At 65.7% G+C, this 57671-nt stretch carries 55 protein-coding genes (1 of these 55 running past the window's edge); 38 read left to right on the forward strand and 17 right to left on the reverse strand.

Annotation, left to right across the window (positions count from 1 at the left end):
• On the reverse strand, positions 1-948 hold a 948-nt coding region (gene ltrA / locus VMI09_08675), incomplete at its 3' end, for a group II intron reverse transcriptase/maturase (protein HTQ24757.1).
• A gap of 671 nt (positions 949-1619) precedes the next feature.
• Here ltrA and VMI09_08680 point away from each other — a divergent pair.
• A complete protein-coding gene (locus VMI09_08680; protein ID HTQ24758.1) occupies positions 1620-2180 on the forward strand; it encodes a macro domain-containing protein in 561 nt (186 codons plus the stop codon).
• A gap of 36 nt (positions 2181-2216) precedes the next feature.
• On the opposite strand, the gene VMI09_08685 is transcribed toward VMI09_08680, so the two are convergent.
• Together VMI09_08685 and VMI09_08690 are read right to left on the reverse strand one after the other, a co-directional pair.
• Entirely contained in the window at positions 2217-3818 is a 1602-nt protein-coding gene (locus VMI09_08685; GenBank protein ID HTQ24759.1) for a DHA2 family efflux MFS transporter permease subunit, read from the reverse strand.
• A gap of 9 nt (positions 3819-3827) precedes the next feature.
• Entirely contained in the window at positions 3828-5471 is a 1644-nt protein-coding gene (locus VMI09_08690; protein ID HTQ24760.1) for a DHA2 family efflux MFS transporter permease subunit, read from the reverse strand.
• A 289-nt stretch (positions 5472-5760) separates the two neighbouring features.
• On the opposite strand from VMI09_08690, the gene VMI09_08695 reads away from it, so the two are divergent.
• From VMI09_08695 to sixA, 4 genes are all read left to right on the forward strand, one after another.
• Positions 5761-7491 (forward strand): Ppx/GppA phosphatase family protein, encoded by a 1731-nt coding sequence (locus VMI09_08695; GenBank protein HTQ24761.1) that lies wholly within the window; start codon positions 5761-5763, stop codon positions 7489-7491.
• Between the two features lie 68 nt (positions 7492-7559).
• Entirely contained in the window at positions 7560-8213 is a 654-nt protein-coding gene (locus VMI09_08700) for a hypothetical protein (protein ID HTQ24762.1), read from the forward strand.
• Positions 8203-8985: a thymidylate kinase gene (locus tag VMI09_08705; GenBank protein ID HTQ24763.1), complete on the forward strand. Its 783-nt coding sequence runs from the start codon at positions 8203-8205 to the stop codon at positions 8983-8985. Before VMI09_08700 ends, VMI09_08705 begins: the two co-directional genes overlap by 11 nt.
• A gap of 18 nt (positions 8986-9003) precedes the next feature.
• Complete coding sequence (sixA, locus tag VMI09_08710) at positions 9004-9507, forward strand: phosphohistidine phosphatase SixA (protein ID HTQ24764.1); 504 nt, start codon at positions 9004-9006, stop codon at positions 9505-9507.
• A gap of 85 nt (positions 9508-9592) precedes the next feature.
• Here sixA and VMI09_08715 read toward each other — a convergent pair whose 3' ends face one another.
• The 4 genes from VMI09_08715 to VMI09_08730 form a co-directional block, all read right to left on the reverse strand.
• A complete protein-coding gene (locus VMI09_08715; protein ID HTQ24765.1) occupies positions 9593-10690 on the reverse strand; it encodes an LLM class flavin-dependent oxidoreductase in 1098 nt (365 codons plus the stop codon).
• 87 nt (positions 10691-10777) lie between these two features.
• The gene (locus tag VMI09_08720) at positions 10778-11662 is read right to left on the reverse strand and encodes a hypothetical protein (protein HTQ24766.1); all 885 of its coding nucleotides are present in this window, start codon (positions 11660-11662) and stop codon (positions 10778-10780) included.
• A gap of 29 nt (positions 11663-11691) precedes the next feature.
• Positions 11692-12462, reverse strand: coding sequence for an enoyl-CoA hydratase (locus VMI09_08725; GenBank protein ID HTQ24767.1), 771 nt, complete (start codon positions 12460-12462; stop codon positions 11692-11694).
• Positions 12463-12634: 172 nt separating this feature from the next.
• Entirely contained in the window at positions 12635-14347 is a 1713-nt protein-coding gene (locus VMI09_08730; GenBank protein ID HTQ24768.1) for a tetratricopeptide repeat protein, read from the reverse strand.
• A gap of 243 nt (positions 14348-14590) precedes the next feature.
• Between VMI09_08730 and hemE the strand changes: the two genes are divergently transcribed.
• Genes hemE through dinB form a run of 4 tightly spaced genes read left to right on the forward strand, consistent with a single transcriptional unit; the run spans position 14591 to position 19318 of the window.
• Entirely contained in the window at positions 14591-15661 is a 1071-nt protein-coding gene (hemE, locus tag VMI09_08735; GenBank protein HTQ24769.1) for a uroporphyrinogen decarboxylase, read from the forward strand.
• Positions 15658-16584, forward strand: a complete 927-nt coding sequence (gene hemH / locus VMI09_08740; GenBank protein ID HTQ24770.1) for a ferrochelatase — start codon at positions 15658-15660, stop codon at positions 16582-16584. The genes hemE and hemH overlap by 4 nt, the downstream gene beginning before the upstream one ends.
• Positions 16585-16607: 23 nt before the next feature.
• Entirely contained in the window at positions 16608-18083 is a 1476-nt protein-coding gene (hemG, locus tag VMI09_08745; GenBank protein HTQ24771.1) for a protoporphyrinogen oxidase, read from the forward strand.
• Positions 18080-19318 carry a DNA polymerase IV gene (gene dinB / locus VMI09_08750; GenBank protein HTQ24772.1) on the forward strand — a complete coding sequence of 413 codons (1239 nt, stop codon included), beginning with the start codon at positions 18080-18082 and terminating at the stop codon, positions 19316-19318. Before hemG ends, dinB begins: the two co-directional genes overlap by 4 nt.
• Positions 19319-19357: 39 nt before the next feature.
• Here the strand turns inward: dinB and VMI09_08755 are convergent, their stop codons facing one another.
• Positions 19358-19639 (reverse strand): hypothetical protein, encoded by a 282-nt coding sequence (locus VMI09_08755; GenBank protein ID HTQ24773.1) that lies wholly within the window; start codon positions 19637-19639, stop codon positions 19358-19360.
• Between the two features lie 58 nt (positions 19640-19697).
• Positions 19698-19928 (reverse strand): hypothetical protein, encoded by a 231-nt coding sequence (locus tag VMI09_08760; protein ID HTQ24774.1) that lies wholly within the window; start codon positions 19926-19928, stop codon positions 19698-19700.
• Between the two features lie 191 nt (positions 19929-20119).
• On the opposite strand from VMI09_08760, the gene leuC reads away from it, so the two are divergent.
• Positions 20120-21532, forward strand: coding sequence for a 3-isopropylmalate dehydratase large subunit (leuC, locus tag VMI09_08765; protein HTQ24775.1), 1413 nt, complete (start codon positions 20120-20122; stop codon positions 21530-21532).
• Positions 21533-21598: 66 nt separating this feature from the next.
• Here leuC and VMI09_08770 read toward each other — a convergent pair whose 3' ends face one another.
• Positions 21599-22303: a hypothetical protein gene (locus tag VMI09_08770; protein ID HTQ24776.1), complete on the reverse strand. Its 705-nt coding sequence runs from the start codon at positions 22301-22303 to the stop codon at positions 21599-21601.
• Positions 22304-22702: 399 nt separating this feature from the next.
• Here VMI09_08770 and VMI09_08775 point away from each other — a divergent pair, with 399 nt between their 5' ends.
• The 22 genes from VMI09_08775 to VMI09_08880 all read left to right on the forward strand — a co-directional run bounded on the left by VMI09_08775 (position 22703) and on the right by VMI09_08880 (position 43174).
• On the forward strand, positions 22703-23200 hold the full coding sequence (locus tag VMI09_08775) for a hypothetical protein (protein HTQ24777.1): 498 nt from the start codon (positions 22703-22705) through the stop codon (positions 23198-23200).
• Positions 23201-23445: 245 nt separating this feature from the next.
• Positions 23446-24036: a 3-isopropylmalate dehydratase small subunit gene (leuD, locus tag VMI09_08780; protein HTQ24778.1), complete on the forward strand. Its 591-nt coding sequence runs from the start codon at positions 23446-23448 to the stop codon at positions 24034-24036.
• A 118-nt stretch (positions 24037-24154) separates the two neighbouring features.
• Positions 24155-25255, forward strand: coding sequence for an RluA family pseudouridine synthase (locus VMI09_08785; protein ID HTQ24779.1), 1101 nt, complete (start codon positions 24155-24157; stop codon positions 25253-25255).
• A 327-nt stretch (positions 25256-25582) separates the two neighbouring features.
• Positions 25583-27100 carry a transcription termination factor Rho gene (gene rho, locus VMI09_08790; protein ID HTQ24780.1) on the forward strand — a complete coding sequence of 506 codons (1518 nt, stop codon included), beginning with the start codon at positions 25583-25585 and terminating at the stop codon, positions 27098-27100.
• Positions 27101-27210: 110 nt separating this feature from the next.
• A complete protein-coding gene (rpsB, locus tag VMI09_08795; GenBank protein HTQ24781.1) occupies positions 27211-27966 on the forward strand; it encodes a 30S ribosomal protein S2 in 756 nt (251 codons plus the stop codon).
• Positions 27967-28054: 88 nt separating this feature from the next.
• Positions 28055-28672: a translation elongation factor Ts gene (gene tsf / locus VMI09_08800; GenBank protein HTQ24782.1), complete on the forward strand. Its 618-nt coding sequence runs from the start codon at positions 28055-28057 to the stop codon at positions 28670-28672.
• 31 nt (positions 28673-28703) lie between these two features.
• Positions 28704-29453: a UMP kinase gene (pyrH, locus tag VMI09_08805; GenBank protein HTQ24783.1), complete on the forward strand. Its 750-nt coding sequence runs from the start codon at positions 28704-28706 to the stop codon at positions 29451-29453.
• On the forward strand, positions 29443-30015 hold the full coding sequence (gene frr, locus VMI09_08810) for a ribosome recycling factor (protein ID HTQ24784.1): 573 nt from the start codon (positions 29443-29445) through the stop codon (positions 30013-30015). Before pyrH ends, frr begins: the two co-directional genes overlap by 11 nt.
• Positions 30016-30072: 57 nt before the next feature.
• Positions 30073-30861, forward strand: a complete 789-nt coding sequence (locus tag VMI09_08815) for an isoprenyl transferase (GenBank protein ID HTQ24785.1) — start codon at positions 30073-30075, stop codon at positions 30859-30861.
• Positions 30848-31639 (forward strand): phosphatidate cytidylyltransferase, encoded by a 792-nt coding sequence (locus tag VMI09_08820; GenBank protein ID HTQ24786.1) that lies wholly within the window; start codon positions 30848-30850, stop codon positions 31637-31639. The genes VMI09_08815 and VMI09_08820 overlap by 14 nt, the downstream gene beginning before the upstream one ends.
• Positions 31640-31682: 43 nt before the next feature.
• Complete coding sequence (gene rseP, locus VMI09_08825; GenBank protein HTQ24787.1) at positions 31683-33056, forward strand: RIP metalloprotease RseP; 1374 nt, start codon at positions 31683-31685, stop codon at positions 33054-33056.
• A gap of 34 nt (positions 33057-33090) precedes the next feature.
• A complete protein-coding gene (gene tsaB / locus VMI09_08830) occupies positions 33091-33861 on the forward strand; it encodes a tRNA (adenosine(37)-N6)-threonylcarbamoyltransferase complex dimerization subunit type 1 TsaB (GenBank protein ID HTQ24788.1) in 771 nt (256 codons plus the stop codon).
• Position 33862: 1 nt separating this feature from the next.
• Positions 33863-34039 carry a hypothetical protein gene (locus VMI09_08835; GenBank protein ID HTQ24789.1) on the forward strand — a complete coding sequence of 59 codons (177 nt, stop codon included), beginning with the start codon at positions 33863-33865 and terminating at the stop codon, positions 34037-34039.
• Positions 34040-34082: 43 nt separating this feature from the next.
• Positions 34083-34613: an acetolactate synthase small subunit gene (gene ilvN, locus VMI09_08840; GenBank protein HTQ24790.1), complete on the forward strand. Its 531-nt coding sequence runs from the start codon at positions 34083-34085 to the stop codon at positions 34611-34613.
• Positions 34614-34692: 79 nt separating this feature from the next.
• Positions 34693-35709, forward strand: a complete 1017-nt coding sequence (ilvC, locus tag VMI09_08845; protein HTQ24791.1) for a ketol-acid reductoisomerase — start codon at positions 34693-34695, stop codon at positions 35707-35709.
• Between the two features lie 49 nt (positions 35710-35758).
• Positions 35759-36442, forward strand: a complete 684-nt coding sequence (locus VMI09_08850; GenBank protein ID HTQ24792.1) for a phosphatidylserine decarboxylase — start codon at positions 35759-35761, stop codon at positions 36440-36442.
• A complete protein-coding gene (pssA, locus tag VMI09_08855; GenBank protein HTQ24793.1) occupies positions 36439-37368 on the forward strand; it encodes a CDP-diacylglycerol--serine O-phosphatidyltransferase in 930 nt (309 codons plus the stop codon). The genes VMI09_08850 and pssA overlap by 4 nt, the downstream gene beginning before the upstream one ends.
• Before the next feature lie 278 nt (positions 37369-37646).
• On the forward strand, positions 37647-39266 hold the full coding sequence (locus VMI09_08860; protein ID HTQ24794.1) for a 2-isopropylmalate synthase: 1620 nt from the start codon (positions 37647-37649) through the stop codon (positions 39264-39266).
• Between the two features lie 319 nt (positions 39267-39585).
• A complete protein-coding gene (leuB, locus tag VMI09_08865) occupies positions 39586-40692 on the forward strand; it encodes a 3-isopropylmalate dehydrogenase (GenBank protein ID HTQ24795.1) in 1107 nt (368 codons plus the stop codon).
• 1 nt (position 40693) lies between these two features.
• A complete protein-coding gene (locus VMI09_08870) occupies positions 40694-41689 on the forward strand; it encodes a hypothetical protein (GenBank protein ID HTQ24796.1) in 996 nt (331 codons plus the stop codon).
• A 36-nt stretch (positions 41690-41725) separates the two neighbouring features.
• Positions 41726-42490 carry a tRNA pseudouridine(38-40) synthase TruA gene (truA, locus tag VMI09_08875; protein ID HTQ24797.1) on the forward strand — a complete coding sequence of 255 codons (765 nt, stop codon included), beginning with the start codon at positions 41726-41728 and terminating at the stop codon, positions 42488-42490.
• 402 nt (positions 42491-42892) lie between these two features.
• Positions 42893-43174 carry an HU family DNA-binding protein gene (locus VMI09_08880; protein ID HTQ24798.1) on the forward strand — a complete coding sequence of 94 codons (282 nt, stop codon included), beginning with the start codon at positions 42893-42895 and terminating at the stop codon, positions 43172-43174.
• Positions 43175-43399: 225 nt separating this feature from the next.
• On the opposite strand, the gene VMI09_08885 is transcribed toward VMI09_08880, so the two are convergent.
• Complete coding sequence (locus VMI09_08885) at positions 43400-44797, reverse strand: replication-associated recombination protein A (protein HTQ24799.1); 1398 nt, start codon at positions 44795-44797, stop codon at positions 43400-43402.
• Positions 44798-44939: 142 nt separating this feature from the next.
• On the opposite strand from VMI09_08885, the gene VMI09_08890 reads away from it, so the two are divergent.
• From VMI09_08890 to VMI09_08905, 4 genes are all read left to right on the forward strand, one after another.
• Positions 44940-45755 (forward strand): hypothetical protein, encoded by an 816-nt coding sequence (locus tag VMI09_08890; protein ID HTQ24800.1) that lies wholly within the window; start codon positions 44940-44942, stop codon positions 45753-45755.
• A gap of 62 nt (positions 45756-45817) precedes the next feature.
• Positions 45818-47080, forward strand: coding sequence for a CoA transferase (locus VMI09_08895; protein HTQ24801.1), 1263 nt, complete (start codon positions 45818-45820; stop codon positions 47078-47080).
• 35 nt (positions 47081-47115) lie between these two features.
• Complete coding sequence (locus VMI09_08900) at positions 47116-48336, forward strand: CoA transferase (GenBank protein HTQ24802.1); 1221 nt, start codon at positions 47116-47118, stop codon at positions 48334-48336.
• 56 nt (positions 48337-48392) lie between these two features.
• Positions 48393-49646: an ABC transporter permease gene (locus VMI09_08905; protein HTQ24803.1), complete on the forward strand. Its 1254-nt coding sequence runs from the start codon at positions 48393-48395 to the stop codon at positions 49644-49646.
• 129 nt (positions 49647-49775) lie between these two features.
• Here VMI09_08905 and VMI09_08910 read toward each other — a convergent pair whose 3' ends face one another.
• The 6 genes from VMI09_08910 to VMI09_08935 all read right to left on the reverse strand — a co-directional run bounded on the left by VMI09_08910 (position 49776) and on the right by VMI09_08935 (position 55906).
• Positions 49776-50069 (reverse strand): hypothetical protein, encoded by a 294-nt coding sequence (locus VMI09_08910; GenBank protein ID HTQ24804.1) that lies wholly within the window; start codon positions 50067-50069, stop codon positions 49776-49778.
• Positions 50070-50364: 295 nt separating this feature from the next.
• Positions 50365-50694 carry an SCP2 sterol-binding domain-containing protein gene (locus tag VMI09_08915; protein HTQ24805.1) on the reverse strand — a complete coding sequence of 110 codons (330 nt, stop codon included), beginning with the start codon at positions 50692-50694 and terminating at the stop codon, positions 50365-50367.
• A gap of 197 nt (positions 50695-50891) precedes the next feature.
• Positions 50892-52316, reverse strand: coding sequence for a TonB family protein (locus tag VMI09_08920; protein HTQ24806.1), 1425 nt, complete (start codon positions 52314-52316; stop codon positions 50892-50894).
• A gap of 450 nt (positions 52317-52766) precedes the next feature.
• On the reverse strand, positions 52767-52985 hold the full coding sequence (locus tag VMI09_08925; protein ID HTQ24807.1) for a dodecin: 219 nt from the start codon (positions 52983-52985) through the stop codon (positions 52767-52769).
• A gap of 117 nt (positions 52986-53102) precedes the next feature.
• Positions 53103-54536 (reverse strand): L-seryl-tRNA(Sec) selenium transferase, encoded by a 1434-nt coding sequence (gene selA / locus VMI09_08930; protein ID HTQ24808.1) that lies wholly within the window; start codon positions 54534-54536, stop codon positions 53103-53105.
• A gap of 50 nt (positions 54537-54586) precedes the next feature.
• Positions 54587-55906, reverse strand: a complete 1320-nt coding sequence (locus tag VMI09_08935; protein HTQ24809.1) for an MFS transporter — start codon at positions 55904-55906, stop codon at positions 54587-54589.
• A 122-nt stretch (positions 55907-56028) separates the two neighbouring features.
• Between VMI09_08935 and ribB the strand changes: the two genes are divergently transcribed.
• Positions 56029-57228 (forward strand): 3,4-dihydroxy-2-butanone-4-phosphate synthase, encoded by a 1200-nt coding sequence (gene ribB, locus VMI09_08940; protein ID HTQ24810.1) that lies wholly within the window; start codon positions 56029-56031, stop codon positions 57226-57228.
• Between the two features lie 68 nt (positions 57229-57296).
• Positions 57297-57671: the 5' portion of a cytochrome c biogenesis protein CcdA gene (locus tag VMI09_08945; GenBank protein ID HTQ24811.1), read on the forward strand. 1617 nt of this gene lie beyond the right edge of the window; the window shows 375 of its 1992 coding nt (coding positions 1-375); the start codon lies at positions 57297-57299; the stop codon falls past the right edge of the window.

Here is a 57671-nt window from a genome sequence, read left to right on the forward strand (position 1 = left end):
CTGCCCTGCTCCGGGATGGGACGGTGCATGCGCCGCTTGAGTTCGGCTTTCACCTCGCTCAGCTTGGCTTGCAGCCTTTTGCGTATCGTCTGCCTGAGCACTGTGAACATTCCGTTGCTTCTCTTCTTCCCGCAGATATGCACTGAAGCCGAGAAAGTCGAACGTCTCGGGCCTCCCCTCGCCGCGTCGCTGTCGGTTCTTGGCCGCAAACGGGCCGAACTCCAGCAGGCGGGTCTTGTCGGGGTGCAGTTCCAGTGCGAACTTGCGCATTCGTTCGGCCAGTTCTTTAAGGAACCGCTCGGCATCGGACCGCTCCTGGAATCCGAGCACGATGTCATCGGCGAACCTGATGACAATCACGTCGCCGCTTGCGTACTTGCGGCGCCACACCCGGACCCACAGGTCGAACGCGTAGTGGAGATAGACGTTCGCGAGCAGCGGCGAAACGCTACTACCCTGCGGAGTCCCTTCTTCTACTCGCCTTCGCTTCCCATCCTCCAGCACGCCGGCGTTCAACCATTTCTGGATGAGCCGCACCACGCGCCGGTCCGCAATCCGGTGCTCGACGAACTTCTTAAGCCAGCCGTGGTCGATGGAATCAAAGAAGCCACGGATGTCCAGGTCGAGCACCCAGTTCACCTTCTTCGTCAGCAATCCGGCGTAGAGCGCGTCCAGCGCGTTGTGCTGGCTGCGTCCGGGCCGGAACCCGTACGAAAAGCCAAGGAAGTCGGTTTCGTAGATGGCGTTGAGCACCTCGACCGTGGCGCGCTGCACGACCTTGTCTTCCAGCGTCGTCACTCCAAGCGGCCGCTGCCGCCCGTCCGCCTTGGCGATGTACACCCTGCGCACCGGCTTGCCTCGGTACGCTCCACGCCTGAGCCTATCAGCGAGGTCTTGGAGATTTTCCTCCAGTCGCTCGCCGTAGCTCCGCCACGTCTCGCCATCCACCCTGCGGCGGCGTCTCGCTTGAGCGCCAAGTAGGCCGCCTGCAGGGTATGCAGGTCGTAGATGTGGTGCAGGAGCGCAGTGAACCGCATCCTCCTATCTCTGGCCGCCGCCAGACGTACCCGCGCAAGCGCACTTTGCGCGCCTTGCCGGCGCTGGGTCCGGGGCGCGTTTTGCTTGAGCGGATTCCCCTTGGCCGGTCCGCTTCCCTCCATCTCCTCCGCCGCCGGTTGCCCGGCCTTGTTCGGCGACTTCAGCGGTACTACCGGACCGTCCGACTTCCTGTGCTCGTTCATCGTCGGCGTACGTCCTTGGACTTCCCGACGCGTCCCGCCGCCCCATCAGCAGTGGGCGGGCACAGGATCTCCCGGTTCTCGCGCGAGGTGTTTCCGTACGTGCACGGGGTCTCTGACCGCGCGGGACCCAACCGCACCTCGCGCTGGCGATGCGTTCGGTATTGCCTTCCGCTTCTCCTTACAGCGTCAGCATCCCGAAGCAAGTTTCTTTCGCGGCTGAATACCCGGCCCGCACGTACCCCTGTCAACGCTTCGACGCTTCCCTCCCGGAAAGCTCCGCATGACTCGGGGCCGTCATGGGTCCCTGGCCCTTTAACGTGTGACTCTTGCATTCACAACACCTGCCGGTTTATCCCGGCGCACAAGGAGATCTGCACAATGGACCACGGATGGCGCTCGAGAGTGGTGCTGCGTAAGGGCGATCTCACGGAAGCGGCGGTCGATGCGATCGTCAACGCGGCCAACAACGACCTCATCCTGGGCGGCGGCGTAGCGGGCGCGATCCGCACGAAGGGTGGCTCGTCGATCCAGGCCGAGTGCGACAAACTTGGACCGATTCCGATCGGCGAGGCGGCGATCACCGGCGCCGGCAATCTGCGCGCGCGCTATGTCATCCACGCGGCCTCGATGAAGCTCGGCGGGCGCACGAGCGAGGCGGCGCTGCGCGCTTCGACGCGCAATTCGCTCAGACGCGCGGCCGAGCACGGAATTAAATCGATCGCGTTTCCGGCCATCGGCACCGGCATCGCCGGTTTTCCGATCGAGCGATGCGCCGTTGCGATGCTGGAGGAGATTCGCGGCCATTTGCGCGGCGCGGCGCCGCCCGCGCAATACGCGCCGGTCGAGCGCGTCGAGCCTGTCGAACGAGTCGAGATAGTTCTGTTCGACGATTTCGCGCTGGACGCGTTCAAGGACGCGCTCGCAAACATGGCCGACTGAGAAGGCAATCGTGGCGATTGGCCGAAGCCGTCTAGCCTAGTGCGCGGCGGAGGGGCCGGCGGCGCGGTGGCCTCTGCGCAAGAGCAAGAAGCCCGGTATCATCAGCGCCATGACCGTCGCAAGTATGCGATAGATGTCGTTAAAGGAGAGGATCGCGGCCTGCGCCTGGATCGCGTTGTAGATCACGCCGAAGCCCTGATGCTGTCCGGTTATCATCTGCGGCAGGTAATGGAAGGTCGGTGCGCCCGGCATGCGCGGCCCGCTCTCGCTGAGCTTCCAGGCGTCGAAGACCGAGAGATGCTCGGTCAGGCGCGACTGGTGGATCTGCTCGTGATCGACCAGCATCGTGGTCATGTAGGCGATTCCGATCGCGGCGCCGGTGTTGCGCATCATGTTGTAGAGGCTCGCGGCGTAGCCGATCTTCTCGCGCGCCACGACCGCGAGCGAACTCGCCGAGAGCGTGGGAAAGATCATGCCCATGCCGAGACCCATCACGATGCTCGGGATGACGACGACCCACAGGCTGACCTCGAGATCCCAGCCTGACATCGTCCAGAGCCCGATCGTCATCAGCACGAATCCGATTCCGACCAGCGGGCGGGTGTCGAAGCCGCGGCGCGCAATCTGTCCGATCACGATCATCGATAACATTGTCGCGAGTCCTCGCGGCGCCAGCACCAATCCGGCCTTCCATGCGGTGTAGCCCATCAGCTCCTGCAGGAAGATCGGCATGAGCAGGCCGGTGCCGTAGAGCACCGAGCTCATCGCGACGATCAGCACCAGTCCGACGCTGAAAACTTTGATCCTGAGGATCCGCAAATCGAGGATCGGGTCGGAGATGCGCAATTCGTTGATCGCGAGGACCGCCATCGCGGCCGCGCTCAGCAGGCTGGTCCAGACCACCCAGGACGAAGCGAACCAGTCGGCCCGCTGGCCGCGGTCGAGCACGATCTGCATCGCGCCGAGCCCAACCACCAGGCAGGCGATCCCCAGGTAATCGACCTTGCCGCCGCGCGCGCGATGCTGGCGCAGGAAGGGCGGATCGTGCACGAACGCCGAGACCATCAGGAAGGCGACGATTCCGATCGGCACGTTGATGTAGAAATTCCATCGCCAGTTCCAGTTGTCGGTGATCCAGCCGCCGAGCGTCGGCCCCATGATCGGCGCGACCATCAGGCCCACGCCCCACGTCGCCATCGCGAGCTGCTGCTCGGCCGGCGGAAAGGTTTCCATCAGGATGGCCTGCGACGACGGCACCATCGCGGCGCCTGCGGCGCCCTGTATGAGGCGGAAAATTACCATCTGATCGAGCGAGGCCGCGGCGCCGCACAGTGCCGAAGCGACCACGAAGACCGAGACCGAAATCATGAAGTAGCGTTTGCGGCCGAAGCGCGACGAGATCCATCCGGTCATCGGGATCATGATGCCGTTGGCGACCAGGTAGCTGGTCAGCACCCATGCGATTTCGTCGACGCTGGCGGAGAAGCTGCCCTGCATATGCGGCAGCGAAACGTTGACGATCGAGGTGTCGAGCACCTCGAGCGTGGTGCCGAGCATCACGGCGAGCGCAACCAGCCACTTGTGGGAGGACGCGGCCGACTCGGCGTGCGCGGCGCCGCTCTGAACTGCGGCTTCCATCGGGCGGCGCTACTCGGCGTGCGCGGCCATTACCTGAGATTCGATCTCAGCCTGGAGCGGAGAATTGCCGCGCGCCGGCGCGGCCTGCCCGCGCCTTAGGCAGAGAAACATCGGGACCATCGCGAGCATCAGCGCCGCCAGGATCCTGTAAAGATCATCGAACGACAGAATCGAGGATTGCGCGGTCACCATTGCGTACATTCTGCCGAGGCCCTGTTTCTGGCCCGAGATCAACTGACCGAGGAAATCGAACTGCGGACTGCCCGGCATCGACGCGCCTCGCTCGCCCAGGCGCCACGCTTCGAACACCGACAGATGTTCGACCAGCCGCGACTGATGCACCTGCTCATAGTTTACCAGCATGTTGGTGAGATACGAGATGCCCATCGCGGCCCCGGTGTTGCGCATCAGGTTGAACAGGCTCGCCGCGTCGCCCATCCTTTCGCGCTTGATGCCCGAGAACCCCACCGCCGCGAGCACCGGAAACAAAATCCCAAGCCCGCTGCCCAGCATCACGCTGTCGAGCGCGACGACTCGCGCGCTGACGTCGAGGTTCCATTGCGCCATCCACCAAAGCCCGATCGCCGAAAACAGGAATCCCACTCCGATCATTGGGCGCGTATCGACCCGCAGCCGCGCCAACTGCCCCACCGCGAACATCGAGAACATCGCGGCCATCGCTCGCGGCACCATCATCAAGCCCGCGCGCCACGCCGTATATCCCATCAGCTCCTGCAAAAAGACCGGCATGAGCAGGCCCGTACCCCACAGCGTCGCGCTCAGCACCACCATCAGAAAAACCGACACCGAAAAGACACGGTCCTTGAGAATCCGCAGATCGACGATCGGATGGGCAACCTTCAGTTCGTTGATCACCAGGGTCGCAAACGCGAGCGCCGCGCCCCCCGTCGCCATCACCACCCAGTTCGAGGCAAACCAGTCTGCGCGCTGTCCGCGGTCGAGCACGATCTGCGCGAGGCCGAGGCCGACCACCAGGCAGGCGATGCCGACGTAGTCCACGCGCCCGCCGCTTTTGCGGCGCTGGCGCAGATAGGGCGGGTCATACACGAACGCATAGACCATCGCGAGGGCGACGATTCCGATCGGTATGTTGATGAAAAAGTTCCAGCGCCAGTTCCAGTTGTCGGTAATCCAGCCGCCGAGCGTCGGCCCCATGATCGGCGCGATCATCAGCCCCACGCCCCACGTCGCCATCGCCATCTGCTGCTCCTCGGGTGCGAAGGTCTCCATCAGGATCGCCTGCGAGGAGGGCAGCATCGCGGCGCCCGCGGCGCCCTGCATAAGCCGGAACAGCACCATCTGTCCGAGCGAGCCTGCAGCACCGCATGCCGCCGACGCCGCCACGAAGGTCCCGACCGAGGTCATGAAATAGCGCTTGCGGCCAAAACGCGCGGAAATCCATCCGGTCATCGGAATCATGATGCCGTTGGCGGCGAGGTAACTGGTGACTACCCAGGCGATTTCGTCCACGCTGGCCGAGAAGCTGCCCTGCATGTGCGGCAGCGAGACGTTGACGATCGAGGTGTCAAGCACTTCGAGCACGGTGCCGAGCATCACCGCGAGCGCGACGAGCCACTTGTGCGTAGCGATCGGATGCTCTTCGGCAGCGGAATTCGAGATGGCGCCGGCCACGCAGGGATTACCCGGGCGAAAGCCGTATCCGGCGGGCTGGGCTACGCGCTGAAGAGATTACGGCGGCGCCGATGTTGTCGTCCGATTTGCCCATCGACAGCCCAGCCCTCCGCGACTGTGCTCCCCCAAGCGCCACAACTATGCCCCAGGAGGACATCGATTGAAAAGGCGCGCCGGCTCGCCGCGCGCTTTCCACAGCCTGCTTGCGACGCGCCGCGCGGCCTGTGAAGCGATCAGGTTTGGCTATGGTGACAATCGTTCCAACGCGGCATAGCCTTTGATTATGCGCTTGGCCGCCATTGATGTCGGTTCCAACTCGGTGCACATGGTGATCGCCGACGTGCGCCGCGACGGCCATTTCGAGGTCATCGACCGGGTCAAGGAGATGGTGCGGCTCGGCCGCCGTGCGTTCACCAGCGGCAAGCTCGCGCGAGAACCGATGGAGCTGGCGGTGCGCGCACTCAAGAATTTCGCGCATCTGGCCAAGGTCCGGCGGGTCGATCGGATTCGCGCAGTCGCGACCAGCGCAGTGCGCGAGGCACACAACCGTGAAGCCTTTATCGCGCGCATCCGGCGCGAGACCGGCCTTAAAGTTGAAATTATCTCGGGCGCCGAGGAGGCGCAGTTCATCTTCAGCGCCGCCCGTCACGCGTTCGGCCTCGAGGGTGGGCCCTACCTGCTGATCGACATCGGCGGCGGGAGCGTCGAGCTGGTGCTGGTGCGTGACGGCGAAGCGCTATGGATGGAAAGTTTGCCGCTCGGCGTCGCTCGGCTGACCGAGCGCTTTCTCACTTCCGATCCGCCCGAACCGGCCGAAGTGCGCAAACTCGAAGAACACCTCCATCGCAAGCTCGACGCGCTGCTGCGCAAGGCGCGCCGGGCCGAGGTGGTGCAGGCGATCGGCACGTCGGGGACCATCAATGCGCTGGTCGCGATGGCGCGGGTGGCCCGCGACGGCGAGCAGGACAGGCTGCACGGTCTGAGCATCCCGGCGACCGACGTGACCTGGCTGCGCAACCGCCTGCTCAAGCTGTCCGCCGACGAGCGCGCGGAGCTGCCAGGCGCCGACCCCAAGCGCGCCGACCTGATACCGGCGGCAGCGGTACTGACGGACTTTGTGCTGGAACACGCGGCCGCGCCCGAACTCGTCGCATGCACCTGGGCGCTGCGCGAAGGCATCCTGCTGAGCATGGTGAAGGCGGGCGCGCGCGGACGCCGCACGATCGAGGCGCGGCGGCGCTCGGTGAGCGCGCTGGCCCGGCGCTTCGGCGCGCTCAACGGGCACGGGCCCCAGGTTGCACGCCTCGCGTTAAAGATTTTCGACGCGGCCGCGCCGCTGCTCAAGGCGGGCCCGCAGTCGCGCGAGCTGCTGGAACACGCGGCGCTGCTTCACGACATCGGACGCGTCATCGACCACGACCGCCACAATCGGCACACCTATTACCTGGTCAAGAACGCCGAGCTTTTGGGCTTCGATCCGCTCGAGATCGAAATCATCGCGCAGGCAGCGCGCGGTCATCGCAAGCCTTCGGCCCGTCTCGACTCGCCGGAGTTCCGCTCACTCAATCCGGCAAAACGCTATTTGGTCCGTTCGATCGCGGCGATCCTGCGGTTGGCCGATGCGCTGGACCGAAGTCACTTCAGTGTGGTTAAAGATATAACCATCAGACGTTCGCCGGACCGCTTCACCATCACAGTCGATGCCGCAGATGGACGGGCAGACCTTGAGCTATGGACGTGCGAGAGAAGATCGGACCTGCTGTCGAGGCTGCTGAACCGTCAGGTAACGGTCAAACGGCGGAAGCACCGGCAAAAGGTTCGATCGCCGCGCGCCCGGCGGTCCACGGTTCGGCCCAAGCGAGCGCGGCGGGCTGTGGTTCGATCGAAGCAGGCGCGAGGACGAACGGCTCCTCCGAAGCGGGCAATGGCGCGGCGCGCACGGCCGGCAATGGTCCGATCGAAGCCGGCGCGGGGACGAACGGCTCGGCCGAGACGGGCGACGGCGCGGCGCGGACGCTAAGGGCTCATCGCCACACCCTGCTGAGCTCGCCCCATCCCTACCCGGGACGCCTCATCGCGGTCGAAGGAATCGACGGCTCGGGAAAATCGACTCAACTGAAACTTCTGGAGCGATGGCTGCGGGCGCGCGGTTACCCGGTGTACTTCACCGAGTGGAACTCTTCGCGCCTGGTGCGCAACTCGATGCGCCGCGGCAAGCGGCGCAATCTGCTCACGCCGAGCACGTTCAGCCTGCTACACGCGGTCGACTTTGCCGACCGCTTCATCTACCAGATTCTCCCGCCGCTGCGCGCCGGGATGATCGTGCTCGCCGATCGCTACGTTTATACCGCGTTCGCGCGCGACGTCGCGCGCGGCGTGCATCCCGATTGGGTACGCAGCGTTTATCGCTTCGCGCCGCGCCCCGATCTTACGTTCTTTTTCCGCGTGCCGATCGACGTTTCGCTCGAGCGCCTGCTGGCCGGCCGCGCCAAGCTCAAGTATTACGAGGCCGGGATGGATCTCGGGCTGTCGACCGATCTCGCGGAAAGCTTCCGCCTTTTTCAGGGACGCGTGCTGGAGAACTATGACCGGCTGGCCGAGGAATTCGACCTCCGGGTCATCGACGCCAATCACGACATCGCCGGCCAACAGAAGGTCGTGCGGCGGATGACCGGGGAAATCCTGCGCGAATACGACGAGCAGCGCGCACGCGTCCATCATGGCAACTCGCATGGCCATTAGACCATCGCGCGCCAAACGATGGCACGGCCACGGCTTGCCCTATCTCGACGAGAAGCCGCTGCCCGGCCATCTCATCGTGATCGAAGGCACCGACGGCGTCGGCCGCTCGACCCAGGTCGAGTTGCTGCGCGGATGGCTCGAGCTTGAGGGCCATGCGGTCAGCAATACCGGATGGACGCGCTCGCCGCTGCTCTCGGCCACGATCGCGGACGCCAAAGCCGGCCATCAGCTCACGCCGATCACCTTCAGCCTGCTCTACGCCGCCGATTTCGCCGACCGGTTGGAGCACGAGATTCTGCCCGCGCTGCAAGCCGGCTTCGTGGTGATCGCCGACCGCTACATGTACACCGCCTTTGCGCGCAACGCCGTGATGGGCACCGACCCGGAGTGGACTCACGAAGTCTTCGGGATGGCGCTGGTGCCGGACCTCGTCCTGTATCTGGAAATCGACGTCGATACGCTGGTGCCGCGCGTGCTCCGCGGCAAAGGGATGGACTACTGGGAGTCCGGGATGCATCTGGCGCTGTCGAGCGACATCTTCGACTCGTTCCAGAACTATCAGCGGCGCATCATCGAGGAGTACCGCCGCCTCGCGCGCGATTTCGGCTTCGTCACCATCGACGCCCGCGAATCGATCAGCAAGATTCAGAGCGAGATCCGCGCGCACGTGTCGGATTATCTCCGCCGCGCGCACAACGGCTTCCAGCCGCAAGCTGACGGTCCCTCGCCCGCTCCGTCGGCGCGCCCGCTCGCGCAGGCGCGCAAGGGCTAGTCGGATAGCCCGCGTGTCATGACGCTCTATATTCTGCGCCACGGATCGGCCGAGAACGAACCGCCGGGGGGCGGCGACGACGGCGCGCGCCGGCTGACCGCCCGCGGCCGAGAAAAAGTGCGCGAAGCGGCGGCCGGGATGCGAGCCTTGGGTATCAAGTTCGACGCGATCCTTTCAAGCCCCCTGCCGCGCGCCGCTGAAACCGCGGAACTCGTCGCCGCCGCGTACCCGGGCGGACCGGCGCCGGAGACTTGCGCGGCGCTCTCCACCGGAGCGTCGCCAGCCGAGACCGTCGCCGCGCTCAAGCCCTATGCGCGGCACGACAATCTTGTGCTCGTCGGACACGAACCGGGACTGAGCGGTATCGCTTCGCTGCTGCTGACCGGGTCGGCCAACAGCGTGAGCTTCGACCTCAAGAAAACGGGAATGATTGCGCTCGACCTTGCCGACGGCATCGAGCGCCGCGGCGCGCGACTGCTGTGGGTGCTCACGCCGCGCCAGTTACGCCGGATGGGCAAGTAACGGCCTTCGCTCCGATACGAAAAAGAAAAAGGCCCGCAGCGGCTTTCGAGCCGTCGCGGGCCTTCGCGATCGCGCGTTCTTTGCGTTACGCCGAGGCGCGCAGCGGCTCGAAGCTGTCTTCGCCCCAGCTTCTAACCTCGGGCAGGACCTCCTTGGCAATCAGCCGCATGCTCGATTCGGCGTCCTTGAACGGCAGGCCGGCGTAGCTCGTACAGACGTTCCATTCGAAATCGCCGATCTTGGCGCGCCGGCGTTCGAGCTTGTCGAGCAGCTGCTGCGGCGTGCCCCACGCCTGCTCCATCGCGAACGTTTCGGCGGCCTTCTCCAACCCGGTCTCGCGCAGGATCTGGCTCGCGTTGGCGTAATTCTCGTAGCCCTTGAGCCTGGAGTGATAGTCGTCGTTGAACTCGTAGTGTTTGATCACCGAGAGGTAGTAGCCGGCGATATGGCGGCGGGCCAGCTCTTCGGCGCGTCCGGCGTCGCGGTCGCAGTAGGTGAAATCGATCGCGAGCGGCGGCGGCGCCGGCCGATGCTGATGCTTGCGGAAGGCCTCGCGATACATCTCGATGCCGGGCAGATGCTGTTCGATGCTGAACTGCACGAAGAACATCATGCGGCCGCCGAGCTCGCCCACGATCGGCGCCGAGTCGGGCGACATCGCGACACCATACAGGCGTGCGTCAAACGGACGCTCGGGGCGCGGCTTGATCTCGGTGCGCACCTGCTTGTAGTAGCGCCCGTTGCCTTCCATATAGCCCGTGCGCAGCGCCTCGAGGATCATTTTTGCCGACTCGTTGAAGCGCTCGCGCGATTCATTCATGTCGATATTGAAAATCCGGTACTCCATCCGCGCAAGCCCGCGCCCCAAGCCCAGGATGAAGCGGCCGTTGCAGAGCGCGTCGAGCATCGAGACTTTCTCGGCTACCCGCAGAGGATCGTTCCACGGCAGAATCACGGCCGCAGTGCCGAGATGGATTTTGCTGGTGCGCCCAGCCAGGTAGGTGAGCACCTGGAAATTGTCGGGCAGCTCGGAATAGGAGTCGAAGTGATGCTCGGCGCTCCAGATGGTGTCGAAGCCGAGCGGCTCCGCAAGCTCCGCGATTCGCATCTCCTGACGCACCATCTCGGCGTCCGATAGCCCCTGATGCGCGTTCTGGAACAGCAGCATGTACCCGGTTCTCATAGTGTCACCTCGCCTGTCGAATCATAACCATTCACATATAGCCATATATCGCGTTGCGCGGAAGATATCCGTATCTGCCCCCGGCGCTCAGTGCGGTAGTCCTGCGCCGACGCCCGCGGCGCCCGGCGGCTTGACGAATTTCAGCACGAAGCGGTCCTGCTCGCCGCGATGCTTCATCACGAACCAGGTGCGGTCGTCCTTGGGCTTGCGCAGCACCGCGGAAGCCGCGGCCAGTCTGAAGCCGGCCTGCTTGATCTCATTGGTCTCGAAGGCTTCGTCGATACGATGCAGCGTCTTGGCGTCGCGCGCGCCCGAGCCCGCAACGGCGCTGTTGTCGATCACGCCGTAAACGCCGCCCGGCTTAAGTGCCCTGAATACCGCCGCGTTTATTTTGGTGCGATCGTAACCGCGCCCCACCAGGTCATGGTAGTTCATGTCGATGATCACGGCGTCGAGCGATTCGGGCGGCACCGGCAGTATGGCATCGGGCTTGTCGAAGGGCTTGGAAAGCTCGACCACGTTGCTCATCCCGGGCTCCTGGAGCCGCGCCTTCCACGCCTCCTCGCCCTTTTTGAAGGCCGGCGGGAACGGACCGTTCTGCGAGTAAACCTTTCCGTTCGGTCCCACCACGCGCGCCAGCAACTCGGTCGTATAACCGCCCCCGGCCCAGAGGTCGGCAACCTTCATCCCGGGCGCGATTCCGAAAAACGCCACGATCTGCTCGGGGTGGCGCGACGCGTCCAGTTGCTTGTCGGCCGCCGGACGATCCGGCGAATTGATCGCGCCTGTAATCGCCTGGGAGACCTGGGGCGGAACCTCGCCATTAGCGGGCATGCCGGCGTCGGCCGCTGCGGCGAGCTGATTCGCGCCTAGGGTCCCCAGCGCCGTGAGCGCCAGAGCAACCGCAAAGATCATCGAAAAGACCATCGACGGAAAGATCGCCGCGGGAACCGAAAGCCGTCTGAACATCATACGTCCTTTCCGGGGACCGCTCGCCGCCGTCAGCGGCGGGCCTGCGAGCGTCCGCGCTCAACCACGGCGGCGCGGCGGTCCGCCACGCCCTGGAAATTGCGGCTTAAGTTGAAGGCGCGGAAAAAGTCCTGCTCGATCCGCAGGCCGTCGCCGAGCGGGGCCTCGGTCGCGAGGTTGATCAACCGCTTCACCTGGCGCACGACGCGCTGGTCTGCACCCTGGATTTGGCGCGCCAGTTCGCCCGCGGCTGTCATCAGTTGATCGGCCGGCACCACGCGGTTGACCAGACCGAGCCGCTCGGCATCGCGCGCATTCAGATAGTTCCCCGTCAGCGACAGTTCCTTGGCCTTGCGCACGCCGACCGCGCGCGGCAGCCGCGCCGACATCCCGCCGCCCGGCATCACGCCGACCCGCGCGTGCGTGTCGGCGAACTGCGCCGTTTCCGAGGCGATGATGATGTCGCAAGCGAGCGCCAGTTCGAAACCGCCGGTGACGGCGTAGCCATTGACCGCCGCGATTACCGGCGCTTCCATCCGCTCGACCACCGAGATGAAGGTTACGCCGCCGGTCTCGCGGAGCCCCTCGGCGCCAAGTTCGGTGAGGTCGAGCCCGGCCGAGAATGCGCGCCCGGCCCCGGTCAGGATCACCACGGCTACGGCAGGGTCGGCGCCAAGCTCCTGCATTGCGCGGCAAAACGCCCCCCGCATCTCGCGGTTGAGCGCGTTGAGCTTTTCCGGACGGTTGAGCGTAACCGTCGCGATTCCGTCCTCCCGGCCGACCGTAATCAGTTGCTGACTCATCGAAAGCGCCACCCTCTGCCGCCAGAGCTAACACAGCCCGCTCCGGGCGTAAAACGGAGCGGCCGATGGACAATTCGCGGCAAGCGCGCACGACCGCCGGCATCGGCGGGCCGCGTCTATCGGCTAAATGAGATCGCCGCGCTGGCGACTATACCTATAGCCGCGTTGCGGACTAGCCGCGGCCGCGACTCGCCGACGAGGGCAACGGAGTCGGATTGCTGTCGGCAAAGCGCCAGGCCTTGCGGAACTGCTCGCGCGTCTTTGCGGCCTCGGCGGTCTTGCCCTCGGCGCTAAGGCATTGGGCGAGTCCGTACAGTGAGCGGGGATTGCCGGGGTTCATTTTCAAATCTTCGCGGTAGACCGCCTCCGCCTCCTGCGTCCGGCCCATCGCCAGCAGTTGGGCGCCGAGCGATTCGCGCACCGGGAAGTACCAGATCGGCGGCTCCTCGTAGATCAGCGCGTCCTGCAGGCGGACGGCATCAGCAAGCTTGGCGGCGGCGCCCTTGCGATCGCCGCGCGCCGCGGCGATCTCGCCGGCAACGACGATTACCGCAACTTCCGCGACGTTCTTCGCGCGATTACTGGTGCCGAGCGGCCGGTCTGGCGCGATCGCCGCCGCCGTCGCTTCGAGTTGCTTGTGCTCGCTTATGGCCTCAGCGCGCTTTCCCTTGGCGCTGTATGCCAGCGCCCGCGCGTAGTGCCACATCGCGCTCGTGAACGGCAAGTCCGTGGGCGGCTTGGGCTCCCTGAGGACTTCATCCCACATCCCGAAACGGACTTCGACGAAGTACGGCATCGGCACCAGGAACTCCGCCATCGGCATCCCGCGCACCGCGTCGAGCGGCACCTTGGTCTCGAGCAGGCGGGCGCTCGCGAGCGCCTCGCGCTTTCGTCCCTCCATCATCTGCGAGTAGCAGAGGAAGTGAATGTTGTGAGTGTAGTACATCAGCGGATAGACGCCGCTCTCGCTGGTCCTGGCAAAGAACGCGTTGTCCGCCTTGATGGCGCGTGCGTTGACCTCGGCGGCGTCGTGAAAGCGGCCGGTGCGCACGTAGATGTGCGAGGGCATGTGCACCAGGTGGCCCGAGGCGGGCGCGAGCGCGCCCAGTCGATCCGCACTTGCCATCGCACGCGCGGGATCGGGCGAGGCCTCGACCGCGTGGATGTAATAGTGGTTCGCGCCGATGTGGTTAGGATCCTTCTTGAGCACGGTTTCCAGCGTGGCCACGATCTCGAGCGTGTCGGGACCGGGCTTGCCGTCGACGCTCCACAGACGCCACGGATGCAAATCCATCAGCGATTCCGCGAACAGCGTCTGCACGTCGAGATCCTCAGGGTACTTGTGCGCCACCGCGCGCATCGCGTTTGCGTATGCCTGGTCCTGGGCGGGCGAGCCTTCCCCATTGGCGCCGTAGCGCTGCGACAGCGCGTCGATCAAATCGCGCTCCTCGGGTGAAGCGCCGGACTTGAGCGTCTGCGCTCGCGCGACCGCGTCGTGCGCCTTCTTACCGCGCACCGGGTCTCCCGGCAGGTTGTAATTCGGCCCCAGCACAAGCGCGACTCCCCAATATGCCATCGCCATCTGCGGATCGAGCTGCGCCGCCTGCTCGAACGAGCGTTCCGCCTCGTCATGGTTGAACCCGTAGGTGAAGGCGAGGCCCTGGTCGAAGTACTTCTGCGCAAGCGGAGACGCGGTGGTGACCGGATGATGCACCGGGCCGAGGCCCGCGTAGAGCGCAATCGTGGGAGCGGCCGGCTTTGCTGAAGCTCCGGCCGGTGCCGAAGCCGGCGTCGTGTCGCCACGCGACGATGCGGCCGGCATCAGCGCGGCGGCGGCAGCGGCTAACAACCCTGCCGCAAAGACAAGGCACATTCCCTGTTTCATTCTCTGACCCCTGATGAATTTGTCGCCCTTGAGCGCGCGCACTTGCGGCGCGCTTGCAGGCCGCGGTCCCCCGCGAACCCTATAGCAACGGGACGGAAGCGAAGAAAGCCAACGCCGGTCCGCGGCCCCGTGGACTTGGCCGCTCGCGGCGCGCCAAGATAAGCGCGTGACACAATGCGTCCCAAGTAATTCGCGAACGCGAATGTTTTACACGAGAAAGATCTGCGCGAGCATGATCTGCAGATGACGCCTCGAGCCGAAGCCCGAGCCGCATCAGCGCCGCCGCTCGACGGCCATCCGATGATGCTCGCGTGCAGGCGCAAGCCCGCGCCCTATACTCCCGTGTGGCTGATGCGCCAGGCGGGGCGGTACATGCCGGAATATCGCCGCGTACGCGCGCAGCACGATTTTCTCGAGATGTGCCGGCGGCCGGAGATCGCCGCCGAGGTCACGGTCACCGCGGTCGAACGCCTGGGCGTCGACGCCGCGATCATCTTCGCCGACATCCTGCTGCCGCTAATTCCGATGGGCGTCGGGCTGCAGTACGAAAAAGATGGCGGCCCAACGATCCAGCGGCCGGTGCGCTCGGTTGCCGATCTCGATCGGATCGCGCCGATCGACGCCGCCGGCGAACTGGCTTTTGTCGGCGAGGCGATCCGGATGACGCGCCGCGCGCTCGGCGATCGCGCACCGCTCATCGGATTCGCCGGCGCGCCCTTCACGCTTGCGTCCTATCTCATCGAGGGCGGCGGCTCGCGCCAGTACCAGGCGACCAAGACCATGATGTACACCGAGCCCGCGACGTGGGATCGCCTGATGGGAATGCTGGCGCTCGCCACCGTGGATTATCTCAACATGCAGATAGCGGCGGGCGCCGAGATGGTGCAGCTATTCGACAGTTGGGTCGGCACGCTCGGACCCGACGACTATCGCCATTTTGTCCTACCGCACACCGCGGCCGTGATCTCGGCGCTGCGCCCGGGCGTACCGGTGATTCACTTCGGCACCGGAACCGGAAATCTGCTGGAGCTGATGCGCGATGCGGGCGGCGACGTTATCGGACTCGATTGGCGCGTCGATCTGGGCGAGGCGTGGGCGCGCCTTGGTTACGACGTTGGCGTGCAAGGCAATCTCGACCCGGTCGCACTCTTCGCGGACATCCCCGAGATTCGCCGGCGCGTGCGGGCGATCCTCGATCGCGCGGCCGGACGCCCCGGCCATATCTTCAATCTAGGCCACGGTATCCTACCCGAGACGCCGGTCGACCACGTGCGCGCGCTGGTCGACGCGGTGCACGAGATGAGCCGCAAGTGAACGCTCAGGACCGATACGGCGCAGTGCTGATGATAGGTTTCGGCGGACCAGCCAGTCTCGCCGAGATTCGCCCGTTCCTCGACCGCGTGACCGCGGGACGGCCGATTCCACGCGAGCGTTACGAGGAAGTCGTACATCATTACGAAGCGATTGGCGGGCGTTCGCCGTTCAACGAAATAACCGGGCGCCAGGCGGCAGCGCTGCGCGAGCGGCTCGCGCGCGGGGGGGTGGAGATTCCGGTCATGCTCGGGATGCGCAATACGTCGCCGTGGCTCGACGACGCTCTCGCCGAGCTTGGCCGCGCCGCGGTGCGGCGCGCGCTCGGATTCGTGCTCGCGGCCCATCGCTGCGAAGCCAGCTGGGACCGCTACCTGCGAAACGTCGAGGACGCGCGCGCACGTGTCGGCCCAGCGGCGCCGGCGATCGACTACCTCCGCGAATGGCACGCGCACCCGCTTTTCATCGAGGCAGCGGCCGACCGTGTCGCCGACGCGCTCGCGCGCCTCGAGCCCGCCGCGCGCGCGCGCGCGATTCTCATCTTCACCGCGCACAGCATCCCGGCCGCGATGGCGTCGGCGAGCCCATACGTCGAGCAGCTGCGCGAATCCGCGGAGTTGATCGCGCGGCGCCTCGACCGGCGCGAATGGAGGCTCGCCTTTCAAAGCCGGAGCGGCAATCCGCGCGATCCGTGGCTCGAGCCCGACGTATGCGATGTGCTCTGCGGAATCGAGGGCCGGGCGGCGGTGATCGCGCCGGTCGGCTTCATCTGCGATCACGTCGAAGTGCTGTACGACCTCGACGTCGAGGCGGCGCGCGTGGCGCGCGAAGCGGGCGTGACGATGGTGCGAGCGGCGACCGTCGGCGAGCATCCGCAGTTCATCGAGATGATCGCCGCGCTGATTCGCGAGCGCATGCTCGCCTGACCCGGCGGGAGCGGCAGGGCGGGATGGCTCAGGGCGGCGCACCGCGAATCGCGATTCTCGGCGGCGGAATCGGCGGGCTCAGCGCCGCATTTCGACTGCTGGAATTGTCGGCCCGGCATGAAGCGCCGCTCGAGGTCACGCTGCTCGAGCGCAGCGCGCGCCTTGGCGGCCCGCTCTATACGATCCGCGAGCGGGACTTCATCGCCGAGGCGGGCGCCGACTCGTTCCTTACCGAAAAGCCCTGGGCGCTGGACCTCGCGCGCCGCGTCGGCCTCGAAGACGACCTGATCGCGACGTGCGCCGAGTTCCGCCGAACCTACGTCGTGCGCCGCGGCGAGCTGGTTGAAATTCCCGAAGGCTTCTCGCTGCTCGCGCCGGCGCGGATGCTGCCGATGCTTAAAAGTCCGCTGCTCTCTCCGCTCGGCAAGCTGCGGGTGATGATCGAACCGGTGATTCCGCGCCGCCGCGGCGATCGCGACGAAAGCCTCGCGTCATTCGTTACGCGCCGCCTCGGCCGCGAGGTGCTCGACAGAATCGCGCAGCCGCTGGCCGGCGGAATCTACACCGCCGACCCGGCCAGGCTCAGCCTTAAGGCGACGCTGCCGCGCTTTGCCGAAATGGAAGCGCGCTACGGCAGCTTGATCCGCGGATTGCGGGCGGCGGCGCGCAAGCAGAGCGCCGCGCCCGGCGGCACCAGCGGGGCGCGATGGAGCCTGTTCGCGAGCCTTCGCGGCGGAGTCGGCACCCTGGTCGAGGCGCTCGCGCAAAGGCTGGGCGAGCGCGTGCGGCGCGGGGTCGAAGTCGTCGCGCTCGAGCGGATAGCAGGCGGCGCAGACGGGCGCGGGACGCGATGGCGCGTGGCGATGGCCGACGGAGCCGCGCTGGAGGCTGACGCGGTGATTTGCGCACTGCCGGCCTATCGCGCCGCGCCGCTCTTCGAAACGTGCGCATCCCCGCTTGCGCGCGCGCTCGCGGCGATCGGCTACGCGTCGGCGGCGGTGGTCAACCTGGCGTATCGCGAAGGCGACCTTCCGCGCGCGCCGCGCGGCTTCGGCTTCGTCGTCCCCGCACTCGAGCATCGCAGAATCATCGCCTGCAGTTTCACCAGCCTCAAGTACGAGGGCCGCGCGCCGGCCGGGACGATCCTGGTGCGCGGGTTCGTCGGCGGCGCGATGCAAAGCGAACTGATGGCGCTCGACGACGCCGCGATGGTCGCAGTCGTGCGCGAGGAGTTTCGTGCGCTGCTCGGCGCCGAGGTGGCGCCGCTGTGGTCGCACGTCTGCCGATGGCCCGATTCGATGCCGCAGTATGCGGTGGGGCATCATGGACGCGTGGCGGAAATCGAGCGCGCGGCGGCCGCCTTGCCCGGACTCGAGCTTGCGGGCGCGGCGCTGCGCGGCGTCGGAATTCCCGACTGCGTGCTAAGCGGCGAGCGCGCGGCACAGACGGTTTTTTCGGAGCTCGGGCGGGCGCGAGCGCCGGCGCGAGCATCAGGATGACTCCCGGTGGCGCGGCATCGTGGCCGCGCGTAATCGCGCACGCCGACATGGACGCGTTTTACGCGTCGGTCGAGCAACTGGACAATCCCGCGCTGCGCGGCCTGCCGGTGATCGTCGGCGCGCGCAGCCGGCGCGGCGTCGTGACCTCGGCTTCGTACGAAGCGCGCCGCTTCGGAGTGCGCTCGGCGATGCCCGCGCACGAAGCGCATCGGCTATGCCCTAACGGCGTCTTCGTGCCCGGACGGATGGCGCGTTACGCGGAAATCTCGCGCGCGGTGCGCGCCGTTTTCGACGAGTTCAGCCCGATCGTCGAACCGCTCTCGCTCGACGAAGCCTTTCTCGATCTCACCGGGACGCATCGCCTGTTCGCCTCGCCGACCGAGGCCGGGGACGCGCTCAAGCGCCGCGTGCGCGAGGCGACCGGCCTCGTGGTGTCGGTCGGAATCGCGCCGACCAAAATGGCGGCAAAAATTCTGAGCGATCTTTCCAAGCCTGACGGTCTCCAGATAGTCGGGCCGGAGGGCCTCGTCGATTTTCTAAGTCCGCTGCCGGTCGAGCGGCTGTGGGGCGTCGGAAGAATGACGCTCACGCGGATGAATCAGGTGGGAATCGCCACGGTGGGCGATCTCGCGCGCGCCGACGCCGCGAAGCTGCGCGCGATGTTCGGCGCAATGGGGCCGCATCTGCACGAACTCGCGCTCGGACACGATCCGCGTGCGGTCGTCGGCAACGGCGAACGCAAATCCTACGGCGAAGAAAGCACGTTCGAGCACGACCTCGCGCTCGAGTCGATAGACCTCGCGCGCGTGCTTATCGCGCACGCCGATGCGCTCGGGCGGCGGCTTCGCGCCGACCGGGTCCGCGCGCGCACCGTGACGCTCAAGCTCAAACTCGCGCGGCCACTTGGGCAGGGCCGCTACCCGATCCTCACGCGCAGCCAGTCCCTGGAGGCGCCAACCGACGACGGCGCCGAAATCTCGCGCGTCGCGCGCGCGATGCTTGCGCGCGTGAGCGAACGCGAGCGGGTGAGGCTCGCCGGCGTCCAGGTGCACAACCTGGTGCGCGACGCCGAGACCGCACAACTCGCCCTGTTCGGCGCGGCGCCGGCGCACGACGCGCGCCGCGATCGGCTGAACCGCGCGCTCGACCAGGTTGCCGAGCGCTTCGGCGAAGAAGCGGTCACGCGCGGACTCGCCCATGCGGAACGCGCCGCGCCCACACGCCGGATAAAGTAGGTCCTGCTAACGTAGGTCCTGCGGCTGAACCGCTGACGGCTATTTGCGGCGCACGGCGCGAAGCCCGGGCCGCGTCAGCTGCCGGAGCAGCCAGCAACGCTCCTTGGATCCGCTCGCGCGCGAACTGGCAAGACATCCGTCGCACAGCACACCCCGGAATTCATGTTCGGTCCTCCGATGGCTGTCGTCAACCGGATGGAGTCCGGACCGCACCGACACGTCCGGCTTCAGTTCGCGGCAACAATCGCAAGCCAAGCACGACAGAAACAGCGGCTCGAGCGTTGAGCCGCCGATCATCGGAGTCTTGATCGCGGCGTCCACGGCATTTTTTTAGCCAGGATGTCCGAATTCGGGAGATATCCGATGTCTCACTCACGAATCAGTGCGTTTCTTGATGGGGCACCGCCTGTCCCGTGCTTGAGGCAACCATCCCGTACCGGTAAAGGATCAGCGCTCCCGCCAGACCGGTCCCTACCACGGAACACATGACCAGCAGGGTTCCAGTAACCATGCTGAAGCGCAGGGAAAGGCCAAGTCCGATGCTGGCGACACCTGCCAGCATCATCGCACTGAGAAGTACGACAAAGTTCGTAAGTTTGTGCGGTTGCATGATCAGCTCCTTCGCGAAGACATCATTCGCCGCGGCAGAGGAGCATCAAGTGTGCCGTGGCCTGTTCAGGAGCTTGAGTCCTCACTGCGAGCGCGCGGTAATCGCCATTCGCCGCCGGTATTTGACGGCGCGCGGCTCAGCATCATAATGCTAGGCTCAGCATTTATCCCGAGAAGAGGCTGGTTCCCGTCATGGCGGCTGAGACGCTTTTCGAAAAAATCTGGCAGACTCACGTGGTCCGCGAGCAACTGGGCGAACCCGCGCTGCTCTATATCGATCTGCATCTGGTGCACGAGGTCACTTCGCCGCAGGCCTTCGAAGCGCTCCGCAACAGCGGGCGCAAGGTGCGCGCGCTCGACCGCACCTTCGGCACCCAGGACCACAACGTTCCGACCACCGATCGCACCAAGCCGATCGCCGACCTCGATTCGAAGGCGCAGATCGAAATGATGCGCCGCAACTGCCAGGAGTTCGGCGTGCGCCTGTTCGACCTCGGCGCGCCCGAACAGGGCATCGTCCACGTCATCGGGCCCGAGCTCGGCCTTACGCAGCCCGGGATGACGATCGTATGCGGCGACAGCCATACCGCAACCCACGGCGCGTTGGGCTCGCTCGCCTTCGGCGTCGGCACGAGCGAGGTCGAGCACGTGCTCGCGACGCAATGCCTGTGGCAGGCCAAGCCGAAGACGCTCGAGATTCGCGTCGACGGACGGCTTAAGCCCGGCGTCACCGCCAAGGATCTGATCCTCGGCATCATCGGACGCATCACCACCGACGGCGGCACCGGCCACGTCATCGAGTACCGCGGCGAAGCGATCGAAGCGCTCTCGATGGAAGAGCGGATGACGGTGAGCAACATGTCGATCGAGGCGGGCGCGCGCGCCGGGATGATCGCGGCGGACGCCAAGACCGTCGAATACCTGCGCGGGCGGCGTTTCGTGCCGACGGGCGCGGAGTTCGATCGGGCGGCCGAGCGATGGCTCAGGTTTCGCACCGACGACGGCGCGCGCTTCGACAAGAGCATCGCGTTCGACGCCGCATCGTTCGCGCCCCAGGTGACGTGGGGAACGAATCCCGGGATGGTGGTCGAGGTCACCGGCAAGGTGCCGGATCCGGCAAGCCTCAAGAGCGCGGCGGAGCGGCAGGCGGTCGAGCGCGCGCTCGACTACATGGGGCTCGCGCCGGGCATGCCGATCCAGGACATCCGCGTCGACCGCGTTTTTATCGGATCCTGCACCAACTCGCGAATCAGCGATCTGCGCGCCGCTGCCGACATCGTGCGCGGACGCAAGGTCGCCAAGGGCGTGCAGGCGATGGTGGTTCCGGGATCGCAGCAGGTCAAGGCCGAGGCCGAAAAGCTCGGGCTCGATCGGGTCTTCCTCGACGCGGGCTTCGAGTGGCGCGAATCCGGATGCAGCATGTGCCTGGGGATGAACCCCGACATCCTGAAACCCGGCGAGCGCTGCGCGAGCACCTCGAACCGCAATTTCGAAGGCCGCCAGGGCAAGGGTGGACGCACGCATCTGGTGAGTCCCGCGATGGCCGCGGCAGCAGCGGTGAACGGACACTTCGTCGACGTGCGCGAGTGGCCGGCGCGCCAGTAGCCGCGCGCGCACGCGATCCGCGATTCGTGCCCGCCCAAGCCTCCGGAAGAAGCCGGGAACAGGAACCTAGCGCTCGCGGGCGGCCGGCATCCTGGCCAGCCGTTTGCCATTGGGCCCGTACAGCGAAACCGACGGCGCGCCGCTGCCCGAAACCACCACTTCCGCGCGCCCCTCGCCTCCTTCGTCGTACAAACCGAGGCCGGCCGCGCCGTCGGGCCTGAGCGCGACCTCGAGGCGCCGCCTGCCGCTTGTGTCGTAGAGCACGACCGACGGCGCGCCGTCGATGCTCAAGCGGATCGCGGCGCGCACGCCGCCGTTCGCGTCGCTGAGCGCGAGCGCCGGTGCGCCGTCTTCGAGCGCGAGCGTGGCGCGACGCTCGCCGCGCGCGTCAACGAGGACAAATTCTTCGGCGACCACCCGCCTGGGCGGCGCTGAGGATCGGGCGCTCGATTCGGCCGTCAAACTCGAATCGGCGCTCAATCCGGGCGGTCGCTCCGCCTGCGGCGGCGAGGTTTCCGCGATCGTCTCGACAGTGCTCTTATCGACGATGCTCTCGTCGACAATGCTCTCCACCTGAATCTCGGTGATGCTCTCGACCGCGTCGCGGAAGCGGCCGATCGTCGCGTCGGTGCCGCTCTCGACGGTTGCGCGGGGACTCGTTTCGCAACCGGCGGCGGAATTGGCGCTTTGCGGCGCGGCGCCGCTCAAGCTCTCGCTAACGGCCTTGGGATCGGGAACGAGCTGCGGCCATTGTCGATGCGTCGGCGCCACGAAGCGGAGTCTAAACCCCGCGCCTCGCTCTCACAAGCACGCTCGCGCGGGAACGTTACGCACAGCGATCGAAGACTTTCAGTGGATACGTGTTTTGGAAAATTCTTGCCCCGACAATGCGAGTGCGTTACTTACGGGACGAGTCTTTATCATGCTTTTCCAATCGACACGAAGTTGAAACCGCTTACATCAGCTTTAACCATTCAAGCCGCATGGCGCCCGCAAATCGGCGCACCGGGCCGATGGCGAGGTGTTGATGAAAGCGCGACTGCCTGATTGGAAAGCGAGATCCAGGCTCTCGGGAGTTCGCGGCGCTGGGCGCCGAACAGGGTGCGCCTGTTGGGTTCAAGGTCCGCTGGACGCTGGGAGTTTGCTTTGCAACTAGGAGGAGGCAGGGAGTTGGACGATTCATTCATTTCTCTTCAACCCGATCAGGCAGTAGCCAAGGTCTTCGACCCGATGAAGTCGGCCGAGGATACGCTCGCGCGGCTGGCAAAGGTGCTGGAGCCGATGGGCCAGTTGGCGCAGTTGGCCAACGTCTTCGACCCGATCCGGACGTTCCAGGATGAACTGGCTGACGTGGCGGCGGCATTCGAGCCGATCAAGGGCTTCCAGGGCCATCTCGAGAACCTGGCCAACCGCTTCGAGCCGATGCGCGCCTTCCAGAGCCAGCTCGAGCGCGTGGCAGCGGCCTTTCACGAACAGTTGGTGCAACTGGCCGAGGCGATGGAACCGGCGACCGCGTTCCAGGATCAGCTGCAGCATCTGATCAAGGCCTTCGAGCCGGCCAAGGCGCTCCAGCGCCGCTTCGTCGAGCTGTCGCGCGCGTTCAGCGCGAACGGCACCGCGAGCGCCAACGGGACCGGCGCTCAGAACGGCAAGGCCGCGGAAGCCTGACAAACCGGCGCGCTGGCCCGCGGAGAGCATTTCGCTCTTGCGGCGCGCGCTGCGCCGCAAGGGTAAGCGATCGAACGGCCGCTCGATGAGCTGGTCGCGCGCGCGTGGGCTATGGCTCATGCACGCGGGCCGGATCGAGCGGCCTGTGGATTTGGGCGAACGCCGATTTGTGCTATTGAATCGGCTCCGGCATCGGGTGCGTTTTCGCGCCGCGCCGGCAGTCTTCCATCCAGGATGAGAGCGAGATGCAACCGTTCAGGAATTTCACCGGACTGGTCGCTCCGATGGACCGGTCCAACGTCGACACTGACCAGGTAATTCCCAAGCAGTTCTTAAAAGCCGTGGTGCGCAGCGGCCTCGGCAAGGGTCTCTTCTTCGACTGGCGCGATCAGCCCGACAAGGGCTACGTGCTCGACCAGCCGCGCTTCAAAGGCGCGACGATCCTGGTCGCGCGGGCCAATTTCGGATGCGGCAGCTCGCGCGAGCACGCGGTATGGGCGCTCGCCGACTTCGGATTCAAGGCGGCGATCGCGACTTCGTTCGCCGACATCTTCCGCAACAACGCGCTCAAGAACGGCTTCCTGCCGATAATCCTGAAGCCCGAAGAGGTCGACGCGATCTTCGTCGCAATCAAGCATCACGAAGGCTACGAGCTGACTATCGATCTTCCGGCGCAGACGGTCTCCGACAAGTTCGGATGGTCGGCGCATTTCGAGATCGATCCGTTCCCCAAGAAATGCTTTATCGAGGGGCTCGACGACGTGGGGCTGACGCTCGCCCACGAAAAAGAGATCGCCGCCTACGAGAAAACCCATCCCGCGCCCTATCGACTCTAGGACTCACCAGGATCGCGCTCTAGAAAATCAGGACTCCAAGACCGCGTTCCAGGACTCCGGGACCGCGCGCAGAGCTCAGGGGCCGCCATCGCCGCGGCGGGGCTGCTATAATTGCGCGGTGACTGCGCGCCTGCTTACGGTTGATTCGGCGCCCGGACGGATGCGGCTCGACGTCTTCGTCGCCGGCGAACTCGGCGCGGAATTTTCGCGCGCGCAGGCCGCGCGCATGATCAAGGCCGGCCTGGTGCGGCTGAACGGCGTCCCCGCGCGCGCCGCCGACGCCGTCCATCTCGGCGACAGAATAGAAATCGAAAGCCCCACGGCAATCGCGCCGGCGCCAACGGCTCGCGAGGCCGGCGCGCCGGCGATCGACGTGATATACGCCGACGACGAGATCGTGGTGGTCAACAAGCCGGCGGGGATGACCGTTCATCCCGCCCCCGGCCATCCGGGCGGCACGCTGGTCGACGCGTTGCTCGCGCGCTTTCCCGAGATGGCGGCGATGGGCGAGGCGGACGGCGTGATGCGTCCGGGAATCGTGCATCGGCTCGACAAGGACACGTCGGGCGTGATGGTGGTCGCGCGGACGCCGTTTGCGCGGATGGAACTGGCGCGCCAGTTCAAGGACCGCACGGTCGGCAAGATCTATCTCGCGGTCGTGCGCGGAGCGATCGCGCGCGAGCGCCTTTCGATCGCGCGCCCGGTCGGACGCCATCCGGTCGAACGCAAGCGCATGTCGGTGAATTCGCGCCACGGCCGCGAGGCCTTGAGCTACGTCTGCGTGCTCGCGCAGATGCCGGACGTAGGCGGCGGCGCAACCCTCGTGGGGGTACGGCCGCTCACCGGCCGCACGCATCAGATTCGCGTACATCTCGCGTCCATAGGTCATCCCTGTCTCGGCGATCCGCTTTACGGCGGCCGCCCTGCCAGGGAATCCCAACCCAAAAAATCCCAGCTCAAAGAATCCAGAGACGCGGCATCTTGTCAGCCGGCGCACGAATTCGAGCGCCAGGCCCTGCACGCGACGGCGCTCAAGATCGCCCATCCGCGCACCGCCGCGGCGCTGGAATTCGTCGCTCCGTTGCCGTGCGATTTTTCCGTCTTTCTGGCCGCGCGCGGCGTGGCGGCGGACGGGCCCGTGCTCGCACGCTGGATCGATATTGTCGAATCCGCGCCGCGTTCGGCCTTAGCGCCGCATCAACGGCGCGCATCAACATAAAGCCCGTTGACAGCCCAAAGGGGCTCAGATACCTTCGTTCCAAGGACCTGCGCACTGTATCGAGGGCAGGTCGGACTACCGGATCGCCCGCAGCCGCCAAGTGCCCCGCCGAAGATTGGGCGTCGCTTCCCGACCGCGACCGAATGCCTCAATCCATTTGACCGGCTTGGGAAGAACCGGGTTCGTATTCCGTTCGGGGTCGTAAGCATCGTAGCGGTCTCGCGAACGGCTGAGGGGCCGCTTCAAGGGGATCGCAACATCAGATTTTGTCGCTTAATTTAGATACTCGTAGCCAGATTGGAGTCAGGTAATTTGCGGACAAGGCATATGGGCAAGGGCAGGGGGGCCAGGGGCGAGGGTCAAGGCCAGGGCCAGAGCGACGAAGGCCGGAGCGCAATGCATACGCGCCACGCGCAGCCGTCCGCCGGACCCGGCGAAGTTAACGGCGCGGCGCTTGACCACGAAGAGGTGAGCCACGACGACGCCGCCGCCGGCGCATCGGCCGGCGGGAATGCCGGCGGCTATCGCGTGAGCAGTGCGCAGGCGCTCAGCGCCTCCGAGCGCCACCTTGGCGGAATCATCAGCGACGGCGGCGCCCTCAATCTCAAGGTGCTCAAGGCCGCCAAGATCACCGAGCTCGCGCAGATCGCGCGCGAATTCAACATCGACGGCGCGACCAACATGCGCAAGCAGGAGATGATCTTTTCCATCCTGCAGGCGCAGGCCTCGCGCAACGGCTCGATCCTCGGCGAAGGCGTACTCGAAATTCTGCCCGACGGCTTCGGCTTCCTGCGTGCCCCCGACTACAACTATCTGCCCGGCCCGGACGACATCTACATCTCGCCGAGCCAGATCCGGAAGTTCAATCTGCGCACCGGCGATATCGTCTCGGGCCTGATTCGCCCGCCCAAGGAAGGCGAGCGTTATTTCGCGCTGCTCAAGGTCGAATCGATCAACTACGAGGAACCCGAGAAAGCCCGCGACAAGATCCTGTTCGACAACCTGACGCCGCTCTACCCGCAGGAGCGGATCAAGCTCGAGTACGATCACGAGGACTACACCACCCGCATCATCGATTTGATCGCGCCGATCGGCAAGGGCCAGCGCGGACTTATCGTGGCGGCCCCGTTCACCGGCAAGACCATGATGCTGCAGGCGATCGCCAAGGCGATCGCGCACAACCATCCGGAGATCGTCCTGATCGTGCTGTTGGTTGACGAACGCCCCGAGGAAGTCACCGACATGCTGCGCTCGGTGCAGGGCGAGGTCGTGAGCTCGACTTTCGACGAGCCCGCCACCCGCCACGTGCAGGTGGCCGAGATGGTAATCGAGAAGGCGCGCCGTCTGGTGGAACACGGGCGCGACGTAGTGATCCTGCTCGACTCGATCACGCGTCTCGCCCGGGCCTACAACACCGTGGTGCCGCCCTCGGGCAAGATCCTTTCGGGCGGCGTGGATTCCAACGCGCTGCACAAGCCCAAGAAGTTCTTCGGCGCGGCGCGCAATACCGAGGATGGCGGCTCGCTGACCATCATCGCGACCGCGCTGGTCGACACGGGCAGCCGGATGGACGAGGTCATCTTCGAGGAGTTCAAGGGCACCGGCAACCAGCAGATCGGCCTTGACCGCCGGCTGCTCGAAAAGCGCATCTTCCCGACCATCGATATTCAGCGCTCCTCGACCCGCAAGGAAGAACTGCTGCTGCCGCGGAGCACGCTCAACCGGGTGTGGATCCTGCGCAAACTGCTGTCGCAGCTTAACGCGGTCGAATCGATGGAGTTCCTGCTGGACAAGATGCAGGGGTCGAAAACCAACGAAGAATTCCTCGAATCGATGAACGGCTAGAAGGGGCCTGCGCGCTAGGAACTGCCCGCGCGGCTTGATAATTAATGGTGTCGCTCGCAAGGCCGCCGGAGGGGGCAGGCATTAACAGAGGACTTATGACCGAAATCAGCATGAAACAGCTTCTGGAAGCCGGAGTCCACTTCGGCCACCAGACCAGCCGCTGGAACCCGAAGATGAAGCCGTACATCTTCGGCGCCCGCAACGGCATCTACATCATCGACCTCCAGCAGACCGTCCGCATGTTCCGCGACGCCTTTGACTTCGTGCGCGACCTCGCCGCCCAGGGCGGCACCGTCCTGTTCGTCGGCACCAAGAAGCAGGCCCAGGACATCGTGCGCGAAGAGGCCGAGCGCTGCGGCATGTATTACGTGCACAACCGGTGGCTCGGCGGGATGCTGACCAACTTCCAGACTATCCGGCAGTCGATCGAGCGGCTCAAAAAGCTCGAAGAGATAATGGCCGACCCCGAGATGATCCAGGCGCTCACCAAGAAGGAGATGAGCGAGAACGCGCACGAGCACGGAAAGCTGATGGCGACGCTTGCCGGAATCAAGAACATGCGCAAGCTGCCCGACGCGCTGTGGGTGATCGACACCAAGAAGGAAGACATCGCGGTGGCCGAGGCCAAGCGGCTCGGCATCCCGGTGGTCGCCGTGGTCGACACCAACTGCGATCCCGACCTCATCGCTTACCGCATCCCGGGCAACGACGACGCGATCCGCGCGATCAAGCTCTTCAGCGCGGCCATCGCCGACGCGGTGCTGGAGGGCAAACGGATCGCCGAGGAACGTCAGAAGGGCGACCAGGACCTGGGAGCGAGCGCCGAGGAGAGCGAGAATCCCGAGCCGCCGAGCCAGAGTGTCTAGGCATTTTTTTGCGGACCGCGGGCAAGCGCCGCTCGGAGCGGACCGGCGGACCCGAAGCTTTCTCGAAGCGGAATAAGAAACCCAGAGCATGGACATCAACGCAAATATCGTCAGGGACCTGCGCGAAAAAACCGGCGCCGGCGTAATGGATTGCAAGAAGGCGCTGGCCGAGGCCAGCGGCGACCTGGAAAAGGCCATCGTGTGGCTGCGCGAGCGCGGCATCGCGCAGGCCGCTAAGCGCGCCGGGCGACTCGCCTCGGAGGGCTCGATCGGGGCTTACATCCACGCCGGCGGCAAGCTCGGCGTGCTGGTCGAGGTCAACTGCGAGAGCGACTTCGTGGCTAAGACGCCGGAATTCCAGCAGCTGGTAAAGGAGATCGGGATGCAGGTGGCGGCAGCCAACCCGCGTTACGTCAGCCGCGAGGAAGTCCCCGCCGACGTTATCGAGCAGGAGCGGCAAATTTACGCCGCCCAATCCGCGGACAAGCCCGAGGCGGTGGTCAAGAAAATCGTCGACGGCAAGCTGGAAAAATTCTACCGCGACATCTGCCTCAACGAGCAGGCCTGGGTACGCGACCCCAATCGCACGATCGGAGAACTTCTGGGCGAATACGTGGCTAAGATGGGCGAAAAGATCGAAATTCGCCGCTTCGTCCGTTTTCAACTCGGTGAATTGCGCGACGGCAACGCCGCCGCGAGCGCCTGACGATCCGTATCCCAGGGAGGCAATCGGAGCGATGAGCGAGGCGGCAAGCGGCGCGGCGAGCAAGCCCCGCTTCCGGCGCGTGATGCTCAAGCTCTCCGGGCAGGCGCTTGCGCCCGCGCACGGCGCCGGCATCGACCTCGACACGCTCGCCGCATTCGCCCGTGAAATCAAGGAAGTTTCCGAGCTCGGCGTCCAACTCTCGATGGTCATCGGAGCGGGCAACATCCTGCGCGGCAGCGAATACGAGGCCCGCGGGATGGACCGCTCGAGCGCCGACCAAATGGGCATGCTCGGCACCGTGATCAACGCCCTCGCCTTCCAGGACGCGCTGGAGCGGGCGGGCGTGACGACCCGGGTGCTGTCGGCAATCGCGATGCAGGCGGTGTGCGAACCGTACATCCGCCGGCGGGCCGTGCGCCACCTCGAAAAGGGCCGGGTGGTGATCTTCGCCGCCGGCACCGGCAACCCCTACTTCACCACGGATACGGCGGCGAGCCTGCGCGCGCTGGAAATCGGCGCCGAGGTCATCCTCAAGGCGAGCCATCACGTCGACGGCGTATACGACCGCGATCCGCTGCGCGAACCTGGAGCCAAGCGTTTTGACCGCCTGACCTACCTCGAGGTGCTCGAACGGAACCTGCGGGTGATGGACCTCACCGCGATCTCGATGTGCAAAGACAACAACCTGCCGATCATCGTTTTCAATTTGCGCGAGACGGGTAATATAAGAAGGGCCGTGATGGGAGAGCCGATCGGGACCTGGGTAGAAAGTGGCTGCTGAGGAAAAGCCTGACGACGTGATCGAGATGGCGCGGCTCGAGATGGAAGAAGCCGTCGTCGCCTTCCGCCATGAACTTGCCCGCGTGCGCACCGGTCGCGCGTCGACCGCGCTGCTCGAGGGCTTGCACGTCAATTACTATGGCGCCCGCACTCCGCTGCGCCAACTTGCAGGGCTTGCCGCTCCCGAGCCGCGCCTCCTGGTGATCACGCCTTACGACAAGGGATCGCTGCACGAAATCGAAAAGTCCATCCAGGCCTCCGACCTCGGCCTGACCCCGATCAATGACGGCAAGATTATCCGCGTGCCGATTCCCGAACTGACCGAGCAGCGGCGCAAGGAACTGGTCCGCCACGTCCACAAGACGGCGGAGGAATTCCGGGTCTCGGTCCGCAATCATCGCCGCGACGCCAACGACAAGCTCAAGAAGATGCACAAGGACAAGAAGCTCGATGACGACACGTTGCGCGCGGGCGAGGCCAAAGTGCAGCAGCATACCACCGAGCACACCGAGAAGATCGACAAGATCCTTGCGGCCAAGGAAGCGGAGATAATGGAGGTCTGAATCGTCCCGACGGCGTCCCGCGCAAGGCGGGAGGCGGCGGCGCGGCTTATCCGGTTCGTGGCTTCTTCACTCCCACTGGACGAATTTCCGAACCTTTCGCTGGAACGCGAGCGGCTGCCGCGTCACGTCGCGATCGTGATGGACGGCAACGGCAGATGGGCTCGCCAGCACGGGCTCTCGCGTTCCGAGGGCCATCGCCGCGGCAAGGACTCGGTGCGCGCCGTGGTCGAGGCGGCGCGCGAGATCGGCATCCGCTGCCTCACGCTTTTCGTGTTCTCCAACGAGAACTGGCAGCGGCCCGGCACCGAGGTGCGATTTTTGATGGAGCTGTTCCATCGCTATCTCCGCACCGAGACCAAGCGCCTGATGAAACGCGACATCAAGGTGGTGGCGCTCGGCAACCTCGAGCGGCTGCCGACGCCGGTCAGGCGCGCGCTCGACTCGATGATCGCCGCGACCGCCGCAAACCGTTCGATGACGGTCGCGCTCGCGCTTTCCTATGGCGGGCGCCAGGACGTAACCGCTGCCGCCCGCCGAATCGCCGAGGAGGTCGCGGCGGGACGGCTGCGCCCCGAGGAAGTCGACGAGCAGGCCGTCGCAAGCCGGCTCGCAAGCGCCGATCTGCCCGACCCCGATCTGCTCATCCGCACGTCGGGCGAACTGCGGATATCGAATTTCTTCCTCTACCAGCTCGCCTATACGGAACTGTATTTCACCAACACCTTGTGGCCCGACTTCCGCGAGCGCGAGTTTCTCCGTGCGCTCGCCGCCTATCAGCTCCGCGAGCGCCGCTTCGGCGCGGTCGACGCCGGCTCCGCCAACCACCGACTGCGTGCTGCGAACTAGGGTCTGGACCGCGCTGGTGGCGCTGCCCACCCTGCTCGCGGTGGTGCTCTTCGCGCCTGCGCCATGGTTCGCAGCTTTCGTGGCTGTGCTGATTGTGGTCGGACTCTACGAAGTGGCCGCGATGACCGGGGCGCACAGCGCGGGCGCGATCGCCATCCTGATGCTGGCGGGCGGCGGGCCGGCCGCGCTGCTCGGATGGGCGCCCGCGCGTCTATGGTTCATCCCACTCGGCGTGATTCTCGCGATGCTCGCGCTGATCGTACGCGTCGGACGGGGCACCGCAGACGCCGCGGCCAGGGCGCCCGGGACGGAGTTGACGCTCCTTGGAGCGCTCTATGTAGGAGCGTTATTTCCGTATTTCGCCCTTCTTAGAAATCGTCCTGACGGTATCGCGGCGATTGTTCTAGTTCTTCTGCTCGTGATCGCCAGCGATACGGGAGCCTACTTCACCGGCTTATCGATAGGCCGGACCAGGCTCGCCCCCCGAGTGAGCCCGAAAAAGACCGTGGAGGGGGCGATCGGGGGGTTAGCACTATGTGTGGTGGCTGGACTCCTGCTTCGCCTACCACTGGTGCCCGGATGGGGCGTGGGGCAAACCGTGGTATTTTCCGCGGTCATCGGCATACTGGCGCAATTGGGCGACCTGGCCGGCTCGGCGCTCAAACGCAGCGCCGGAGTCAAGGATTCTGGATGGATTTTTCCAGGACATGGCGGCCTGCTGGATCGCACTTGCAGCATAGTTTTCGCGGTGACTTTGGCCTATTATTGGGGGCGATGACTGCGGCCATCCAGCCTAATTCCACGAGCGTCCATCGGAAACCATGATCACATCAATTCTCTCCGCGGTGATAATTTTCGCCGTCCTGATCATCGTGCACGAGACCGGTCACTTCCTGATGGCCAAGCGATCGGGCGTCCGCGTGCTCCGATATTCCGTCGGCTATCCGCCGAAGCTTTTCGGTATCCGCCGTGGCGAGACCGAATACGCGTTCAGCGCGACGCCGCTTGGCGGTTACGTGAAAATGCTCGGTGACGAAGTCGCCGAGGAACCTACCACCGAGACGCTCGAAGGATACGTCAAGGAGCTGCAACTCGACCTGCTCGAGGCGGCACGCGCGCATGGCAATGCGGCTTCTCCGGGCATCGACCCGTCCCAGGCGATTGTCGCACTGGCCCATCGGCTCGCACCCGCCGCGCGCGGCGCCGCGACGTCGGCCGAGGCCCAGGCAATATTGGGGCGCGATTTGCGGCCAGGCGAGGAATTGCTGCTCGCCGAGATCGAAACCCGCAGTTCGGTTGACGGAGCTATCAAGGCCCTGGCCGAAAGCCGTCCGACGAGACTGCTGCAGAGCTATCGCGCTCAGGCCTTTCCGACCCAGGGCCTTGGCACCCGGATCAAGATCGTTCTCGCAGGGCCGCTTGCGAACATCCTGTTCGCGCCCGTCCTGATGACGGTCGTGTTCATGTACGGCGTCCCGTACGTGAGACCGATACTCGGCGAGATCAAGCAGGGGATGCCGGCGTACGCGGCGGGCCTGCGCAAGGGCGACCAGATTGTGGCGGTGGACGGAAAAAAGGTCGAGAACTGGGCCGACCTTTCCGACGCGATCAAGTCGGGCAATGGCGGCGCGCTCAAGATCGACTTCGTGCGCCCGCTGGCGAACGCCTCGCCCAGCCAGATGTCGCTGACGGTCAAGCCGGTCCGCGAAAAGGAAGACACTGGCTTCGGCAACAAAGCCCCGGTCTGGATCATCGGGGTCCTGCCGCGTGGGGACGAGGGCACGAAGCGCTACGGACCGATCAAGGCCTCCTATGAAAGCGTGATATCGACCGCGCAGCTCAGCGGACGGTTGGTGATGGGCATCGTGATGATCATCAACGGCACGACGCCGGCGCGCCAGGCGCTGGGCGGACCGATCATGATCGCCAAGATGGCCGGCAAGGAGGCCAAGCAGGGCTTCGCCGACGTGGCCGGCTTTACCGTGATGCTGAGCCTGGAACTGGGCATCATCAACCTGCTGCCCGTGCCGCTGCTCGACGGCGGGCATCTGTTCTTTTTCCTCATTGAAGGCTTGCGCGGCAAACCGCTGCAGCTGCGTCATCGCGAATTCGCAATGCAGATCGGGCTGCTGCTGCTGGTGGCGCTGATGACTTTCGTCATCGTTAATGACATCTCGCATATTATGCACAGTTGACGCCGCATTGGCGGCCGGCGCCGGCGCCGGGCCGGTGCTGGGAATCGAGACGGGCGGACCGCGTGCCGATCTGGCGCTGATAGCAGGCGGAAGAGTACTCGCCGAAGCGTCGCACTCGGTCGCTTCGCATGGCGCGGAGTTGCCTTGGGCGGTCGGCGGACTGCTCACGTGCGCCGGCCTCACGCCCCGCGAGCTGAGCGCCGTCGCGGTTGGAATCGGCCCGGGATCGTTCACGGGCCTGCGCATCGGGCTCAGCTACGCCAAAGGTCTCAAGCTTGCGACCGGATGCGCGCTGCTCGGGATACCGAGTCTCGACACGCTAGCTCTGACGGCGCTCGCCGAAATCCCCGCTAAGCCGGACCAGGGGCTCATCTGTTCGGTGCTGGACGCTCGCAAAGGCGAGGTCTATGCTGCCCTTTACCGGACAAGTGGCAATGGGTTAGAAAAGTTGTCAGATGACTTCGTGGTCGCGCTCGAAGATCTGGCTCCCCATCTTGGCACCGACGTTCTGTTGGTCGGCGATGCAAAGGCCGAAGAGGCCTGTGCTTTGGTTGTGCGCCGCGGCGGACGAGCGGCGTGCCTGGGAGTCAGCGGATTGCGCCTGCGAGGCCGGGCCGTGGCGGCGATAGGCGCCGCGCGGATGGTGGCGGAAGAAGCGGATAACGCGTTCGCTCTGGAACCGCTGTACGTGAGGTCGGCGGAGGCAATTTTCAAGGTTGATCCTCTAACCTCGGGAGTGACGGGCAATGGAGCAGAAGGAAGAAGAATTGATTCATCAGTACGTGACCAGCGACGAAGAACTTAGGATGCTGTATGAGGAACACGCGGAGCTGAAACGCCAGCTCGAATCTTTACGCCTCAAGCACTACCTCACCGCCGAAGAAGAAATCGAAAAGAAGCGCATCCAGAAGCTGAAGCTCGCCTCCAAGGACCGCATCATGGCGTTGCTCCATCGCCATCAGCACGAAGACGAGGCGCGCTAGGCCCGCGACGCGCATCCAGCGCTCCGGGCCGAAACCCCAACTGATGCCAAGTCATACGATATCCGTACTGGTCGAGAACGAGTTCGGCGTGCTCGCGCGTGTCGCCGGCCTGTTCTCGAGCCGCGGCTTCAATATCGAGTCGCTCACCGTCAACGAGGACCCGCTGGATCCCACCGTCTCGCGCATTGTGCTGGTGGCGACCGGCGACGACCAGGTTCTCGAACAGATCAACAAGCAGCTCAACAAGCTGGTCTCCGTGATCAAGGTCACCGACTTCAAGGACACCAGCACCATCGATCGCGAAATGGTGATGGTCAAGGTCTCGGTGGACGAGCGCACGCGGGCCGAACTCGATTCGATCGTCGGCGCCTTTCGCGCCCACGTGATCGACATCGGTCCGCGCGCGGTAACCGTGGAAGTGACCGGGGATGCCGACAAGATAAAGGCGTTTATCGCGCTGGTCCGTCCGCTGGGCATCAAGGAGATCGTACGCTCGGGCAAAATCGCTATGGTCCGCGCGGTGCAGCTCGAAGGCGGCGGCCATCGCACCGCCGGCGCCCGCGAGGTCGGCTAGCCGCCGCATTTCCGGCTCCTCGCTGCGGCGAGGCCGGCTTTTCCAACTAAAGCGCGAATTTATTCAGGAGAACTTCCCCATGCAGGTCCATTACGATCGCGACGCCGACCTCAGCTGTCTGCGCCCTCACAAAATCGCCATCCTGGGCTTCGGCAGCCAGGGCCATGCCCATGCGCTCAATCTGCGCGACAGCGGGATGGAGGTATGCGTGGGGCTGCGCAAGGGCAGCCCGTCGTGGGACAAGGCCGCCAAGCAAGGCCTGGCAGTCTTCGAGACCGCCGAGGCCGCACGCCGCTCCGACATCGTGATGATGCTCGTGCCGGACGAGATGGGATCGGAGATTTACGAGGCCGAAGTCGCCCCCCATCTCACGCCGGGCAAGTACCTCGCTTTCGGCCACGGCTTCAACATCCATTTCAAGTTCATCAAGCCCGCGCCCGGCGTCAACGTTTTCATGATCGCGCCCAAGGGCCCCGGCCATCTCGTGCGCTCCGAGTACGTCAAGGGACGCGGCGTGCCCTGCCTGCTCGCGGTCGAGCAGGATCCTTCGGGCGACACCAAGCGGATCGGACTCGCGTACGGATCGGCGATCGGCGGCGGCCGCGCGGCGATTATCGAGACCAGCTTTCGCGAAGAGACCGAAACTGATCTGTTCGGCGAACAATCGGTGCTGTGCGGCGGGCTGACCGAGCTGATCCGCGCCGGTTACGAAACCCTGGTCGCGGCCGGTTACGCGCCGGAGATGGCTTACTTCGAGTGCGTGCACGAAGTGAAGCTCATCGTCGACCTCATCTACGAGGGCGGCATCGCCAACATGCGCTACTCGATCAGCAACACCGCCGAGTACGGCGACATGACGCGCGGCAAGCGCGTGGTCGGACCGGCCTCGCGCCAGGCGATGAAGGAGCTGCTCGGCGATATCCAGTCGGGCAAGTTCGCCAACGAATGGATCGCCGAGTACCGAGCCGGTTTGCCGCATTTCCGCGAGCTCCGCAAGGAGGCGGAAAAGCATCCGCTCGAAGAGGTCGGACACAAGCTGCGCTCCTTCATGCCGTGGCTCGCGAGCGACCGCCTGGTCGATAAGGCCAAGAACTGAACGCGGCCCGGAATCTGACGGACGGCGGACGGACAGCGGACGGACAGCGATGGATGTGCGGGCCGGTGCTTTGACCCGGCGCGTGGGCGGCGCAGTGGGAATCGCACCCGAGGGCGTCACGATGGCCTCCGTGGTGCTCGCCGCGGGCACGCTGGCGCTGATTCTCGGATGGAACGGCGCCGGCGCGGTGGCGATCGTGTGCGGCCTCGCAATCGCCGCTTTCTTCCGCGACCCCGAGCGCTCGCCCGCCACCGCCTCGGAACGCCTGGTGTTCTCGGGCGCCGACGGCACGGTGAGCGACGTGACGGAGATGCCGCTGCCCGGCGCCGGCAGCGATGAACGCTACCATCGCGTGTCGGTCTTCATGTCGCCACTCAACGTGCACGTCAACCGCGCTCCCGTCGGCGGCGAGGTCACGAGCGTACGCCATACGCCCGGGGCGTTTAACGCCGCCTTTCGCGACCACGCTAGCGAGCACAACGAGCGCAATCTCGTCGTTATGACCGACGCACGGGGCCGCCAACATGCGATTGCACAAATCGCAGGTTACCTGGCGCGGCGCATCGTTTGCCGTCTGCACCCGCACGATATGGTTCGCTGTGGCGAGCGAATTGGACTTATAATGTTCGGTAGTCGCGTCGATCATTTCATCCCGCGGGACTACCGGATAGTGGTTAACATAGGAGAACGGGTGCGTGCCGGAGAGAGTATAATCGGAGAGTTGCTCCAATGAGCCGACGGGAAAGACAGAATCCCAGCGCACAGGCGCGGATGCGGCTTATATCGGGCCGTTTGAAGGAACAGCAGCGGCGCGTGGTCGCGCCGCTCCGCCGCGGGGTTTTCCTTGCGCCCGCCACCATCACGTCGCTCGGCCTGCTCTCGGGCTTCTTCGGCCTGGTCTCGGCGATCAATTCGCACTTCGAGCTGGCGGCCGTGATGATCCTCATCGCCTTCGTCTGCGACGGGCTCGATGGCCGCGTGGCGCGGCTCTCGCGCACTTCGAGCCACTTCGGCGTCGAGTACGACAGCCTCTCCGACGTGGTCGCCTTCGGCGTGGCGCCGGCGGGAATCGCCTATTGCTGGTCGCTCAAATTGCTCGGCGCGTGGGGCGTGGTGATCGCCGGGATGTTCGTGATCTGCGCCGCGCTCAGGCTCGCGCGTTTCAACGTGCAGACCGCCAGCACCGACAAGCGCCGCTTCGTCGGGCTGCCGGTGCCGGGCGCCGCGGCGATGATCGCGGGCAGCGTGCTCGCCTACAGCTACTTCGAATTCGAGTCGCCGCGCGCGCTGGTGACCGTGATGGCGCCGCTCACGATAGCGCTCGCGTCCCTGATGATCTCGCGGGTGCCCTACCCCAGCTTCAAGACCGTCAACCTGCGCGCCCGCGCGCCGGTCGAATTGCTGGTCGTGATGCTGCTCGCGCTGGCGTTCCTGTTCGCGATGCCGCAGTTTACGTTCTTCGTGCTGGCGACGGCGTACGTCGTCTCGGGACCGTACCTGTTGCTGATGGGCGAACGCCCGCAGACGCTCGCGCCGGTGCTGGGACCGGAGGTGGCTGCTCAATCGCCCGCGAATCCGCAGAGAAACCGTTCGGCCGCCAGCGCCGCCCGCGCAACTAGCGATTTGTCGGGTAATCCGCCGCCACCGCAAGTTCGCTGAGGACCGAGGGGCCGCGCGCGCCCGCTTGACTGTGCCTAAGCGCCCCGCCTAAGATAATCGCGATGTCGCTCTACCCGACCCTGCTGCTGGGACTGCTGCTTAGCCTGGGCCTTATTAAGGCCCTCGCCGGGAGCGTCGTGGTGCAGGCTTAAGGAAGCGACCCTAAAACCTGAACCAAACGCCCCGGGCGGAGGGCCAAAAGGCCGCCCGGGGCGTTTCTTTTTGCCCGGCCGTGCGGCCTTGCGGCTCATCCGTCACGGAACGCACGGAGGAGAGAGATGCCGATGGCAAAAACGATGACCCCAGCCGGGAATAACGTCCGAGATGACGTGCGGGACATTCTGCCCGACCCCAACTACGTCCGCATCTTCGACACCACGTTGCGCGACGGCGAACAATCGCCCGGCTGCACGATGAACGTCGAGGAGAAGCTCGCGATCGCGCGCCAGCTCGAGCGGCTGGGTGTCGATATCATCGAGGCCGGTTTCGCCGCGTCGTCGCCCGGCGATTTCGAGTCGGTCAATCGAATCGCCGACGCCGTCAGCCGGCCGACCGTAGTCAGCCTCTCGCGCACGCGCGAGGAAGACGTCGACGCGGCGCTGCGCGCGGTGGACAAGGCGCGCAACCCCGGCATCCACATCTTCATCGCGACCTCCGACATCCATCTCAAGCACAAGCTCAACATGACGCGCGAGGACGTGCTGAGCGCGGCGACCTGGGCGGTCGCGCGGGCCAAACAGCATCTCGACTATATCGAGTTCTCCTGCGAAGACGCCTCGCGTTCCGACTGGGATTACATGGCCAAGATTTGCGCCGAGGTGATCCGCGCCGGCGCCCGCATTATCAACCTGCCCGACACCACCGGCCACGCGATTCCCGAGGAGTTCGGCGAGATGTTCGCCTACATGCGGCGCACCGTCGAGGGCGGCGACCGCGTGATCTGGAGCGCGCACTGCCATAACGACCTCGGCCTTGCGGTCGCCAACTCGCTGGCCGCGATCAAGAACGGCGCGCGCCAGGTCGAATGCACGATCAACGGCATCGGCGAGCGCGCCGGCAACACCTCGATGGAAGAAGTCGTGATGGCCCTGCGCACGCGCCAGGACCTGATGGCGGTGCGCACCGGAATCGACACTCGCCAGATCTATCCGGCCTCGCGCCTGCTCTCGCAGATCATCGGCCAGCCCGTGCCGCCCAACAAACCCATCGTCGGCGACAACGCCTTCGCCCACGAGGCCGGCATCCATCAGGACGGCGTGCTCAAGTACAAGCTGACCTACGAAATCATGAAGCCCGAGGATATCGGGATCCCCTCGAACAAGCTCGTGCTGGGCAAACACTCGGGCCGCCACGCTTTCGTCAACCGGCTCGAGGAACTCGGTATCGGCACCGCCTCGATCGACGTCAACAAGGCCTTCGCCGCGTTCAAGGTGCTGTGCGACAAAAAGAAGATCGTTTACGACGACGATATCCTGGCGCTGGTCAACGAGGAAACGCGGCGCACCGCGGACCATTTCGAGCTGCTCGACGTTCGCGTGACCTCGTCGGCCAAGACCACGCCGCACGCCGAAGTGACGATACGCATCGCGGGCGGCAAGGAGAGTGTCGCCGAGGCCTCGGGCGACGGCATGGTTGACGCGTGTTACAAGGCGATCTACAAGCTCGCCGGCATGCAGCCCGCACTCGAGCGCTATTCGGTCAAGGCGATCACCGGCGGCACCGACGCGCTCGGCGAAGTGAGCTGTCTGGTGCGGTCGGACGGGATGACGGTCGCCGGGCAGGGCGCCCACAGCGACATCGTGATGGCGAGCGCGCTCGCGCTGGTCAATGCGCTCAATCGCCTGCAGGGCCGCGCAAAGTCCGCCGCGCCGCCGCGTCCGGCCGAGGGAGGAGTCTAAGCCGGACGACCCGGAGCAGCCGTCGGACTTGCCGGAGATCTGCCCGGGACCCGCCGCGGCACTTGCTCGGAACTTGCTCGGGACTTGCCGTGGCATCGGCGTTTGGGCTAAACGCTAGTGGCGTCGGGCCGCGCGTCTGACGCGGGTGGCCCAACCGAAGGTGTCGAAGAAGGGAAGATCGCGCTCCGCCGGACTCGCGAGGTCTGAATTCGTGCGAATTTTCGGCCGCGCCTCTGCAGCGGCCGCACGGCGCTCGACGCAAATCTGCCCGCAATTTATCGGTCTCCCCATTTCCGCTGCCAGGACTGCATAAGCATAGATGGCCTACAAGATTCTGGTTCTCAAGGGTGACGGGATCGGCCCCGAAGTGGTCGGCGAAGCGCTGCAGGTGCTCAGGATCGTGGCGCGCAATGCCGCGCTCGACCTCGAGTTCAAGGAAGGCGTGGCCGGCGGCCATGCGATCGATCAGTTCGGCACTCCGCTCCCCGCCGACGTGCTCAAGCAGGCCAAGGACTGCGATGCGATCCTGTTCGGCGCGGTCGGCGGCCCCAAGTGGGACGACCCCAAGGCCGACAAGCGCCCCGAGCAAGCGTTGCTCACGCTGCGCAAGGAACTGGGGCTGTTCGCCAACGTGCGCCCGGTCAAGGCGGTCAAGGAGCTCACCGTGAGCTCCCCGCTGCGCCAGGAGATCATCAATGGCGTCGACCTTGTGGTCATCCGCGAACTCACCGGTGGCATCTACTACGGCAAGCCCTCCGAGCGGCGCAGCAACGGCGACCTCCGCGCGGCCGTGGACACCTGCGTCTATTCCGAGGAAGAGATCGTCCGCGTGCTGCGCTACGGCTTCGAACTGGCGCGCGAACGCCGCAAGCGCCTGACCTCCGTCGACAAAGCCAACATCCTCGCCACCTCGCGGCTGTGGCGCGAGATCGCGGGCGAGCTGGCCAGGGAATATAAGGACGTCGCTTTCGAGAATCAGCTCGTCGATTCGATGGCGATGCATCTTATCCGCCGACCGCGCGACTTCGACGTGATCGTCACCGAGAACATGTTCGGCGATATCCTCACCGACGAAGCCTCGGTGCTGGCAGGCTCGATGGGTCTGTTGCCGTCGGCCTCGCTCGGCGACGAGCTCAATTCCGCGGGATGCCGCATCGGGCTCTTCGAGCCAATTCACGGCTCCGCTCCGGATATCGCCGGCCGCGACGAGGCCAATCCGCTGGCCGCGATTCTGTCCGCCGCGATGCTGCTCGAGCATTCGCTTGGAATGCGCTCGGAGGCCGAGACAATCGAGCAGGCGGTCGAGGCCGTACTGCACGAAGGCTATCGCACGCGCGACCTCGGAGCCGGTTCGGGCACCAAGGTGGTGGGGTGCAAGGCGATGGGCCGGGTGGTGCGGGAAAAGCTCGAAGGCGCGGAGAGCTGAGATGGCCGCGGCGCCCGGCCGCGAGGTCAGGATCGCCGTCGTCGGCGCCACCGGCGCGGTCGGCGAGCAGATCGTCGAACTTATCGACGCGCGCGCCCTCCCCTGCTCCGAACTGGTGTTGTTTGCGAGCGAGCGCGGCGCAACCGAGACCGTCGAGGCGCTGGGCGAGGCGTTGAGCGTCGCCGAGTTTCATGAACCGGCCGAACTTTCCCGTTTCGACATCGCATTCCTCGCCGTCGCGCCGAGCCGGGCGGCCGAGATAGTTCGCGCTCATCCGGGTCCGTTGCTGGTCGATCTGAGCGCCGCCCGCCGCGCACCCGACGAGATCCCGTCGATTCCGCTGATCGCGCCCTCGTTCACGCCGCCCGAACGCGTCGCCGCACTGACGGCGCGTGGCAAGACCGTAGGGATCCCGCATCCCGCGGCCCACGCGCTTGCCATGATCGTCAGCGCGGCCGGCGCGCAAACTCCGGTCGTGTGCGCGACCGTGATGCTTGGCGCAAGCGACGCCGGACGCGAGAGCGTCGGAGAAGTCGCCCGCGAAGCGCGCGAGCTGCTGAGCGGCACGCATAATCTGGAAGAAGGCGAGGTCCAGCGCGCTTTCAACGCTTATCCTGCGGAACCCGGCTTCGCCGCCGCGCTTTGTGCGCAGACGGCCGCGCTGCTCGGCGGCGGCGGACCGAGGCTCGTGGTCGAGGCCGTACACGTCGGCGTGCTTCACGGCTCGGCGATGACGGTGCTGATTCCCGACCTGGCCAACCCGGAGAAACTGGCCGAGCGTCTCCGCGCCGCGCCCGGTCTGCTGCTGGTCGAGGGCAAGGAGGGCGGCACGGGCATCGTCGATGCGATTGGCCAGGAGGCGATCCTCGTCACACCCGACCTCGAGCGCACCGGCGTGTCGGTCTGGTCTGCGTTCGACAGCGCACGCCTGGCGGCGCTCGACGCCGTATGGATCTCGGAGAAATTCTCCGCCGTTGCCGCCCCGGGCGCCGCATAGGAGTCTCCGCGGGCGGGCGCGTCTTCAAACCGCAACATGCAGGTTCGGCTCAAGCTCGAGTACGACGGCACCGATTACTCGGGCTGGCAGATACAGGCCGCGCAGAATTCGATTCAGGCCGAGCTGGAAGAGGCGCTCACGCGAATCTTCGGCGTCCCGACGCGGGTGCGCGGCGCGGGACGCACCGATGCCGGCGTGCATGCGCGCGGCCAGGTCGCCGCAGTGTGGCTGCCGCGGCCGTTCGATCCGGCTGAACTTTTGCGCGCGCTCAACGCGATCCTGCCGCCGGATATCGTCGTGCTCGAAGCGGCGCGAGCCGCCGACAATTTCGACCCGCGCCGCGACGCGCGGCTGCGTATCTATGAGTATCGCGTGCTCAACCGGCCGCTGCGCTCGGCCTTCGAGCGCAACTCGGCCTGGCTCGTGCGCGAGCCGCTGGATCTCGCCGCCATGAACGAGGCGGCGGCGGCGTTTATCGGCGAGCATGACTTCGCCGCGTTCCGTTCGCTGGGTTCCGAGGAAAAGACGACGCTGCGCCGCGTCGAGGTCAGCCGCTGGCACGATCAGCATGATCTTGACCCGCGCGGCGGACACCATCTGGTTTACCGGGTCGAGGCGAACGCATTTTTGCGCCACATGGTGCGCACGATGGTGGCCGCGATGGTCGACGTGGGGCGCGGCAAACCAGCGGGCCGCGCTGCGGCCCAGACGATCGCCGCGCTGCTCCAAAGCCGCGATCGCGCGCTCGCGCCGGCGCCTGCGCCGGCCGCCGGCCTCTGCCTGGTCGAAGTGCTGTACTAGTGGTGTCCTGGAAATAAGTTTCATCCCAAGATCTGAAGGCTGTCATTCCGAGCGCAGCGAGGAATCCCGGCTTCCACGAAAAACGAATAAAGATCCGGGATTCCTCGGTCGCTGACCCCCTCGGAATGACACCTTGACGCTTTTCCGGATATGTAAGTTACCCGCGGGACATCACACCAGCCGGCGCAGCGGCATCGGGCAGAAATCGCAAGCGGGATCGCGCGGCGCCGATCGCGAGACGAAAAAGTGCTTCTGCCCCAAGGGCTCACAGCCGGGCCTGTTGAAAAATCGTCACGGTTATTAAGAAAAACGCGCATTTTGCGCCCGCTGCAGCTTGCAAATGACTTGACCGTGGTTCAGGCTCTGGTCTGCGAAACTCGCACTCGCACAAGGAGGAAGCTGATGACGCAGTCGCAGGTCGCGGCGCATCTCGCCGAGAAAGTAGGCATCTCGAAAAAGGACGCGAAGATCGCGCTCGAGGAATTGACCACCCTGGTCGTACGCGAACTCAAGAAGGAAGGCTCACTGCGCCTTGCAGGACTGGGGATCTTCCGCAAGCGCAAGACCAAGGCGCGGATGGGGCGTAATCCGGCCACCGGCGAGCAGATCAAGATTCCGGCGCGCACCCGCCTCCGCTTCACGCCTGCCAAGGCGCTCAAGGACGCGGTGCTCGGAGCGCGCTAGTCGCGGGTTTGCAAAAGTCTTAGAGCCGCGGGGCCGAAAGCGGCGCTTAGGCCCCGCAGCTCGTCTTTGCGACGCACCACAACTTCGGCTCGCCCGTTCGGGCGAAACGCCCGTTTCAGCGCGGTCCTTACTTGCTGTTCGCGACTTAACTGTTCGCGGGCTGCGCTCAACTGCAAAGTGACAGAAATTACAAGAAGACCGCGGTCGCCGATGGCGGCCGCTCGATCATCCGCCGGATTTCTTCGGGATTTCGGATAGCCGCTTGCCGCTCTTGCGCGCAAGCCGCGCCCGTTCCAGATATTCGCCGAGCCGCCCTTCGTAGCCGCGCTCCGACGGTTCGTAGTACCGCCGCTCGCCCAGTTCGTCGGGCATGAAGTGCTGCTCGTTGAGCGCGCCCTCGGAGTCGTGCGGATAGAGATAGCCTTCGCCGTAGCCGAGCTTGCGCATCAGACCGGTCGGCGCGTTGCGCAGATGTAGCGGTACCGGCAGCGCGCCGCGTTCGCGCGCGTCGGCGCGCGCCTTGAGCATCCCGCGATACGACGCATTGGACTTGGGCGCGCACGCGAGGTAGGTCACGCCCTGCGCGAGCGGAATCGCACCCTCCGGCATCCCGACGAAATCCACCGCGTCCTTCACCGCCACTGCGACCTGGAGCGCGCGCGGGTCGGCGTTGCCAACATCCTCGGACGCAAAAATCACCATCCGCCGCGCCACGAACAGCGGATCCTCGCCCGCCTCGAGCATCCGCGTCATCCAGTAGAGCGCCGCGTCGGGGTCGCTGCCGCGCATGCTCTTGATGAAGGCGGAGATGACGTTGTAGTGCTCCTCGCCGGCGCGGTCGTAAAGCAGGGTTTTCTGCTGCGCCGCCTCGCGCACGTGCTCGGGCGCGATCGCGCGCTGGCCGGCCGCACGCGCGAGCGTCGCCGCGACCTCGAGCGTGTTGAGCGCGCGCCGCGCATCGCCGGCGCCGAAGCGCACCAGTTCCGCGAGCGCCTCGTCGTCGAGCGCAAGCCCGTTTGCGCCGAGGCCGCGATCGGTGTCGTCGAGCGCGCGGCGCAGGATCGCCGCGAGATCCTCATCGCCGAGCGCGCGCAGCACCAGCACGCGCGTGCGCGAGAGCAGCGGAGCGATCACCTCGAACGAGGGATTCTCGGTGGTCGCGCCAATTAGCGTGATGAGCCCGCTTTCGACGTGCGGCAGGATCGCGTCCTGCTGCGCCCGGTTCCATCGATGGATCTCGTCGATGAAAACCACCGTGCGCCGCCCGCCCGTCTCCAGTTCGCGCCGCGCCTCCTCGACCGCCTCGCGCAATTCTGCGATTCCCGCCGATACCGCTGCGATGGTGCGGAAGTTGGCGCTCGAGCAGCGCGCCAGCAGCAGCGCGATCGTGGTCTTGCCGGTCCCCGGCGGACCCCACAGGATGATTGACGGCAGCGCGCCCGCCGCGAGCATCCGCCCAAGCATCTTGTCCGGACCAAGCAGATGCTCCTGGCCATAAACCTCGTCGAGGCTCCGCGGCCGCATCCGATCGGCCAGCGGCTGCGCCGCCGGCGTCCTGGCGGGAAAGAGACCCGGCTCCGAAGGGGTTTTAGTGCCGCCGCCGCTGGTGCGCCGCCCGCCCATCGTTCGACCGTATCACAGCGGCGGCGCCGGCCCCATCCGACGCGCCTGTTTGCGGCGTTCGCGCGGCCGCTCGGTTTGCCAGCGGAGCCCGCGTATTCTAGCTTTGAGGGCCGGGCCGGACATGGGCGCCGGCACCATCTGAATGATTGTCGGAATCGATATTGGCGGATCGACCACTGACGCGGTGACGGTCGACAACGGCGACTACCACGTCGTTACGATCGAGGCCAACGATCCGGTCGCGGCAGCGGCCGGCGCGCTCGGCAAGCTGGTCGAGGTGTACGGACTCAAGCTCGACCAGGTGGCGTGCGTGGCGGCGACGGGAGCGGGTTCGCGCGCGCTCTCGGCAACGCTGCTCGGGCGCCCGGTGGTCAAGGTCAGCGAGTTCACCGCGATCGGAATCGGCGGAACGTCGCTCTGCGGCAAGGCCGACGCGCTGGTGGTATCGCTGGGGACCGGGACCGCGATGGTTTCCGTGCACGGCGACAAAATCGAGCACTCCGGCGGCACCGGTCTTGGTGGCGGCACGCTGCGCGGGCTCTCCAAGCACATGCTCGGCGTCTCGACCCTGCAGACGCTGGAGGCGCTGGCCGAGCGGGGCGATCTGAGCCGCATCGATCTCACCGTGCGCGACATCGCGGGCGGCCCGCTCGGCGACCTGCAGCCCGGCGCCACCGCGGCCAACTTCGGCAAGATCAGCGCGGATGCGACCAACGAGGACAAGGCGCTCGCGATCATGAACATGATCGTCGAGGTGGTGAGCGTGCTGAGCTTCGCGACCGCGCGCGCCTGCGACCAGCGCGATATCGTGCTTACCGGCAAGCTGACCCGGGTTTTCCGGTTCATGCAGCGGCAGAGGCGGATGGATGCGCTGCTCTCGCACTTCACGATTCCCGATCATGCGGATTACGCAACCGCGATCGGCGCGGCGCGCGCCGCCGCCGGCCCGATCCGCTGAGCCGCCGGCCGCGGCGCGCATCCAGTCCGCGCGTGACCGCTTTTCCCGCAACAGGAGTATCGATGAGCTCGGAGCTGCTCAGCGGATTCAGGATGCTCGACCTCGCCGACGAAAAGGGCGCGCTCTGCGGCAAGATCTTCGCCGACATGGGTGCCGACGTGATCAAGGTCGAGCCGCCCAGGGGATGCCCAACGCGGCGCATCCCGCCTTTTCTCGACGACCTGCCGGACTCCAACCGCGGCCTCTATTTCATCGCCTACCAGGCCGGCAAGCGCTCGGCCACGCTCAACCTGGACTCGCCCGACGGCCGCGCGCTGCTGGAAGATCTGGTGCGCAAATCCGACTTCCTGCTCGAATCGTTTCCGGTCGGCTACCTCGAGTCAATCGGACTTGGTTACGAGCGTCTTTCGGAGTTCAATCCGCGGATCATCCATACTTCCATAACGCCCTTCGGCGACACCGGTCCGGGCCGCAACTACAAGGCCGCCGATATCGTCTCGTGGGCGTCGGGCGGCCCAATGTTCCTGATGGGCGACGAGGGCCGGCCGCCGCTCGAGATGGCGCTGCCGCAGGCCGGGCTGCACGCGGGCGCCGAGGCCGCAGTCGCGTCGCTGCTCGCGCACTATCCGCGCGAAATCGAAGGCCGGGGCCAGCACGTCACCATCGACATGCAGGCCTGCGTGCTGTGGACCCTGATGAACGAGCAGGCGATGCCGATACTGCACGGCGATTACATCAAGCGCACCGGGATGTACTACACCGCAACCGGCACGCGGCGGCGACTCGTGTATGCATGCAAGGACGGCTACATCTCGACCGTGCTCGCCGGCGGCCCCGGCGTCGGCGCAGTCTCGATGAAGGCGCTGGCCGAGTGGATGGCGGTCGCCGGGTTCGCCGCTGACTGGATGATCGCAAAGGATTGGAGGGCCTGGGTGCCGGGGATCCTGATGAAAGCGACCGCGCAGGACAACCAGGAGATCGCGGATCTCGAAGAGCGCGTGCAGCGCTTCTTCAATACCCTCACCAAGCGCGAGATCTACGCCGAGGCGATCAAACGCCGCATCCTGCTCGCCCCCGTGGCGACCACCGCCGACATTGCCGACGACGAGCAACTGAAGGCGCGCAACTATTTCGTGCGCCTCGAGCACGACACACTCGGCCGCACGCTCACGCTGCCGGGCGCGTTCGCCAAGTTCAGCGGGACGCCGGTCGGACCGGCACGCCGCGCGCCGCGCCTCGGCGAGCACAACGGAGAAGTCTTCGGCGAGCTACTGGGAATCGACGGCGCACGGATGAGTCGTCTGCGCGCGATCGGCGCGATCTGATCGCGACGCCAGGCCGAGGGAATGGAGCAGTCAGGATGAGACGTTACGCGCTCGAGGGAGTTCACGTCCTCGATTTTTCCTGGGTCGGGGTCGGCCCGATTACGACCAAGTATCTCGCCGACAATGGCGCCGACGTTATCCGGATCGAGTCGCTGGCGCGGCCCGATATCCTGCGCCTCGCGCCGCCGTGGAAAGATGCGAAACCAGGGATCGACACGAGCCAGTTTTTCGCGAGCTTCAACACCTCGAAACGGAGCATCACGCTGGACCTCGGCAAACCAAAGGCGCGCGAGCTGGTGCTGAAGCTGCTGCCCTGGGCCGATATCGTGGCCGAAAGCTTTACCCCCAAGGCGCTGCGCAAATGGGAGCTCGACTACGAGCATCTGCGCACGCTCAAGCCCGACCTGATCATGCTTTCGACCTGCATGCAGGGGCAGACCGGGCCTAACGCGCTTTACCCGGGGTTCGGACAGTTGATGGCGGCGCTCAGCGGCTTCTACCATATCGCCGGCTACGGGCCCGGCGAGCCGCCCTGCCCGCCCTACGGCGCATACACGGATTTCATCGCTCCGCGCCTTTCAGCCTGCGCGCTGCTCGCTGCGCTCGACTATCGCCGCCGCACCGGCCGCGGACAGTATATCGACATGTCGCAATACGAGGCCGCGCTGCACAATCTCGCCCCGGCGCTGATCGATTACTTCGCGAGCGGCCGCGTCGCCGGCCCGGCGGGCAATCGCTCCGAGCGCTATGCGCCGCATGGCGCCTATCGATGCGCCGACCTCGACGGCCATGAGCGATGGCTCGCGCTGGCGGTGGAAACCGAAGAGGAGTGGTGCGCGATGCTCGCGGTGCTCGGCAATCCGCCGGCCGATTCTCTCTTCGCGACGATGGCAGCGCGGATGGAAAATCGCGCGGCCCTCGATCAGTTCGTCGGCGCGCTGGTCCGCGAGCGCGACGCCGATCAGCTCACGGCGGCGCTGCAGGCGGCGGGCGTCGCCGCCTACCCGGTGCAGAACTGCGTCGATATCCATCGCGACGACAATCTCGAGGCTTTCGGCTTCTGGCACTGGCTCGATCACAAAGCGATGGGGCCGTCGCCGTACGAGGGACTCTCGCATCGGTTGAGCCGCACGCCTGGCGAGTTGCGCACGGCGGCGCCGACCCTTGGCCAGCACAACGACGAAGTCTTCGGCGGACTGCTCGGACTCGGCGCGGACGAGATCGCGCGGCTCAAAGAGCAAAAGGTGATCTTTTGAACGTGCGCGACGGCCGCTGCGGCTACGCGTCGGCCCCTACTATCGGAGCCTGACCCTTGCGCTACGAACTGATGATCGCGCTGCGCTACCTGCGCGCACGCCGCAAGGACGCCTTCATCTCGGTCACCACGATGTTCACGGCGGTGGGCGTGACGATCGGCGTGGCCGCGCTGGTCGTGATGCTGGCGGTGATGAGCGGGTTCGAAACCAATTTGCGCGAGCGCATGCTCAGTCTGAGCCCCCAGGTGCAGGTCCAGAGTTTCGGCGGCGCGATCCCGGACTACGCGGCAATCCAGGCGCGCATCGCCCAAACCCCGGGCGTCGCCGGATCGGATCCGTACATCATCGGCCAGGGACTGGTGAGCGCCGCGCACGGGCTGTCCGGCGTGGTGGTGCGCGGCGTGGAGCCCGACAGCGCGGTCGTTATCGGAACGCTCAGCCGCTATGTCAGTGCGGCGTCGCTCAGGATGCTCGAACGCCCTGGCACGGCCGCCGGGGGCGGCCATGCGCCCGCTCCGCCCGCCCCGGGATTGCTGATCGGCGGGACGCTCGCCGACAAGCTCAAGGTCAAGGCGGGCGACCCGGTGCGGATGGTGGCGCCGATAATCGCGGGCTCCGGCTCTCAGCTGAGCACGCGGAGCGCCGATTTCCGGGTCGCCGCGATTTTCAATTCGGGCGTCCAGTTTATCGACGGCGAAGTGATCTTTATGGGTCTCGGCACGGCGCAGGACTTCTTCGGACGCCCGGGCAAGGCCGATGGAATCGAAGTGAAGCTGCGCGACCTCGACCAGACCGACGCGGTCACCGACGCTCTGCGCGCCGCGCTCGGCCATACTTTTCGCGTAACCAACTGGATGGAGTACGACCAGGCGGCGTCGGCCGGGTTCGCGATGCTCAAGCGGGTTTACGCGCTGGTGTTGCTGCTGCTGATCGGGGTCGCCGCGTTCAACCTTATCGCGACGCTAATCATGGTGGTGATGGAAAAGCGCAAAGACATCGCCGTGCTGCTCGCGATGGGCGCGACTCCGGCCGAGGTGCGATGGATTTTTCAGCTCAAGGGAATAATCGTCGGCGCGGCCGGCACCGTGCTGGGGCTGATCATCGGCGCGCTGACCTGCTTCGCGCTCGCGCGCTACCAGTTCATCCATATCCCGAGCAAGATCTACGGCATCTCGACCTTGCCGATCGACGCGGAGCCGCTGAGCTTCGTCCTCGTGGCTGTCGCCTCGATGGTGCTGTGCTACCTCGCGACGATCTATCCCGCAAAGCAGGCCTCGCGCGAAACTCCGGTCGAGGTCTTTCGCTCGTAAAAGACAGACCTCGGCGTTGCCGACGCGAAGGCGCGTGATTCAATTCGCGTCGACCGGGCGCGCAAGTGGAGCCCGATTTGCCTCGGTCTCGCACGCTGGCCTCTCGCGCGGCGCGCGATAGCCGAAACTCTACTGGTTGGAACGATCGATATCGGTGGCGGGCTTGGCTGCCAGCTTAGGCTTGCGAATCACGAGCGTTTCATGACCCCGAACCTTGATCGTGCGGGCGGACTCGGACTGCATCGCGCTGCCGGAGCCTGCGCCGTCGTGTTCGGCTTGCCTGGGTCGCGCCGTGGTTCGCCGCCGCCGCCAGTTATTGAGCTCCTGCGAGAGCTTATTGGCCAGCGAGTCGTTCTTCTGGTCGGCCTCGGTCGTGGAACCGCGCTGTTTGTCAATATCGTCTTGTGTATCCTGCGAACTCATCGAGGTAACCCTCTGCTCCTCCTCCACCGGTTAAGTCCGGTGATTGAAATGCTTCTTAAGACCGGCCTTGAACTGAACGAGGCTGTGGGTCCGCCTGAGGAGACGGGACGCTTTGCGGCCTCTTCACCTGTTTCTTTTGTCCATTGAGCGCCAGAGGCGGCGGCGAGCCGCCGCTACTCCAGCCTAGGCAATTTTTAGGAATACTTTCGGAATAATAGCGGGTTCTATCTCTGAACTCCCCGATCCTCGCTCGAACCTGGCGCGTGGACCGTGGACGATGTGGCCGCTCTCGGTCCTAGCCGAAGAGGCTTTGCAGCCGAAGCGCCAGTCCCATGTCCCCTGCGATCTTGAGCTTCCCGGTCATGAAGGCCATCTGGCCATTGAGCTTGCCATTGACCATGTCGAGGTAGTCCTGGGCAGACATGGAAATGGTGATATTGGGTGACGAGGCCTTTCCTTCCTTAACCTCGCACGCTTCGTTCGCGATTATTGCGTGCCACTGTCCGCCGCCATCCCCGGAGAGGTCGAACTGGTAGGTGGCGTTAAGGCCCTTTGCGGCATCCTTCTTGAACCGGGAGGCCATGTTGTCGAAGACCTCTTTGCACGAAGACGCAGTCTCAGCCATTTTGTAAACGAGGCCTCCTGAAGGCGCGCGCTCGGAAAGGTTCCTAATCGCCAGTGTAAGCGTCAGCCGAAAACAATGTCAATAGCACGCCGTGTTGCTGGCGACCGATCGAGCGCCGTTACGCCCGCAGATCAAGCTGATTTCGCGCCCGCGCCGGGGCCTTAATCCATCGAACGCCGCTAATATCCGCGCGTGCTCTAAAATCCAAACACCTTGCCCACCGAAACTCGAATCAGGTTGGTGCGCACGATGACCGGCGCCGCACCCTCGGCGATCGTGACGGCGCGTTCGCGGTCAAGCTTGGTCGGAACCTCGCCGTCGAGGTATGCGTCGCGACCGATGACCTTGACGGTCACGCCGGTCAATCCCGCACTGGCGAGCGCCTGCGCAATCTGTTGCTGCTGGGCCGCCCACACCGCGGTGTCGGTGGTCGTCTGATCGATAACGTCGGTCACTCCGGTCACGCTGCGCACGGTCTGCACGGCGAGACGCTTGCCGTTGTCGTCGAATACTTTGCCATAGAGCGTCACCACCCCGCCGTTCGTATAGGCGTTGACCCGGTTGAGCTTGCGATTCGAGCGCAGCGCCGACTGAACCCGCTCGAGCAGCGCGGGTTTGGGCGGCCGCGCCGAAGCCACGTGTTTGTGTCGCGTGGAAGGCCGCGGCGCCGCCGCCACCGGGGGCGCGATGGGCGCGGTGGCCTCAAGCGGAGGTGCCGAAACCGTCGGCGCCGCCGCCGGGGCGAAGGCATACTCGGGCGAAGAGCCGGGACCGAGAGCAGCGACTTTGGCGGCAAGTCCGGAATCGATCGCGGTGGCTTGTGCAGGATCGCGCGCGAAGATGACCGGATACTCGGCGCTCACGTCGCCTCCGTTTATCGGCGCGAACGTCCACCCCATCATCGCCTTGACCACCGCCGCGTCGAGTTCCGGGTTAGCCGAAGTTGAGGTCCGCACCATCGCTCCTGTAACCGTACCGCCTGGCGCCACGGTCAGCCGCACCAGCATACCGTCATCGATCGGCGACCCACCCGCGAGCAGACCGCGGTAGGTGTCGAGCAATCCGCTCCTGCCTGCGTCGAAGACCTTGCGCGCCGCGTCGATGCTGCGTTCAGGCGCTGCCGCCGAATCGCCGATCGTCTGTACCGGCACACCATGCGCCAAATCTACCGATGGACCGGCCGCAACGGCGGGCGGGCTCGCGGTCGCCGCCGGGGAAGCCTCGACCGTCTTCGGAGGCGATACTGCGGTGCCTGAACTCAGATGGATCGCAAGCCAGGCACCCGCGGCCAGGGCGACAATCGCGGCGACCGAGTAGCCAACCACGCTCGTCATCGATCGGCGCGGCTCGTCCTCGCCCTCGTCGCCGGGTGGAATCGGGGGCGTGAAACCGGTTGCGGTCAGCCTGTCCTGCGCGGGAATATAGTTCTCGGGACGCTGGCGCTGCGATCCCGCGCCGGCCCCGCCGGGTGCCGCTCCGCGTGCCGGCGCGGGATCGCCTGCGGATGCCGCGCCCTCGCTGACCGGGAGCCGCGCGCCGCAGAAATTGCACATCAATTCGCCGGGCTCGGCCTTGCCGCCGCAGACCGAACACTCGATCGGCGCCTGGGGCGCGTCGGCCATCCTTGCTGTTCCCGCCGCTCCCACGGCGGGAACGAGCGCGGTCCCGTCGGCCTCGCAAAACGATTCCGCGTCGGGATAATTCCTGGCGCATCGTGGACAGGTCTTCATGACTTAGGGTTGGCCTCCTGGAAGCTCGCCCGATTTCTTCCCGTATTTCGCGTAAATTCCTCGAATAATTCCTGGAATTACGATGATAGCCGCAGGGTGATACGCAACGCCATAAGCTTGCGTTACACGACCACGCGAGCGCTTGGCGCGGTCGAGCGGCCCCTGCCGCTCGACCGACCGAGGGTCTCGGGCGGCCGATTCGGCCAAAGCCTCGATCATTTCTGCGACGGGCGGTTTGCGGGCCGGTAAACCCTGAGCGCTACTTTCCGCGCCGCGAGCTGCCTCGCGCGATCGCAGCAACGCTGCCGGTCGCCGGCTGGCGCATGTTCTGAAGATGACTACTTAGACCGGGTCACCCTCGAGACGGAATCCGATTCTGACGGTCACCTGAAACTCGGGCTCGCCCTTGGGGTTGACGGCGCCGCGGATATTCTCAACCTCGAACCAGTCCAGATGCCGCAGCGTCTGGCTCGCCTTCTTGAGCGCGTTGCGCACCGCCTGATGGATGCTCTGGTCGGAGACGCCGACCACTTCGACTATCTTGTAGGTTTTATCGGGCATCGGATTTTCTCCCGGCGTCTGTACGCCTCGCCCGCGGCCAATCATGGCCGCCGAAGTCTTAGTGCCAAGACCTGTTGCATGACCCGCCGGCTCGGGCGTCGCGGCCGCCCCGCCGGCCTATGGCCGTGTATTCGGGAACGATACCGCGAACGCCGCAGCATCGTCCACCGCCCGCACGTCGAGCAGGAAGGCGTCGTCCGCGATACGGCCGATGACGGGCGGACGGGCCGCGCGAAACATCGCGGCGATCCGCGCGGGCGAGAGCCCGGGATGAGTCACGCGGACCGCGCGGGAGGGAATCTCTTCGGCCGGTTGCGCGCCCGACCCGATTTGCGAACTTGATACCACGACCTCGAGGCGGAAATCTCCACCGAGGCGCTCGGCCAGGATTTCACGCGCCCGCTCGGCGACCTGCTCGAGCTCGCCCGTCGAGCGGCTGAGATAGCGCAGCGTCGGCAACGCCGCGGCCAGATCGCCCGCGTGCAGGTATAGCCTGAGCGTCGCCTCCAGGGCGGCCAGCGTCAGCTTGTCGCAGCGAAGCGCGCGCCGAAGCGCGTTGGCGCGGAGCTTGTTGACTAGATCGCGCCGGCCCACCGCCGCTCCGGCCTGCGGCCCGCCGAGCAGCTTGTCGCCCGAAAACGTCACCAGCGCGGCGCCGGCCGCGATTCGCTCGGCCACCATCGGTTCACGTGGCAAGCCAAGCCGGCCGAGATCGAAAAGCGCGCCCGAGCCGAGGTCTTCGACCACGTCGATTCCGCGGCGCCGGCCGATTTCCACCAGTTCGGCGAGCCCGACCTCGGCGGTGAACCCGATAACCCGATAGTTGGAAGGATGAACCTTCAACAGCACCGCGGTGTCGGGTCCGATCGCGTTTTCGTAGTCGGCGGGATGGGTGCGATTGGTGGTGCCGACTTCGCGAAGCCGCGCGCCGCTGCGTTCCATCAGGTCGGGCAGCCTGAACGAGCCGCCGATTTCGATCAGCTCGCCCCGCGAGACAACGACCTCGCGTCCGGCGGCCAGCGAGTTGAGCGCAAGCAGAACCGCGGCGGCGTTGTTGTTGACCACGGTCGCGGCCTCGGCGCCGGTCAACGCGCATAGCTCGTCTTCGACCAGCGCGTCGCGCTCGCCGCGGCTCCCGCTCTCGAGCTCGTATTCCAGGTTGACCGCGGACCGCGCCGCCGCCGCCATCGCGTCGATCGCCGCCTCGGCCAGCAGCGCGCGGCCGAGATTGGTATGCAGCACGACGCCGGTCGCGTTGACCACGGCGCGCAGGACCGGTTCGTCGGCCTCGATCGCGGCGCGCGTGCGGCGGACTATCTCCTCGAGCATCGACTGGCGCAGAGGAAGAGCGGACGCGTCCGCCAACGACGGCGACACCGCCGCCTGCCGCAGTTCGGCCTGCGCCCGCCGCACCATCAGCTTGACGTACTCGCGCCCGAGCCCCTCGAATCCGGCGACGCCTTCCAGGGCACGCAGGCATTCGTCCACGGGCGGCATCGCGCGCAACAGCTCCGCGCGCGCCGGCGCGGTCCCCTTCTTCGCGTTTTTCACCTTTTGATTCTTCACCTGGCTGGGACTCTCTTCGGCCCCCTCGGCCGGATTCAGGCAGCTCGATCGCGGGCGGCTTGAGCGTCGGCGATCACCGAGACTCTGGCGAGCAGGACGATCCCGCAAAGCAGAGTGACCGCCGCCGCACCCGCGACCGCGATCTGCGGGCTTGCGCGCTCGCCGATATACCCGACCTCGAGGCTGCCAAGCGGCGCAAGTCCGATGAATGACAGCGTGTACATGCTCATCACGCGCCCGCGGAGCTCGTCCGAGACGAACAGCTGGAGCATCGTGTTGCTCGTCGCCATGTAGTTGAGCAATCCGGCGCCGATCGCCATCTGCGAGAGCAGCGAGAGCCACATCGTGGAGGAAAAGCCGAACACGAACATTCCGGCCGCCGACCCCAACAGGCCGAAGATGAGATTCTGGCGCAGCCCGCGCGGAGTCCTGGATGAGGCCAGCACGACGCCGCCGAGCAGCGCGCCCACGCCCTGTGCGGCGAGCAAGAACCCGTAAGCGCGGGCGCTGCCGTGCAGGATGTCCCGCGCGAAGACCGGGATCAGCACCGAATACTGCATCCCGAGGCCCGCGCTGATCCCGATCAGCAGCAGCAGGTAGAAGCTCGCGCGGTGATGCCGGACGTAATGGAAGCCTTCGCGCAGGCGCTGGAAAATCGACGAACCGATCCGTGGCAGCTCGCGCGCCGCCAGCTCCATCTGGAGCAGGCACACGATGACCGCGATGTAGCTCAGCCCGTTGAGGAGAAAACATCCTGCGATCCCGATCGCGCCGATCAGAACTCCCGCGATGGCAGGTCCGATCACGCGCGCCCCGTTGAAAACCATCGAGTTGATCGCGATCGCGTTGGGCAAATCCTCGCGCCCGACCATCTCGACCACGAAGGTCTGCCGCGCCGGCATGTCGAAGGCGGTCACCAGTCCGTTCAGCGCCGCCAGCACGACGACGTGCTCGACCCGCACCACGCCGGCCCACGTCAGCGCAGCGAGGACCAACGCGCTCAGCATCAGCAGAACCTGGGTGGTGACGATCAACCGGCGGCGGTCGGCATGGTCGACGATCACCCCGGCGAACAGCGCTACCAGCAGGACCGGCAGATAACCGGCGAAGCTGACCACGCCGAGCATCAGGGCCGAGTTGGTGAGCTTCAGCACGAGCCATCCCTGCGCCACCGACTGCATCCAGGTGCCGATGAGCGAGATGAACTGACCGCCGAAATAGAGCTGGAAATTGCGATGGCGCAGCGCGCGGAAAGCGCCGGACCGCGCGGGGGCGGATTCGGATTGGAGCGCCGCCGCGGCGGCGGGGTTGCTTCCGGAAGAGGTCTCGGCAGAGGTATCGATAGAAGCGCTCACTTGAGGGACGGAGTCAGTTTGGCAAAGTCCGGGGCGGCTGGCGAGCGTGGGGCAAGGCGCTCGAAAATAACCTGTTGCGGCGGGATTCACGCCGTGCCGAGACGTGGTGTAAGATTAGGGGCATGTTCGGCGAGCTGGTCCCCCGCAAAAAGAGCACGGCTCCGTTCATCTCGATCGAGGAGGCGCTCGAAGAAATTCGCCGCGGCCGCATGATCATCCTGATGGATGATGAGCAGCGCGAAAACGAGGGCGACCTCTGCATGGCCGCCGAGTTGGCCACCACCGAAGCGATCAATTTCATGGCCAAGCACGGCCGCGGCCTCATCTGCCTGCCGATGGCGCCCGAACGAATCGACCAGCTTGGCCTCAGCATGATGGTCGGCGACAACCAGGCTCCCCTCGGCACCGCCTTCACCGTGCCGATCACCGCGCGGCGCGCCAGCGGCTCCGGCATCTCGGCCCGCGATCGCGCGACCACCATCCTGCAAGCCGTGCGCGAGGATGCAACCGGTGCCGAGTTCGTCAGCCCCGGCTACGTCTATCCCTTGCGCGCGCGCGAGGGCGGCGTACTGGTGCGCTCCGGCCAGACCGAGGGCGGCGTCGACCTGGCGCGGCTGGCGGGGCTGAAGCCCGCCGGCGTCATCTGCGAAATCCTCAAGGAAGACGGCACGATGGCGCGACGCGACGACCTGGTCGAATTCGCGCGCATCCACGGACTCAAAATCGTAACCGTCGCGGACATTATCGAATACCGCCTGCGCAACGAAACGATGGTCCAGCGGATCGCCGAGGCGCGCCTGCCCACCCATTACGGCGAGTTCCGCGCCTGCGTCTATCGCAACCGGATCGATTCCACCGAGCATCTGGTGCTGGTGATGGGAACGATCGATCCCGACCGCCCGGTGCGCGTGCGGGCGCATCGCGAGTACCTGCCCGGCGACGTCTTCGGCTATTCGCCGCGCAACACGCGCAGCCTGCTGCAATCCGCGATGGAGCGAATCGCGTCGTTGGGCGAAGGCGTCATTCTCTACCTCAAACGCGAATCCGACGCGATCGCGAGCGATATCGACAACGGCCGCGCCGGCGTCGGCGCGCGCCGCAACTGGCACCTCCCCCGCGCGAGCACCCATTTAAGCCCGCCCGAGGCCGACTTCCGCGACTACGGAATCGGCGCACAGATCCTGCGCGACGTCGGCGTACGCAAGATGATTCTGCTCTCCGACCAGGCGCCGCGTCTCGCCAATCTGCCGGGCTACGGCCTCGAGATTATCGGCAGTGAAAGGCTCTCGCCTGCCGACGGCGAAGCGGTGCCCGGAGGTTGAGCCGAGGCGCAACGGATGAAATCCGGGCGACGGAACCGCGCCGCAGATTTCGGAATTATTGCAACGTGATGAGCCGATACTGGCGCCTGCAGCGCTTTTTCAGCAAAAAGACCAGCCCATCCAGCCCCGCGGGCTCGAACGTTTGGTCGCGCGGTGCATTGGCCGCCGCTGTTCTTGCAATTGCCGCGACGGCCGCGCTTTCGTCGCCGCGCCCGACAAAGGCAGAGGACTCGCAGAACCTGCCCAAGCCCTCGGAAGTCGTCAAAATCGAGAGCCTCAAACTCGAAAATCCGCTCAAACCCGGCGGTAGCAGCCGGCTCGAAGTCGAGGCTGAGGTTCTTTCCGGATGGCACATCAACTCCGACCATCCAACGTCGGCTGATTTCATCCGCACCACTCTTTCCGTTACTCCGCCCGCCGCGGTGAAGGCCGGCGCGGTCACT

It is taken from the genome of Candidatus Binataceae bacterium, assembly GCA_035500095.1.
Taxonomy (GTDB): domain Bacteria; phylum Desulfobacterota; class Binatia; order Binatales; family Binataceae; genus JAKAVN01.

What these genes read in the sequence shown, in the direction of transcription:
- VMI09_08680 (HTQ24758.1), top strand. Translation starts at nt 1,620, where the DNA reads ATGGACCACGGATGGCGCTCGAGAGTGGTGCTGCGTAAGGGCGATCTC.
- VMI09_08685 (HTQ24759.1), bottom strand. Translation starts at nt 3,818, where the DNA reads ATGGAAGCCGCAGTTCAGAGCGGCGCCGCGCACGCCGAGTCGGCCGCG.
- VMI09_08705 (HTQ24763.1), top strand. Translation starts at nt 8,203, where the DNA reads ATGGCCATTAGACCATCGCGCGCCAAACGATGGCACGGCCACGGCTTG.
- sixA (HTQ24764.1), top strand. Translation starts at nt 9,004, where the DNA reads ATGACGCTCTATATTCTGCGCCACGGATCGGCCGAGAACGAACCGCCG.
- VMI09_08715 (HTQ24765.1), bottom strand. Translation starts at nt 10,690, where the DNA reads ATGAGAACCGGGTACATGCTGCTGTTCCAGAACGCGCATCAGGGGCTA.
- VMI09_08720 (HTQ24766.1), bottom strand. Translation starts at nt 11,662, where the DNA reads ATGATGTTCAGACGGCTTTCGGTTCCCGCGGCGATCTTTCCGTCGATG.
- VMI09_08725 (HTQ24767.1), bottom strand. Translation starts at nt 12,462, where the DNA reads ATGAGTCAGCAACTGATTACGGTCGGCCGGGAGGACGGAATCGCGACG.
- VMI09_08730 (HTQ24768.1), bottom strand. Translation starts at nt 14,347, where the DNA reads ATGAAACAGGGAATGTGCCTTGTCTTTGCGGCAGGGTTGTTAGCCGCT.
- hemE (HTQ24769.1), top strand. Translation starts at nt 14,591, where the DNA reads ATGACGCCTCGAGCCGAAGCCCGAGCCGCATCAGCGCCGCCGCTCGAC.
- hemG (HTQ24771.1), top strand. Translation starts at nt 16,608, where the DNA reads ATGGCTCAGGGCGGCGCACCGCGAATCGCGATTCTCGGCGGCGGAATC.
- dinB (HTQ24772.1), top strand. Translation starts at nt 18,080, where the DNA reads ATGACTCCCGGTGGCGCGGCATCGTGGCCGCGCGTAATCGCGCACGCC.
- VMI09_08760 (HTQ24774.1), bottom strand. Translation starts at nt 19,928, where the DNA reads ATGCAACCGCACAAACTTACGAACTTTGTCGTACTTCTCAGTGCGATG.
- leuC (HTQ24775.1), top strand. Translation starts at nt 20,120, where the DNA reads ATGGCGGCTGAGACGCTTTTCGAAAAAATCTGGCAGACTCACGTGGTC.
- leuD (HTQ24778.1), top strand. Translation starts at nt 23,446, where the DNA reads ATGCAACCGTTCAGGAATTTCACCGGACTGGTCGCTCCGATGGACCGG.
- rho (HTQ24780.1), top strand. Translation starts at nt 25,583, where the DNA reads ATGGGCAAGGGCAGGGGGGCCAGGGGCGAGGGTCAAGGCCAGGGCCAG.
- rpsB (HTQ24781.1), top strand. Translation starts at nt 27,211, where the DNA reads ATGAAACAGCTTCTGGAAGCCGGAGTCCACTTCGGCCACCAGACCAGC.
- tsf (HTQ24782.1), top strand. Translation starts at nt 28,055, where the DNA reads ATGGACATCAACGCAAATATCGTCAGGGACCTGCGCGAAAAAACCGGC.
- pyrH (HTQ24783.1), top strand. Translation starts at nt 28,704, where the DNA reads ATGAGCGAGGCGGCAAGCGGCGCGGCGAGCAAGCCCCGCTTCCGGCGC.
- rseP (HTQ24787.1), top strand. Translation starts at nt 31,683, where the DNA reads ATGATCACATCAATTCTCTCCGCGGTGATAATTTTCGCCGTCCTGATC.
- VMI09_08835 (HTQ24789.1), top strand. Translation starts at nt 33,863, where the DNA reads ATGCTGTATGAGGAACACGCGGAGCTGAAACGCCAGCTCGAATCTTTA.
- ilvN (HTQ24790.1), top strand. Translation starts at nt 34,083, where the DNA reads ATGCCAAGTCATACGATATCCGTACTGGTCGAGAACGAGTTCGGCGTG.
- ilvC (HTQ24791.1), top strand. Translation starts at nt 34,693, where the DNA reads ATGCAGGTCCATTACGATCGCGACGCCGACCTCAGCTGTCTGCGCCCT.
- VMI09_08850 (HTQ24792.1), top strand. Translation starts at nt 35,759, where the DNA reads ATGGATGTGCGGGCCGGTGCTTTGACCCGGCGCGTGGGCGGCGCAGTG.
- pssA (HTQ24793.1), top strand. Translation starts at nt 36,439, where the DNA reads ATGAGCCGACGGGAAAGACAGAATCCCAGCGCACAGGCGCGGATGCGG.
- VMI09_08860 (HTQ24794.1), top strand. Translation starts at nt 37,647, where the DNA reads ATGCCGATGGCAAAAACGATGACCCCAGCCGGGAATAACGTCCGAGAT.
- leuB (HTQ24795.1), top strand. Translation starts at nt 39,586, where the DNA reads ATGGCCTACAAGATTCTGGTTCTCAAGGGTGACGGGATCGGCCCCGAA.
- VMI09_08870 (HTQ24796.1), top strand. Translation starts at nt 40,694, where the DNA reads ATGGCCGCGGCGCCCGGCCGCGAGGTCAGGATCGCCGTCGTCGGCGCC.
- truA (HTQ24797.1), top strand. Translation starts at nt 41,726, where the DNA reads ATGCAGGTTCGGCTCAAGCTCGAGTACGACGGCACCGATTACTCGGGC.
- VMI09_08880 (HTQ24798.1), top strand. Translation starts at nt 42,893, where the DNA reads ATGACGCAGTCGCAGGTCGCGGCGCATCTCGCCGAGAAAGTAGGCATC.
- VMI09_08885 (HTQ24799.1), bottom strand. Translation starts at nt 44,797, where the DNA reads ATGGGCGGGCGGCGCACCAGCGGCGGCGGCACTAAAACCCCTTCGGAG.
- VMI09_08890 (HTQ24800.1), top strand. Translation starts at nt 44,940, where the DNA reads ATGATTGTCGGAATCGATATTGGCGGATCGACCACTGACGCGGTGACG.
- VMI09_08895 (HTQ24801.1), top strand. Translation starts at nt 45,818, where the DNA reads ATGAGCTCGGAGCTGCTCAGCGGATTCAGGATGCTCGACCTCGCCGAC.
- VMI09_08900 (HTQ24802.1), top strand. Translation starts at nt 47,116, where the DNA reads ATGAGACGTTACGCGCTCGAGGGAGTTCACGTCCTCGATTTTTCCTGG.
- VMI09_08910 (HTQ24804.1), bottom strand. Translation starts at nt 50,069, where the DNA reads ATGAGTTCGCAGGATACACAAGACGATATTGACAAACAGCGCGGTTCC.
- VMI09_08915 (HTQ24805.1), bottom strand. Translation starts at nt 50,694, where the DNA reads ATGGCTGAGACTGCGTCTTCGTGCAAAGAGGTCTTCGACAACATGGCC.
- VMI09_08920 (HTQ24806.1), bottom strand. Translation starts at nt 52,316, where the DNA reads ATGGCCGACGCGCCCCAGGCGCCGATCGAGTGTTCGGTCTGCGGCGGC.
- VMI09_08925 (HTQ24807.1), bottom strand. Translation starts at nt 52,985, where the DNA reads ATGCCCGATAAAACCTACAAGATAGTCGAAGTGGTCGGCGTCTCCGAC.
- ribB (HTQ24810.1), top strand. Translation starts at nt 56,029, where the DNA reads ATGTTCGGCGAGCTGGTCCCCCGCAAAAAGAGCACGGCTCCGTTCATC.